This is a genomic window from Roseburia sp. 1XD42-34 (assembly GCF_009917385.1).
GTDB lineage: Bacteria > Bacillota > Bacilli > Bacillales > Amphibacillaceae > Virgibacillus.
The window spans coordinates 1-57,671 of the sequence record NZ_QWLJ01000017.1 but is presented as its reverse complement, the minus strand read 5'-3'; the positions used below and the strand labels follow the sequence as shown (position 1 = coordinate 57,671).

At 37.8% G+C, this 57,671-nt stretch carries 55 protein-coding genes and 1 other annotated feature (1 of these 56 running past the window's edge); of the genes, 35 read left to right on the top strand and 20 right to left on the bottom strand.

Annotated features, from left to right (window positions below):
• The 5 genes from D1839_RS11160 to D1839_RS11140 all read left to right on the top strand — a co-directional run.
• Positions 1-873 carry the 3' portion of an ABC transporter permease gene (locus D1839_RS11160; protein WP_120379977.1) on the top strand. The gene continues 81 nt to the left of window position 1, outside the view, so only the last 873 of its 954 coding nucleotides appear in the window; its start codon lies beyond the left edge, outside the window; it ends in the stop codon at positions 871-873.
• Positions 863-1,813, top strand: a complete 951-nt coding sequence (locus tag D1839_RS11155) for an iron chelate uptake ABC transporter family permease subunit (RefSeq protein WP_120379976.1) — start codon at positions 863-865, stop codon at positions 1,811-1,813. Before D1839_RS11160 ends, D1839_RS11155 begins: the two co-directional genes overlap by 11 nt.
• A complete protein-coding gene (locus D1839_RS11150; protein WP_120379975.1) occupies positions 1,807-2,562 on the top strand; it encodes an iron ABC transporter ATP-binding protein in 756 nt (251 codons plus the stop codon). The genes D1839_RS11155 and D1839_RS11150 overlap by 7 nt, the downstream gene beginning before the upstream one ends.
• A gap of 293 nt (positions 2,563-2,855) precedes the next feature.
• The gene (locus tag D1839_RS11145; RefSeq protein ID WP_120379974.1) at positions 2,856-3,824 is read left to right on the top strand and encodes a siderophore ABC transporter substrate-binding protein; all 969 of its coding nucleotides are present in this window, start codon (positions 2,856-2,858) and stop codon (positions 3,822-3,824) included.
• An 824-nt stretch (positions 3,825-4,648) separates the two neighbouring features.
• The gene (locus D1839_RS11140) at positions 4,649-5,374 is read left to right on the top strand and encodes a SurA N-terminal domain-containing protein (protein ID WP_120379973.1); all 726 of its coding nucleotides are present in this window, start codon (positions 4,649-4,651) and stop codon (positions 5,372-5,374) included.
• Positions 5,375-5,653: 279 nt separating this feature from the next.
• On the opposite strand, the gene hisC is transcribed toward D1839_RS11140, so the two are convergent.
• From hisC to D1839_RS11095, 9 genes are all read right to left on the bottom strand, one after another.
• A complete protein-coding gene (gene hisC / locus D1839_RS11135) occupies positions 5,654-6,715 on the bottom strand; it encodes a histidinol-phosphate transaminase (RefSeq protein ID WP_207710046.1) in 1,062 nt (353 codons plus the stop codon).
• Positions 6,699-7,337: a bifunctional phosphoribosyl-AMP cyclohydrolase/phosphoribosyl-ATP diphosphatase HisIE gene (hisIE, locus tag D1839_RS11130; RefSeq protein WP_120379972.1), complete on the bottom strand. Its 639-nt coding sequence runs from the start codon at positions 7,335-7,337 to the stop codon at positions 6,699-6,701. Before hisIE ends, hisC begins: the two co-directional genes overlap by 17 nt.
• Complete coding sequence (gene hisF / locus D1839_RS11125) at positions 7,318-8,100, bottom strand: imidazole glycerol phosphate synthase subunit HisF (RefSeq protein ID WP_120379971.1); 783 nt, start codon at positions 8,098-8,100, stop codon at positions 7,318-7,320. Before hisF ends, hisIE begins: the two co-directional genes overlap by 20 nt.
• Positions 8,094-8,813 (bottom strand): 1-(5-phosphoribosyl)-5-[(5-phosphoribosylamino)methylideneamino]imidazole-4-carboxamide isomerase, encoded by a 720-nt coding sequence (hisA, locus tag D1839_RS11120; RefSeq protein WP_120379970.1) that lies wholly within the window; start codon positions 8,811-8,813, stop codon positions 8,094-8,096. The genes hisF and hisA overlap by 7 nt, the downstream gene beginning before the upstream one ends.
• Complete coding sequence (gene hisH / locus D1839_RS11115; protein WP_330585488.1) at positions 8,810-9,475, bottom strand: imidazole glycerol phosphate synthase subunit HisH; 666 nt, start codon at positions 9,473-9,475, stop codon at positions 8,810-8,812. The genes hisA and hisH overlap by 4 nt, the downstream gene beginning before the upstream one ends.
• Before the next feature lie 171 nt (positions 9,476-9,646).
• Entirely contained in the window at positions 9,647-10,231 is a 585-nt protein-coding gene (gene hisB, locus D1839_RS11110) for an imidazoleglycerol-phosphate dehydratase HisB (protein ID WP_120379969.1), read from the bottom strand.
• Between the two features lie 4 nt (positions 10,232-10,235).
• Entirely contained in the window at positions 10,236-11,516 is a 1,281-nt protein-coding gene (gene hisD / locus D1839_RS11105) for a histidinol dehydrogenase (RefSeq protein ID WP_120379968.1), read from the bottom strand.
• On the bottom strand, positions 11,504-12,148 hold the full coding sequence (gene hisG, locus D1839_RS11100) for an ATP phosphoribosyltransferase (protein WP_120379967.1): 645 nt from the start codon (positions 12,146-12,148) through the stop codon (positions 11,504-11,506). Before hisG ends, hisD begins: the two co-directional genes overlap by 13 nt.
• Entirely contained in the window at positions 12,149-13,384 is a 1,236-nt protein-coding gene (locus tag D1839_RS11095) for an ATP phosphoribosyltransferase regulatory subunit (RefSeq protein ID WP_158589648.1), read from the bottom strand.
• Positions 13,385-13,613: 229 nt separating this feature from the next.
• On the opposite strand from D1839_RS11095, the gene D1839_RS11090 reads away from it, so the two are divergent.
• From D1839_RS11090 to D1839_RS11075, 4 genes are all read left to right on the top strand, one after another.
• Complete coding sequence (locus tag D1839_RS11090) at positions 13,614-14,402, top strand: histidinol-phosphatase HisJ family protein (protein ID WP_120379965.1); 789 nt, start codon at positions 13,614-13,616, stop codon at positions 14,400-14,402.
• Between the two features lie 531 nt (positions 14,403-14,933).
• Entirely contained in the window at positions 14,934-15,746 is an 813-nt protein-coding gene (locus tag D1839_RS11085; RefSeq protein ID WP_199690081.1) for an alpha/beta fold hydrolase, read from the top strand.
• Between the two features lie 44 nt (positions 15,747-15,790).
• Positions 15,791-16,714 (top strand): UDP-N-acetylmuramate dehydrogenase, encoded by a 924-nt coding sequence (murB, locus tag D1839_RS11080; RefSeq protein WP_120379964.1) that lies wholly within the window; start codon positions 15,791-15,793, stop codon positions 16,712-16,714.
• Between the two features lie 413 nt (positions 16,715-17,127).
• A complete protein-coding gene (locus D1839_RS11075; RefSeq protein WP_120379963.1) occupies positions 17,128-17,340 on the top strand; it encodes a YjzC family protein in 213 nt (70 codons plus the stop codon).
• A 185-nt stretch (positions 17,341-17,525) separates the two neighbouring features.
• Here the strand turns inward: D1839_RS11075 and ehuA are convergent, their stop codons facing one another.
• The 4 genes from ehuA to ehuB all read right to left on the bottom strand — a co-directional run bounded on the left by ehuA (position 17,526) and on the right by ehuB (position 21,108).
• Positions 17,526-18,296, bottom strand: coding sequence for an ectoine/hydroxyectoine ABC transporter ATP-binding protein EhuA (gene ehuA / locus D1839_RS11070; protein ID WP_120379962.1), 771 nt, complete (start codon positions 18,294-18,296; stop codon positions 17,526-17,528).
• Positions 18,296-19,006 (bottom strand): ectoine/hydroxyectoine ABC transporter permease subunit EhuD, encoded by a 711-nt coding sequence (ehuD, locus tag D1839_RS11065; protein ID WP_120379961.1) that lies wholly within the window; start codon positions 19,004-19,006, stop codon positions 18,296-18,298. Before ehuD ends, ehuA begins: the two co-directional genes overlap by 1 nt.
• Positions 19,003-19,674, bottom strand: coding sequence for an amino acid ABC transporter permease (locus tag D1839_RS11060; RefSeq protein ID WP_199690080.1), 672 nt, complete (start codon positions 19,672-19,674; stop codon positions 19,003-19,005). Before D1839_RS11060 ends, ehuD begins: the two co-directional genes overlap by 4 nt.
• Before the next feature lie 555 nt (positions 19,675-20,229).
• Entirely contained in the window at positions 20,230-21,108 is an 879-nt protein-coding gene (gene ehuB / locus D1839_RS11055; RefSeq protein WP_120379960.1) for an ectoine/hydroxyectoine ABC transporter substrate-binding protein EhuB, read from the bottom strand.
• 333 nt (positions 21,109-21,441) lie between these two features.
• Here ehuB and D1839_RS11050 point away from each other — a divergent pair, with 333 nt between their 5' ends.
• Positions 21,442-21,600 carry a hypothetical protein gene (locus D1839_RS11050; RefSeq protein ID WP_158589647.1) on the top strand — a complete coding sequence of 53 codons (159 nt, stop codon included), beginning with the start codon at positions 21,442-21,444 and terminating at the stop codon, positions 21,598-21,600.
• An 832-nt stretch (positions 21,601-22,432) separates the two neighbouring features.
• Here D1839_RS11050 and D1839_RS11045 read toward each other — a convergent pair.
• From D1839_RS11045 to D1839_RS11030, 4 genes are all read right to left on the bottom strand, one after another.
• Entirely contained in the window at positions 22,433-23,800 is a 1,368-nt protein-coding gene (locus tag D1839_RS11045; protein WP_120379959.1) for a gluconate:H+ symporter, read from the bottom strand.
• A 237-nt stretch (positions 23,801-24,037) separates the two neighbouring features.
• Positions 24,038-25,585 carry a gluconokinase gene (gene gntK / locus D1839_RS11040; protein WP_120379958.1) on the bottom strand — a complete coding sequence of 516 codons (1,548 nt, stop codon included), beginning with the start codon at positions 25,583-25,585 and terminating at the stop codon, positions 24,038-24,040.
• Entirely contained in the window at positions 25,575-26,303 is a 729-nt protein-coding gene (locus D1839_RS11035; RefSeq protein WP_120379957.1) for a GntR family transcriptional regulator, read from the bottom strand. Before D1839_RS11035 ends, gntK begins: the two co-directional genes overlap by 11 nt.
• A gap of 481 nt (positions 26,304-26,784) precedes the next feature.
• Complete coding sequence (locus D1839_RS11030) at positions 26,785-26,961, bottom strand: hypothetical protein (protein WP_166554450.1); 177 nt, start codon at positions 26,959-26,961, stop codon at positions 26,785-26,787.
• Between the two features lie 310 nt (positions 26,962-27,271).
• Here D1839_RS11030 and D1839_RS11025 point away from each other — a divergent pair, with 310 nt between their 5' ends.
• The 10 genes from D1839_RS11025 (at position 27,272) to D1839_RS10980 (ending at position 37,185) form a co-directional block, all read left to right on the top strand.
• A complete protein-coding gene (locus tag D1839_RS11025) occupies positions 27,272-28,591 on the top strand; it encodes a radical SAM protein (RefSeq protein WP_120379956.1) in 1,320 nt (439 codons plus the stop codon).
• Positions 28,592-28,606: 15 nt separating this feature from the next.
• Positions 28,607-29,314: a TorD/DmsD family molecular chaperone gene (locus tag D1839_RS11020; RefSeq protein ID WP_120379955.1), complete on the top strand. Its 708-nt coding sequence runs from the start codon at positions 28,607-28,609 to the stop codon at positions 29,312-29,314.
• 22 nt (positions 29,315-29,336) lie between these two features.
• Positions 29,337-31,922, top strand: a complete 2,586-nt coding sequence (locus D1839_RS11015) for a molybdopterin-dependent oxidoreductase (protein WP_120379954.1) — start codon at positions 29,337-29,339, stop codon at positions 31,920-31,922.
• 3 nt (positions 31,923-31,925) lie between these two features.
• Positions 31,926-32,459: a DMSO/selenate family reductase complex B subunit gene (locus D1839_RS11010; RefSeq protein WP_120379953.1), complete on the top strand. Its 534-nt coding sequence runs from the start codon at positions 31,926-31,928 to the stop codon at positions 32,457-32,459.
• A 15-nt stretch (positions 32,460-32,474) separates the two neighbouring features.
• Positions 32,475-33,323: a dimethyl sulfoxide reductase anchor subunit family protein gene (locus D1839_RS11005; RefSeq protein ID WP_120379952.1), complete on the top strand. Its 849-nt coding sequence runs from the start codon at positions 32,475-32,477 to the stop codon at positions 33,321-33,323.
• A gap of 179 nt (positions 33,324-33,502) precedes the next feature.
• A complete protein-coding gene (locus tag D1839_RS11000) occupies positions 33,503-34,462 on the top strand; it encodes a 4Fe-4S binding protein (RefSeq protein ID WP_120379951.1) in 960 nt (319 codons plus the stop codon).
• Positions 34,450-34,632 carry a twin-arginine translocase TatA/TatE family subunit gene (locus D1839_RS10995; protein ID WP_120379950.1) on the top strand — a complete coding sequence of 61 codons (183 nt, stop codon included), beginning with the start codon at positions 34,450-34,452 and terminating at the stop codon, positions 34,630-34,632. The genes D1839_RS11000 and D1839_RS10995 overlap by 13 nt, the downstream gene beginning before the upstream one ends.
• A gap of 464 nt (positions 34,633-35,096) precedes the next feature.
• Positions 35,097-36,014, top strand: coding sequence for a ketopantoate reductase family protein (locus tag D1839_RS10990; protein WP_120379949.1), 918 nt, complete (start codon positions 35,097-35,099; stop codon positions 36,012-36,014).
• 14 nt (positions 36,015-36,028) lie between these two features.
• Positions 36,029-36,184, top strand: a complete 156-nt coding sequence (gene ytzI / locus D1839_RS10985; protein WP_120379948.1) for a YtzI protein — start codon at positions 36,029-36,031, stop codon at positions 36,182-36,184.
• A gap of 14 nt (positions 36,185-36,198) precedes the next feature.
• The gene (locus D1839_RS10980; protein WP_120379947.1) at positions 36,199-37,185 is read left to right on the top strand and encodes a Gfo/Idh/MocA family protein; all 987 of its coding nucleotides are present in this window, start codon (positions 36,199-36,201) and stop codon (positions 37,183-37,185) included.
• 588 nt (positions 37,186-37,773) lie between these two features.
• Here the strand turns inward: D1839_RS10980 and D1839_RS10975 are convergent.
• On the bottom strand, positions 37,774-38,322 hold the full coding sequence (locus tag D1839_RS10975) for a M15 family metallopeptidase (protein WP_120379946.1): 549 nt from the start codon (positions 38,320-38,322) through the stop codon (positions 37,774-37,776).
• A gap of 333 nt (positions 38,323-38,655) precedes the next feature.
• On the opposite strand from D1839_RS10975, the gene D1839_RS10970 reads away from it, so the two are divergent.
• From D1839_RS10970 to D1839_RS20350, 13 genes are all read left to right on the top strand, one after another.
• Positions 38,656-39,273: a glycerol-3-phosphate acyltransferase gene (locus tag D1839_RS10970; protein ID WP_120379945.1), complete on the top strand. Its 618-nt coding sequence runs from the start codon at positions 38,656-38,658 to the stop codon at positions 39,271-39,273.
• Between the two features lie 29 nt (positions 39,274-39,302).
• A complete protein-coding gene (locus D1839_RS10965) occupies positions 39,303-39,779 on the top strand; it encodes a DUF456 domain-containing protein (RefSeq protein WP_120379991.1) in 477 nt (158 codons plus the stop codon).
• 193 nt (positions 39,780-39,972) lie between these two features.
• Positions 39,973-40,521 carry a cysteine hydrolase family protein gene (locus tag D1839_RS10960; RefSeq protein ID WP_120379944.1) on the top strand — a complete coding sequence of 183 codons (549 nt, stop codon included), beginning with the start codon at positions 39,973-39,975 and terminating at the stop codon, positions 40,519-40,521.
• Between the two features lie 106 nt (positions 40,522-40,627).
• Positions 40,628-41,134, top strand: a complete 507-nt coding sequence (locus tag D1839_RS10955; RefSeq protein ID WP_120379943.1) for a GNAT family N-acetyltransferase — start codon at positions 40,628-40,630, stop codon at positions 41,132-41,134.
• 164 nt (positions 41,135-41,298) lie between these two features.
• Positions 41,299-41,513 (top strand) — a binding site (T-box leader).
• A 226-nt stretch (positions 41,514-41,739) separates the two neighbouring features.
• Positions 41,740-43,137: a proline--tRNA ligase gene (gene proS, locus D1839_RS10950; RefSeq protein WP_334296573.1), complete on the top strand. Its 1,398-nt coding sequence runs from the start codon at positions 41,740-41,742 to the stop codon at positions 43,135-43,137.
• A 613-nt stretch (positions 43,138-43,750) separates the two neighbouring features.
• Positions 43,751-44,764, top strand: a complete 1,014-nt coding sequence (locus D1839_RS10945) for an AraC family transcriptional regulator (RefSeq protein ID WP_120379941.1) — start codon at positions 43,751-43,753, stop codon at positions 44,762-44,764.
• 129 nt (positions 44,765-44,893) lie between these two features.
• Entirely contained in the window at positions 44,894-45,688 is a 795-nt protein-coding gene (locus D1839_RS10940; protein WP_120379940.1) for an SDR family NAD(P)-dependent oxidoreductase, read from the top strand.
• Positions 45,689-46,658: 970 nt separating this feature from the next.
• Positions 46,659-47,819: a M20 family metallopeptidase gene (locus D1839_RS10935; protein WP_120379939.1), complete on the top strand. Its 1,161-nt coding sequence runs from the start codon at positions 46,659-46,661 to the stop codon at positions 47,817-47,819.
• Between the two features lie 240 nt (positions 47,820-48,059).
• Positions 48,060-48,836, top strand: coding sequence for a transporter substrate-binding domain-containing protein (locus D1839_RS10930; RefSeq protein ID WP_199690077.1), 777 nt, complete (start codon positions 48,060-48,062; stop codon positions 48,834-48,836).
• A 194-nt stretch (positions 48,837-49,030) separates the two neighbouring features.
• Complete coding sequence (locus D1839_RS10925; protein ID WP_286164782.1) at positions 49,031-49,684, top strand: amino acid ABC transporter permease; 654 nt, start codon at positions 49,031-49,033, stop codon at positions 49,682-49,684.
• Positions 49,677-50,399: an amino acid ABC transporter ATP-binding protein gene (locus D1839_RS10920; RefSeq protein WP_120379937.1), complete on the top strand. Its 723-nt coding sequence runs from the start codon at positions 49,677-49,679 to the stop codon at positions 50,397-50,399. The genes D1839_RS10925 and D1839_RS10920 overlap by 8 nt, the downstream gene beginning before the upstream one ends.
• A gap of 544 nt (positions 50,400-50,943) precedes the next feature.
• The gene (locus D1839_RS21325; RefSeq protein WP_199690086.1) at positions 50,944-51,048 is read left to right on the top strand and encodes a tetratricopeptide repeat protein; all 105 of its coding nucleotides are present in this window, start codon (positions 50,944-50,946) and stop codon (positions 51,046-51,048) included.
• 11 nt (positions 51,049-51,059) lie between these two features.
• Complete coding sequence (locus D1839_RS20350; protein WP_199690076.1) at positions 51,060-51,320, top strand: tetratricopeptide repeat protein; 261 nt, start codon at positions 51,060-51,062, stop codon at positions 51,318-51,320.
• Positions 51,321-51,805: 485 nt separating this feature from the next.
• Here D1839_RS20350 and D1839_RS10910 read toward each other — a convergent pair whose 3' ends face one another.
• Entirely contained in the window at positions 51,806-52,285 is a 480-nt protein-coding gene (locus tag D1839_RS10910; RefSeq protein ID WP_120379936.1) for a glutathione peroxidase, read from the bottom strand.
• A gap of 473 nt (positions 52,286-52,758) precedes the next feature.
• Here D1839_RS10910 and D1839_RS10905 point away from each other — a divergent pair, with 473 nt between their 5' ends.
• Complete coding sequence (locus D1839_RS10905; protein WP_120379935.1) at positions 52,759-54,441, top strand: methyl-accepting chemotaxis protein; 1,683 nt, start codon at positions 52,759-52,761, stop codon at positions 54,439-54,441.
• Positions 54,442-54,611: 170 nt separating this feature from the next.
• Here the strand turns inward: D1839_RS10905 and trhO are convergent, their stop codons facing one another.
• The gene (gene trhO, locus D1839_RS10900; RefSeq protein ID WP_120379934.1) at positions 54,612-55,583 is read right to left on the bottom strand and encodes an oxygen-dependent tRNA uridine(34) hydroxylase TrhO; all 972 of its coding nucleotides are present in this window, start codon (positions 55,581-55,583) and stop codon (positions 54,612-54,614) included.
• Between the two features lie 607 nt (positions 55,584-56,190).
• Between trhO and D1839_RS10895 the strand changes: the two genes are divergently transcribed.
• Positions 56,191-57,339 (top strand): iron-containing alcohol dehydrogenase, encoded by a 1,149-nt coding sequence (locus D1839_RS10895; RefSeq protein WP_120379933.1) that lies wholly within the window; start codon positions 56,191-56,193, stop codon positions 57,337-57,339.
• Positions 57,340-57,671: the final 332 nt, after the last annotated feature.

Sequence of the window (57,671 nt, the reverse complement as noted above, 5' to 3'; positions counted from 1 at the left end):
TTAGACATATTCAACCTATCGGAGGAGCAGGCAAAAGTATTATTGATTTCGAGAATCCCGAGGCTTTTCAGTATTTTAATCGCCGGGATGAGCATGAGTATTTGTGGGCTAATTATGCAACAGTTAAGCAGAAATAAATTTGTTTCACCCACAACAGCAGGAACATTGGATTCAGCGAGGTTAGGCATATTAGTAGCAATGGTACTATTTACTTCTGCTAACCCATTCGAAAAGATGCTTGTTTCATTTGCCTTTGCATTATTAGGTACATTTGCATTTATGAAGATACTGGAGAAGATAAAATTTAAAGATGCGATATTTATACCTTTAATTGGTTTAATGTTTGGAAACATTGTTAGCTCCATGTCTACTTTTATCGCATATCGCTACGATTTAATCCAAAACATCTCATCATGGATGCAAGGAGATTTCTCCATGATTATGACAGGTAATTATGAGCTCATGTTTGTCAGTATCCCAGTTTTAATCGTTGCTTTTTTTTATGCGAATAAATTTACGATTGCGGGTATGGGGGAGGACTTTTCCAAGAACTTGGGGTTAAATTACCGCCAAGTTGTCAATTTAGGACTTGTGATTGTAGCACTTGTAACCGCCTCAGTTGTTTTGGCGGTAGGAGTTATCCCATTTTTAGGTCTTATCATTCCTAATATTGTAACCATTTATCAAGGAGATCATTTGAAAAAAAGCTTGTTACATACAGCATTGTTAGGAGCAATATTTGTTCTCGTATGTGATATTATTGGCAGGGTTATTATTTATCCATATGAAATTCCGATTAGCTTGACCGTTGGGGTCATCGGTAGTGGATTATTTATTTATCTGCTATTTAGGAGAAAAAAATATGGGATATAAAAAGAAAACACTGATTCTCGCATTCATCGCTATATTATTAACAATGCTCTATATGTTTTATGATCTAACTGGGAATATAGGTTACATTTTACCAAGACGAATCATTAAAGTTGTTGCTATCTTGTTAACGGGTGCAGCAATTGGTTTTGCTACAACCATTTTTATGACCATTACGAATAACCGTATTTTAACACCAAGTGTGTTAGGACTGGACTCCCTTTATTTATTGATCCAAACCTTTATTATCTTTGTAGTTGGAGCTAATTCATTGGTAATGATGAATAGTCATGTCAATTACCTTATATCAATTGGAGGAATGGTCGTATTTTCATTGCTCCTATACCAATTGCTATTTACAAGTGAGCAACATAGTATTTATTTTCTTCTCCTTGTAGGGATGATTTTAGGTACTTTTTTCAGCAGTATCACTTCGTTTATGCAAGTTTTAATCGATCCGAACGAGTTCATGTTAGCCCAGGACCGAATGTTTGCAAGCATTAACAATGTAAACACAGACCTAGTGTATATATCCATAGGAATTTTTGTGTTACTTCTTGTCTATTTAATGCGCTACTATAAATACTTGGATGTACTAGGGCTGGGTAAGGATAACGCGATTAATCTAGGGGTTCCTTATGGGAAAGTTGTCAAGCATTTACTCGTTATAGTTGCTGTGTTTATTTCCATGGCTACGGCATTAGTAGGACCGTTGACATTCCTTGGACTACTTGTTGTCAATCTGGCATATGAGTTTTTGAAGACATTCCGCCATTTCTATATTTTACTCGGCTCTATGCTTATAAGTATTATCGCTTTAATTGGTGGGCAATTTATTGTTGAAAAAGTATTTACCTTCGAAACAACGATTAGTGTCATCATTAACTTTGTTGGTGGTATTTACTTTATCTATCTTTTGTTAAAGGAGAATAAATCATGGTAGATATTAAAAATGTATTTAAGTCATTTAACCAGAAGAAAGTGATTGAGGATGTATCCCTGACGATTGAGAAGGGAAAGATAACTTCATTCATTGGACCCAATGGTGCAGGAAAGAGTACGTTGATCTCTATGGTTAGTCGCCTCATTACAAAAGATAATGGAGATATCTCGATAGATGGCCAAGACATCATGAAAACCAAAAACAACGAACTTGCAAAAAAGATATCCATTTTAAAGCAATCGAATTCCATTAATTTAAAATTAACGGTGCGTGAGCTCGTATCATTTGGTCGTTTTCCATATTCACAAGGGAAATTGACTCATTACGATTGGGAAAAAGTTGACGAGGCGATAGATTATATGGAGCTTCGTGATATGCAAGATAAGTTTTTAGATCAGCTCAGTGGTGGACAACGGCAGCGCGCTCATATTGCAATGGTAATTGCCCAGGATACAGAGTATATACTACTAGATGAACCATTAAATAATTTAGATATGCGTCACTCCGTCCAAATTATGAAGACGTTACGTAATTTAGTAGATGAGCTTGGGAAAACGGTGCTAATTGTAATTCATGATATAAATTTTGCTTCCTGTTACTCAGACAATATTGTTGCTTTAAAAGATGGAAAAGTAGTCAAGCAAGGAAGAGCATGTGATGTCATTGATAAATGCGTATTAAAAGATATTTATGATATGGACATTGACATTAAAAATATTGATGATAAGCGAATTTGTGTTTATTTTTAATTGCTTTGAGCTCCCAGAAGGGTTCTTAATAACAAATAAAAATCCCCATCATGATATTGACCCCCAAGCCAAATCATGATGAAGGATAGCGTATATATCTATTGTAATAGATATATGTATAAAGGTAAATGATTTTGACTTCATTTAAGGTTCTGTTGATATATGCTTGACTTAGCAGAAAACTTAAAAGTAAACAAATAAAATTGCGTGTCTGGAATAAAACCCGCAATCTATCTAATACTTATACAACATGTTTGATAATAAAATGGATGAAGAAAAAAGGAGAATTTAATATGTTGAAAAAAACGTTATTCTTTTTATTCGCAAGTCTACTTGTTTTAACTTTAGCTGCTTGTGGTTCAAATAGTGATGATAAAGAGAGTAGTAATAGTAAAGGATCTGACTCCAAAGAGGCAGAAGCTGAAACAATCGAAATTAAGCAAGAGTTAGGCAACACAGAAGTGCCAAAAAACCCGAAAAAAGTAGTTGTATTTGACTTTGGTGTACTTGATTCATTAGATAAATTAGGAATTGAAGTTGCTGGTGTAGCAAAAGGTGGCGTAATCCCATCTTATTTAGAAAAATATGAAAGTGATGATTACGAAAATGTTGGAAGCCTAAAAGAACCTGATTTTGAAAAAATTGCTGAAATTGACCCAGATGTTATTTTCATTTCTGGTCGTCAATCTGCTGTCTATGATCAATTAGCAGAACTTGCTCCAACCGTTTTCTTAGGTGTAGATACAGCGAATTATATGGAATCCTTTAAAGCGAACATGAATACATTAGGAGAAATTTTTGATAAGCAATCGGAAATTGAAGAAGAGCTAGCTACCATTGATTCATCTATAGAAGAACTAAACAAGAAAGCACAAGAAATGGATCAAAAAGCGCTTATTACGTTAGCAAACGACGATAAAATTAGTGCTTACGGACCTAAGTCTCGTTTCGGAATCATTCATGATGTGTTTGGCGTACCAGCTGTAGATGAAAACATTGAAGCGTCTACGCATGGTATGAATGTTTCCTTTGAATATGTGATGGAGCAGGACCCAGATTTATTGTACGTTATTGACCGTAGTGCTGCCATTGGTGAGGAACCAGCAGCAAAGAATATTGTCGAAAATGATTTGGTAAAAGAAACGAAAGCATTTAAAAACGATAATATCGCTTACTTAGATCCAGAATTCTGGTATCTTTCAGGTGGCGGACTTGTTTCAGTTCAAGAAATGATTAAGGAAATAGATGCAACTTTAAAATAAAGCTATCCTTTAAAAAAAGGACCCTGAATTAAATTGGAGGTCACTGAAAAATCATCAGATTTTCAGTGACCTTAGTTAAATGACAGGGTTCTTTTTCATAAAATAAGAAAGTATGAAATGAGGTGCTTGGGAATAACGAAATAACCGACACGTCTGGCGCAAGCGCCCAGCAACTAGACGATTTCACGAAATAGCTCTACGATAAGTCATCATTGGTTGTAGCTAAGAGGAAGGCCGACTAAATACGGGCTTGCCGCTCAGGCGTCGGCATACTCCTGTTGCAGGAGCATGATTTCTAAAACTTTAGTTGATCCCCTCCAGTCACTATTGTTGCTAAACGGGCGTCCTGCGCCTTTGTTCATAAATCGAGCTAACTTGTCTTTCTATCTTGAATCATTGCTCAAAGTCATGCATCGAAGCGAGAAAGTCCGCCCATGTCCGAGAAAAAATCACGCACTACAGCGAGAAAGTTGCTCGCGCCACAGTAAGCAAGTTATGCACCGACCGAAGCGAGTCATACACTGAAACGAGAAAATCTTGCGCCGAGGTGCAACATTCATACACTACCGGTCTTTTTCTTATCGTAAGCGCTTGTTTGAATTGTATATCGTATGTAGTGTAGAATAAACATAGGGAAGATGGACAACAGTTGTGGCACAATCATGGTACGTAGCTAGACATTTGTTGTTAGATTGTAAATATATGGCTTAAAGCGAGTCATAGTAGCTTTCAAAAGCGGCGCCGCTCTTTTGGACTACTTGCAAAGCTTATGGCAAATATGTTTGAATGAAAAGGACACTCAAAATGAAAAGAGGGATGGCTTGATGAAAAAGTGGATTATATTTGCTTTAACCTTAACGCTGGCAATGGTATTAGCTGCTTGCGGAGGGGATAAGGAAGCGGATAAAACCGCACAACAAGAGGAGCAACAGGAAGAAGGCAACACAGAAGATGGAGGGAAACAGCCGGAGCCTGTTAAAATAACGGATGAAGAAAAAGTGGATAAAGAAAAAGCTGTGGTTTCTGTAAATGGTGAAGAAATAAAAGGGGAGCGGTACAATCCTGCTTATTTACAGTTGAAAACGATGAATACACAGTTTAATCAGGATGTGGATAATGATCAGTTAAAACAACAAACGATAGATATGCTTGTAAATCAACAATTAATAAATCAGGATGCTTCCGATAAAGGGATTGAAGTATCGGATGATGAAGTACAGAAAGAATTTGATACCATTAAAAAAGAAGGAGCAGAACGCTTAAATACTGCTTTGGAACAATTTCAGCTGAACGAAGACCAATTTAAAAACATGTTGAGAGATAATCTGATCACTTCGCAATACTTGGAGTCCGAGTTTGACATAAAAGTAACAGATAAAGAAGTGGAAGATTATTATAAACAAATCAAGGAACAAAGTGAGGAAATAGGCAAACTAGAAGATTTGAAAGATCAAATCAAGCAAACCCTAAAAGAAGAAAAAACAAATGAACAATTGCAAAAACGAGTAGAAGCACTAAAGAAAGATGCCAAAGTTGAAACGTTCATATAAAATAACATACCATCATCGGGGTGAAGTTCATCCCCGATGATTATTAGTACTATAAGGGGGTGGCCTAAGACTCTTGAACGAATCCGGAATTTAGGTTCTGTATCTATTAGATTTTTCTGTATTTACGCGGACTTACCAAAGTAGAAACTTACGACACTTACATTCGGAATAAAATTAAACCAAACGGGATTCCATAAAGCACGTTACCCAATTTTAAGCTCTACCGAAGACGTTACTATTTCTTGCCGAATCTTTTCCCACTAGATAACAACATCACCGTTACTCACCCTTCATTACCTGATCCAACACTAGCAAAAACTTCTTCATCATTTCGTCTGTACCAATGGTAATCCGCATATAATCTGTAATCTCTGGATTACGAAAATGACGAATGAGGATTTTTTTCTCCTTTAACTGTTGATATAATTTTTCCGCCTCATAGTCGGGATGGTGGGCAAATAGAAAATTAGTAGCGCTTGGCAGGACGCTGAAACCACGTTCTTGCAATTGTTCACGCGTCCAATTACGAGTTTGCAGGATACGTCGTGTCGTTTGCTTAAAATAAGCAGTATCTTCTATCGCTGCTTTTGCTCCGACTATTGCCAGACGGTCAATGGTATATGAATTAAAGGAATCCTTGATGCATGTTAAGGCTTCAATTAAATGTGGATGCCCGATCGCATAGCCAACGCGTAACCCAGCTAAAGAACGTGATTTTGAAAAAGTTTTTACAATCAGCAGTTGCTCGTACTTGTGCGTTAGAGCTACAGCAGTTTCTGGTGCAAAATCAACATATGCTTCATCAATAATCACGACATTGTCAGGGTTATGTTTCACTATGTTCTCAATCATATCTAAACTGGTAAAAATACTGGTAGGTGCATTTGGATTTGGTAAAATGGCACCACCTTCTGAATAAAAAAATGCTGTTTCATCTAATGTGAAATCATTTATTAAAGGTACTTTTTCATATGGAATTTGAAATAAATTTGCATAAACGGGATAAAAACTATACGTAATTGCCGGGAAACAGATCGTCCGCTGTGGTGAAAATAGTCCCATAAACGCAAAAGCGAGCACTTCGTCTGATCCATTTCCTACGAAAACGGATTCCTTAGTTGTACCTTCTTGTTTGGCAATGGCACTTCTTAAACTATCCACTGTCGGTGATGGGTAGAGGTGCAACCCTTGCTCCATCTCTTTTTTAATGGCTAACTGTACTTTTGGTGATGGTGGATAAGGATTTTCATTCGTATTTAGCTTTATAATAGTTGGATCATTTAGCTGCTCACCGGGGACGTAAGGTGTACAGCGTTTGGCTGCCTCACTCCAATACTTCATTATTTGAATCCCCTTTTTGTATATGCCTTTTTTGTAGTTCATGCTTAATATCCCTAACGGAAATACCTAACAGTTCCATCAACACAAGTGTATGATAGGCCAAATCAGCAATTTCCCATATTATTTCTTTTTTATCGTTGTTTTTGGCGCCAATAATGACTTCACTTGCTTCTTCGCCTACTTTTTTTAAGATTTTGTCAATCCCCTCTTGAAACAAGTATGTTGTATATGCACCTGCAATGGGGGTTTCCTTTCGAGTTTTAATTTTTTTAGCTAATTGATTTATCATGGCAAAAGAAGCAGGTTGTTCTTGAAGAAGCTCTTGATGGAAACAAGTACTTTCCCCTGTATGACAAGCTGGACCGAGCGGTTTTACTTGTAATAAAATAGCGTCTTGATCACAATCGAAAGAAACGGACTGGACGATTTGTTTATTTCCAGACGTCGCTCCTTTGTTCCATAATGCTTGGCTCTTTCTGCTATAAAACCACGTTTCTTTAGTAGCTAATGTTTTCTCTATTGCTTCCTCATTCATATAAGCTAATGTTAACACTTCCCCTGTATCCGCGTCCTGCACAATAGCAGGAATAAGCCCATGGTCATTAAAAGTTACTTGTTTCATTATTATCTCTCCTCACCGGAATACCTTGCTGATCTAAATAGTCTTTTAATGCTGGTATGGGTATTTCACTGTAATGGAATACGGATGCGGCTAAAGCTGCATCTGCATAGCCTGGTTGCAAAACTTCGGCAAAGTGCTCCTTTTTACCAGCACCACCACTGGCAACGATCGGAATATTTACTGTTGAAGCAATAGCTTGTATCAAGTCTAAATCATAGCCATTTTTTCCCCCGTCTGTATGAATGGCATTCAGTACAAGCTCTCCCGCCCCTAGTGCTTCTCCTTGCTTTGCCCAGTCAATAGCTTCAAAAGATGCTTGCTTTCTGCCTCCATTGATATAGATCTGCCAATAATTTTTAGTTGTTTGCTTGGCGTCAATCGATAGGACGATGCACTGTGAGCCAAATTTCTGCGCTGCTTCTGTAATCAATGCTGGGTGGCGGACGGCAGCGCTATTAATGGAAACTTTATCAGCGCCTGCTCGTAATACACGGTGTATATCTTCAATGGTGCGAATACCGCCTCCAACTGTAAAAGGGATTGCGATTTCAGCAGCCACTTTTTCTACCATCTCGATAAATATATCCCGATCCTCATTGGAAGCTGTGATGTCATAAAAAACAAGCTCATCTGCGCCATCTTGATTGTACCGTTTGGCTAATTCCACAGGATCGGCCACATCTTGAATGTCGGTAAATTTTTTTCCTTTGACAACACGACCTTTATCAACATCTAAACATGGGATAATTCGTTTAGCTAACATGTTTTTACTGCCTCCAAACTTGCTGGCAAAGTGAGTGAGCCATCATAAAGTGCTTTTCCAATAATCGCTCCATACAAGCCCATCTTTGTCAGCGTCGTAATATCTTTGCTGGTTGTTACCCCACCTGAAGCGATAATCTGCATAGAAGTAGCATTTTGTAATCGCGCAAGCTCTTGGAAATTAGGACCTTTCAGCATACCATCTTTTAAAATATCTGTATAAATGATTGTTTGTAAACCCATACTTTCCAATTCTTTGACAAGTTCGATGGCGTTGACAGTGCTTGTCTTTGTCCATCCATCTGTTGCAACATATCCATTTCGCGCATCGATGGATACAGCAACTTGATGAGGGTATTGGGAGAGAGCGGCTTGTAAAAAAGCCTGATCTTTTATAGCAGCAGTCCCAAGAATGACCCTATCAATTCCTACGGATAAGTATGCTTCCATAACTTGTATACTACGGATACCACCTCCAACTTGAGTAGGTAGGCTAGTTTCTTGAGCAATTTCCCGGATGAAGCGCTGATTGGTGGAAACGCCTGATTTTGCCCCATCCAAGTCAACAAGGTGTAGGTATGTTGCGCCTTGTGATTCCCACTTTTTTGCAATGGTGACAGGTGAATCACTATAAATATTCACTTGATCGTAATTTCCTTGTGTTAATCGAACACATTTCCCGTCTTTCATATCAATGGCAGGAAATAAAATCATCGTATCATCTCCCTGAAATTTGCTAATAGTTCCAGGCCTGTTGACCCACTTTTTTCCGGGTGAAATTGCATGCCGACAATATTATTTTGTTGCACTATAGCAGGTATGGTGTCCCCGTATATGGTGCTAGCAACAAGTGTATTTGCGTCTAATCCACCAGCTGCATAGGAATGGACAAAATAGACAAATGCATCTGTCGGAAGGTTATTACATAATGGGCTATTTCTATGCTTGATAAGATTATTCCAGCCCATATGTGGAACTTTTACATCACCGGAAATTTTACATACCTTCCCACTTAAAAAGCCAAAGCCTTCTGTTTCTCCATCTTCTTCACTTAATTCAAAAAATAATTGCATTCCTAGACAGATGCCAAGGAGTGGTTTTCCCTTGGCAACTTCCTGTTTAATAATGGAAAATAATCCTTGTTCTTTTAGAACTCGCATAGCGTCCTGAAAGGCACCGACACCCGGTAAAATAATAGCATCACTTTTTTTAATGGTTGCTTCATCGGTTGTTATTTGGGAGTTCATTCCCGTTTTTTCTAAGGCCAATTGCAAGCTTTTCATGTTGCCAGCTCCGTAATCGATAATGGAAATCATATTTTCGCTCCTTTCTTTTAAATAAAAAACAGGATAGAGACTACCATCTGAATCGGACATGAAAAAGAGTGCCCCTTTTTCTCTAAATAGCAGTCTTGCCATCACAGCTTTCTTGTTTTTGACTACATAAAGACAAGCCTCTTTTGTTTTGATGCTAAGCAGATTCACCTTGTCAAAATTTCCCGTCTGCTAGTTGTTAGGAAGCTTGTGTTGCTAATCTACTGTTATCTCTTACAGAGTTCCTTTGGTAGAGGGAATGCCTGTCACCCTTCCGCTTTTCTGTGTTGCTATATCAAGGGCGCGGCCGAATCCTTTGAACATGGATTCAATAATATGATGCGTATTTTTTCCGTAAACGTTATGAATGTGCAAAGTTACTTTCGCATTACTAGCAAACGCTTGAAAAAATTCTTCCACCAGTTCCGTATCAAAATCGCCTACTTTATCCTTTAAACCTTCTACTTGATAGACGAGATACGATCGACCACTTATATCAAGGGATACGGTCGATAGCGCCTCATCCATCGGAGTAGTAACACTGGCATAACGCGTAATTCCAGCTTTATCTCCTAAAGCGTTGCGGAAGGCTTCACCAAATGCGATGCCAACATCCTCTACGGAATGATGCTGATCCACCTCTAAATCTCCCTGACAGTCTACTTGTAAATCGAATAATCCATGCTTGGTTAATAGGGTTAACATATGGTCGAAAAACCCGATTCCTGTTTCAATGGATGAATCTCCAGTCCCGTTGATAGCTAGCTTTAAAGCGATAACTGTTTCTGTTGTCGATCGGTTGACTTCATAGCTTCGCATCGTGCTACTCCTCCTTTCGTATTTGCACAGACTGGGCGTGTGCAGTCAGCTGCTCGGTATTGGCTAACTCTATAATGGTATCCGCAGCGGCTAACAGAGAGCGTTTATCATAATAAATCACGCTTGATTTTTTCATGAAATCATAGACACCGAGCGGAGAGGCGAACGCCGCCGTGCCGTTTGTCGGTAATGTATGATTTGGACCTGCTACATAATCCCCTAATGCCTCTGGGGAATAATTGCCTAAAAATATGGCACCTGCATGCTTAACCGCTCCAAGCTTTTCTATCGGTTCGGCAATCATCAATTGTAAATGTTCCGGGGCGATGTCATTTACAATGGCAAATGCTACCTCCATTGTATCAGCAACAATTATCTGTCCATGCTGGTCTAGTGATCTTTGAATAATCGCTTTTCGTGCCAAACGTTTTGTTTGCTCTTGTACCGCCCGCTCGACTGCCTCTGCTTGTTTTATGCTCGTCGTAATACAAATCGCTCGTGCTTCTTCATCATGCTCTGCTTGTGACAGCAGGTCTGCTGCTACAAAGTTTGCATTAGCTGTCTCATCAGCAACGATGCAAATTTCACTCGGTCCTGCGATCATATCAATCGCTACATCGCCATACACCCATTTTTTAGCACTCGCTACATAGGCATTTCCTGGTCCAGTAATCTTTTGTACTTTTGGTATGGTTTCTGTTCCATAAGCGAAAGCGGCAATCGATTGGGCACCGCCGATTTTATAAATTGTTTCGACGCCAACTTCTTTTGCTGCTACTAATACATATGGATTGATTTTACCGTCTGCTTGTGGTGGTGTAGTGAGGTAAATATGATTCACACCGGCAATTTTAGCTGGTATGACATTCATAAGCACCGTTGATGGATAAGCTGCTTTTCCTCCTGGTACATAAATGGCTACCCGATCTAAAGGAGTCACTTTTTGTCCAACCATTGTTCCAGCTTTGCTCATATCAAGCCAAGACTGTTCGAGCTGCTTCTCATGGAATTGGGTAATATTTTTGGCAGCGGTTTTCACTGCTTTTACAAAGGAAGGGGGGACGGACTTTCGAGCTTCATTGAACTCCTCTTCTGTAACCATAAAGGTCTCTATGCTCACGCCATCAAATCTTTCCGTAAAGGAGCGAATTGCTTGATCCCCTTTGTTTCGTACGCACTGAATAATTTCTAGGACAGTTTGATCAAGTGCTTTTTCTTTTTGCGCGGTACGTTGGGCTCTTTTCAGTTTTTTACCCCAATATTGCATCGCTGTTAAGCGTTCCATGTCGATTCCTCCAAGCTTTGTTTAAATGTATTGATAAACGACTGTATCGCTAGAGATTTAAGTGCGAAGCTTGCTTTATTAACAATGAGTCTCGTACTAATCGACTCTACTTGCTCCAACACAACTAATCCGTTTTCCTTTAACGTATTACCGGTTTCGACGATATCGACAATAACATCAGCCAGCCCAATGAGCGGCGCTAATTCGACAGAACCGTTTAGTTTGACGATCTCGATTGGCTTGCCCTTACGAGAAAAGTAATTTCTTGTGACGGTTGGATATTTTGTTGCAATCGTTAATGACTGGAATGCATCCAATTGCTGACCAGGTTTTCCAGCAACGGCAAATTTGCAAGTGCCGATTTTTAAGTCGAGTACTTCATAAATATCTGCTTGTGATTCTAAAATATTGTCTTTTCCAACAATCCCCAAATCCGCAGCGCCTTTTTCTACATACGTGGGGACATCCATTGCCTTAACGAAAATCAATCGTATGGTTTCGTCACTGCTATAAAAAACAAGTTTCCTGCTAAAAGGAGTTAGTTGCTCAAATGTAACTCCCATGCTGTTTAATAGTCTAATAGAATGATCTGCTGTACGACCTTTGGCAACGGCAATCGTGAACTCTGCCATTTAATTCCCCCTTTCTTGTAGCAATTTGACTAAGTCAGATACATCGAGAAATGGATAAGCGCGCCCATTCTGATACAGTGTAGGTTGATCTGCTCCGTAATGAATCTGTTCCCCCATTTCAGGTATGGTCTGTAGATCATTTTGTTTCAGATAGCTAATGACGGCATAGCCTTGTTCACGTAACTGTAGAGCTATTGCTAAAGCTTCTTTTTGCTTCTGAAAATCATAATAAATAGTAATTGGTTCATCTAAGCTCAATCTCTTGACCAAGCCGTGTTGTTTTGCTGCTGTGAATAATAAATCTACATCAAAAGCAAATCCAATTGCGGGGATATGTGCTCCAAAGCGATCACCTAACCGATCGTATCTTCCACCCATGACGACAGGCTTTCCAGCTTGATTGACAAACCCTTGGAAAATAACATCTGAATAATAGTCCATATCATTGATCAGCCCTAGGTTAAATACAATCTGATCGGTCAATTCATAAGCTTGAATACTATCGTATACATCAATCAAATAATTCAGTTCTGTTTGCACCATGCCATTTAATCCGTGCTGTTTGATTTCCTCCATCACTTGATTTGGCTCCCCGTAAAGAAAAGGGATGTGCTGCATCGCTTGTTTTAATGTTTCATCAATAGGGAGAGTTGCTAAATACTCTGCCATCTCGGCGATGTTCTTTGTTTGAATAAAGGTTTGCAATGGAGCAATTTGATCATCAGCCAGATTCGCTTGGGCGATTAATGCACGAAAAAAACCAGCATGACCAATTTCAAATTTAAATGTAGGAAAACCACAATCTTTTAATATATGAATGGCTAGTGCAATAACTTCAGCATCAGCAGTTGGTGTGCGGCTAGTAAAATATTCCACACCCGCTTGCGTACGTTGTTTTTGCTCGTTTTCAAATCGGTAACCAAAAACATCCATAATATAGAATAAACGTACATCGTCATTTACATTTACCTGATTAGCAGCGATTTGCTGTGTTATCGGGATGGTAGCATCCGGTCTCAGGACAAGTACCTTTCCAGATGTATCCATAATTTTGACCATATCGTCAGTGTTAACGATTTTAGGGTTAGCTGCGTAAAGATCATAAGTCTCAAATGCTGCTGTCTGTATTTGCTTGTATCCGTAAGTTTTAACGCGCTGCTTTAAAATGGAAAGTAATTCGTCACGCTGTTGAAGAAGCTTGTTCCCCCAACAGGATGTCTGTAATGAAGGTTGCATGGTTAATATTTCTCCTTTCTTTATAAGATAAGAAAGTATAAAATGAGGTGCTCGTGAATAACGAAATAACTGACTATTCACGTCTGGGTCCATCGCCCAGCAACTAGGCGACTTTAGAGTTATGATTTTTTCAAAAATATTTTATCTCTTTATCACTTTATCTAAGTAAAGTTATATAGTATTCTAATAATTATAGATTAAAAAGTCAACCAAAGGGAGAGAATTTTTTATGTTTGATTTTCATATCCACAGTGATTTTTCTGCAGATTGCGAAACACCAATGGAAGAAACAATTGAAGTGGCGATTCAAAAAGGGTTAACGGAAATTTGTTTTACAGAGCATATCGATGAAGATTACCCAGACCCTACCATTGATTTTTCGCTTGATTTACCAAACTATGATGCAAAAATTAATGAAATGCAGTGTCTATATCAAGATCAGATTGTGATACGCAAAGGATTAGAGATTGGTGTTCAGCCCCATTTATTAACAAGTTGCCAACAAATAGTAAAAGCAGCATATTTTGATTTTGTTATTTGTTCCATGCACACGACGAATAAGCAGTCCCTTCATACAAGTGATTTTTTTCAACAGCAAACAGTGGAGGATGCTTACCGAAAATATTATGAAGAACTACTTTACTGCGTTACTCATTTTAAAGATTTTCAAGTTTTAGGACATATTGATTTAGTCAAACGTTATACAAAAAATAAACAAGCCAAGTATGATTTTCATGACTTATTGACGAAGATTTTTCAAGAAATCATTCCTGCTGGTAAAGGAATTGAAATCAATACGTCTGGCTTACGATACGGATTACCAAATGCTATGCCGAGTAATGATATTTTAACGTTATATAAAGCATGTGGAGGGGAAATTATTACTATTGGTTCTGATTCCCATGTCGCAACGACCGTTGGATATGGCGTGACTGGCGCCATAGAACGATTACGCCAAATCGGGTTTAATTATGTTACAACGTTTACAGACAAACGAGCTATTTTTCATCGTATTTAACTTATGTATCATCCCATGAGAGCAACTGGCATACAAGCACTCATCGTGGCAGCAATTATGCTGGCTCCTATATTACCTAGAAGTCTAGCATCTCCATCCGCATCGCTTATACCATGATCCAAAAATATGCTTGAGAGCATGCCTCTATAGTGACAGGAAAAGCATTTAGAACGCTTTGGTATTATAATAACGAGTTAAACCTCCCTAACGTTCGATGACGTGCAGTTAATAGTTGCAATTTACACGCCCGTTCTTTTAAGAGGTCTTTCAGATTAAGTTGTGCGTAGGGAAAAGAACCTTCACTAAGCAAAGTTTCATTTTATTATCACAGGAAAATCCGTTTCGACCATGATATAATATAAAAAGTGAGCGTATATTATGATGGATGTTTAATAAATGAAAATTGATTCGTTCTTGCGTAAGAGAAGATAAAAAGGGCGGTCTGACGGAGGATTTAGTTGTAAAGAAGTACAGTCACTTACTTGTTTTTGGACAATTCTTCGTTAGTATAATGAAAGAGGAAGGTTTTTCTTGAATAAAAAACAAATGTTTAGTGTAGGGTCTTTCGGTTTAGTCATCATAGTCTTTATCATACTTATCTGGATGCCGAATAGAGCAATTTCTAATTTTGATAAAATTCGACCAACATTGTTCGTACATGGATATAAAGGTACTGAAAATTCATTTGGATTTATGCTGCAGCGCTTTGAGCATGAGTATAAATGGGGAAATAAAGCACTTGTTTATTATGTAACAAAACAAGGTGAAGTAAAAAAATATTATCCGCGACTTGGGAAAGAAAAACCGCTCTATGTTCAAGTAATCTTTGAAGATAATCGGGCTAGTTTTGATATGACTTCTAGCTGGTTAGCAAATGTATTAAAAGATATGCAGCAGACATATGATGTCGATGATGTCAATATTATTGGACATTCGATGGGGGGAATTGTGGCATTGGAATATATGAAGCAATTCCGAGGGAAATCATATCCGTCCGTTCATAAGTTTATAGCGATAGGGAGTCCGTTTGATGGGATTTATAGTGAAAAATACTTTCAAATTCACCGTGATCCAGCTGCAATCGACTTACGCCCGGATTCAAAAGCATTGCAACATTTAAGGGATCGATCTTTTCCAAAGCATACAGAAGTGCTCAGCATTTCCAGCACAGGAGATGCGATAGCAGTTCCAGAAAGCGTGCATGCATTACGCAATATAGTACCGCATCAACAATTGACAGAGATCGTTATCAAAGATAGAAGATTAGGACATAGTGACCTACATGAAAGCAGGAAGGTAGATCGTTGTATTTATAATTTTCTGTGGCAAGACCAGGTTCAATAGCTTACAATAATATGGGCTGAATAACTATAAAAGGAATGATAGGTGTGGGAAGAAATCATCATATGTATGACAAATTAACGGAAATAACATCCGAGAAAAATGTGATGGTGGAGGAACATTTAAGAAATCATACGTATACTCGGTTAGGTGGGAAGGCAGATTTCTTAGTCACACCAGAAACGTATGAAGAAGTACAGGCGATTGTAAAGCTTGCAAAACAAGAAAAAATAGCTTTTACCCTGTTAGGAAATGGCTCCAATTTAATAGTGAAAGACGGCGGTATTCGTGGCATTGTCATGAATTTAAAAAAGCTTCATTCTATTTGGAGAGAAGACGATAAAATTATAGCGCAAAGCGGAGCGAGAATCATTGATGCTTCCCAGCATGCGTTAAAAGAAAGTCTGCATGGACTTGAATTTGCTTGTGGGATACCTGGTTCCGTCGGTGGCGCTTTGTATATGAACGCAGGAGCGTATGGTGGAGAAATTAAAGATGTGTTGGAAAGTACGAAAGTGATCACAAGGGAAGGAGAGCTCCTACTCTTACCTGCGGCTGATCTTGACTTGCATTATCGAACGAGTAATATACCTGAAAAAGGATATATCGTATTAGAAGCAACATTTTCATTGCGAAAAGGAAATGCCGAAGAGATAAAAGCAGTGATGGATGATCTCACGTTTAAACGTGAGTCCAAGCAACCACTGGAATACCCTTCATGCGGTAGTGTATTTAAACGCCCGCCAGGATATTTTGCTGGTAAGCTGATCCAAGATAGCGATCTGCAAGGAAAACAAATTGGGGGTGCACAGGTATCTACCAAACACGCCGGCTTTATCGTGAATAAAGATAATGCTACAGCTACGGAGTACATTGAATTGATACGTTTTGTACAATCTACCGTAAAGGAAAAGTTCGGTGTAAATTTAGAGCGAGAAGTACGAATCATTGGCGAAGATCCTATAGAATAATTGACAAACAGCAACCAGTCTAGCATGGGTTGCTGTTTTTGTATAGACTTTGAATGGAAGCGCGAGTGCATCTATTTTCACCGCGAATTGTTGATACGTCTTTTGATAGGAGGGAGTAAGCAGCTAAACTTGATGTCAGGGATTTTTCTTTATTACGCAAAAAATAAGCTAATCACATACGAGAAGAATAGAAACTTAACAGATAATTATGTTAACTTGTGGATAGTCTATAATTCGAAGTTCGCATTCTTTTATTACAGCTAATCATGCTCGAATGGCTTAAATCTATACTGACCCTTCTACTAACAACAGGTGGGAAGAATAATAAAACCTATATTTGGTTTATATTTTCTTAAATAAACTTGTGAAAATGAGGCAAAATAGGAAATACAAACAGGTAAGGAGTGATTAACATGGGTGAGCGATCTGAGTTTCGTTCTGGTGACAAGGCACCTAATAATGGTGTTTACATTGAAATCGGAGAGACAGGAAGCAATGTGAACGATCCGCGGCAAATTAAGTTAGAAGCGGGAGAAAAATTTCCCGAGAACACAAATCATAATCGCGTCTGGGTAAATAAACGGCGTTTATCAAAGCCTGGAGTGCAGGGGCGCAGCAACAATTAATAGTGGCTGTATCGCTAATGAGGGTAGACAGGTTTGCCGTTCATTTTTATTATAGTTTTATTATTTCTTTGTAAATGGATCAAATGGAAAGCGCATCTACGTTTATTTGCTAGGGGAACAACTTTCATTCTTTCAGAAGGAACATCCCCCCTATTCAGCTGAAACGGCTACATAGGGGGGATTATTTATGCTCGAAAACGATGCAAAAACTCTTGCAAGCGTTCATTACTGGAATGCTCGATAACTTCACTAGCTGAGCCTTGTTCAGCTATGACGCCTTCATCTAAAAACAACACTTTATCGGCAATATCTAAAGCGAAATCCATTTCGTGAGTAACAAGGATCATTGCCATGTCATCGTTTTTGGCAATATCACGGATAACCTGTAACACTTCTCCAACTAATTCTGGATCAAGTGCCGAAGTAACCTCATCAAATAACATAATTTTAGGGCGCATCACAAGCGCTCTGGCCATCGCTACTCGCTGTTTTTGTCCACCAGACAGTTGACTCGGATATTGATCGACTTTATCTGCTAAGCCCACCCGATCCAACATTTCAAGCGAACGTTGCTTTACTTCTGCTTTTGGTTCTTTTTTTACGTGCAGTGGTGCCGTCATGCAGTTCTCTAAAATAGTCATGTGAGGAAACAAGTTGAAATGTTGGAATACCATGCCGATATCACCACGCACTGCACGTAAATGCTTTTCATGAGCCCGAACAAGTCTCCCTTTTTTCTCCATCTTCCACAAGTTTGTACCATTTACGATTATATCTCCAGATGTAGGTTCTTCCAGAGTCATAAGCATACGGATAATGGTAGTTTTACCTGAACCACTCGGTCCAATGATTGCGACTTTTTCCGCTGGACGAATATCTAAATCAATTCCTTTTAATACTTTACTATTTCCAAAGGATTTGTGGACGTCTTGAAATGTGACGATTGGTTCAATCATTATGCTGTCGCTCCTTTACTTCTGGTTAAAGTTTCTTTTTTATCAAAGCGCCGATTCATTTTTTTCTCTAGTCTGTTTATGATTATAGCAGATGGATAGCTTAATATTAAAAAAAGAATCGCAACAATGGTTAATGGTTCTAAATATGTCCAATTTTGCGCCCCGTAGCTATTCGCAATATGGAGAATACCTGCGACGCCAATCGTTGATGCTAATGGGACTTCCTTAAACATGATGATTAAGTAATTCCCAAGCATAGGAATCGTTGGCGGAATGGCTTGCGGCAAAATAATTTTCGTCCATTTTCTCCGTTTGGAAAAATTTAATGCCTTTGCTGCTTCCCATTGTCCCTTTCCTACAACTTCAATCCCAGATCGGTACACTTCTGCAATATACGTACTAAAGTGAATGCCTAAACCGAGCACCGCACTGGTGAATTCGTCCAATGCGAAACCAACAACAGGAACCATTGGCCAAGCAAAATAAATAAAAAACAGCTGGACTAACGGAGGGGTAGAACGAATAAACTCCATCATCCATGTAACCAACCATCGGAGAGAATTTAAAGGAATCATTTTTATAAACAACCAAAAAAATCCAAATACAAGTGCAAACACATAGCAAACTATGGTTAGGGCGAGCGTTATAGCAAGACCATCGATAATTTTAGGAAAGGCATCTACAAATACGTCCCAACTCCAATTATTCATCCACTCGCCACTCCCTTCTTAGAGAAAGACTCCATCTTACGTGTTAAAAATATAAGCGGAAGGGCTAAAATAAAGTAAAATACTAAGACGAGCAAATAAACGATAGGTGCTTGTGATAAATTTGTGCTACGAATAATATTGCCATGATAAAGAATATCCTCCATACCGATGAGGGAAACGAGGGAGGTTGCTTTTAGCATTTGAATGGAATAATTTCCAAACTCAGGAAGCATCATCCGAATTGCTTGCGGTAAAATGACGAATCGCATGCGTTGATATCGTGACATGTTTAAGGCTATTGCTGCTTCAGACTGCCCCTTTGCAACAGCAAGAATGGATCCACGTACGATTTCTGACATGTAAGCACCGTAATTTAACGAAATAGCGATAACCCCTGCCCACCAATTACTTCCTAATTCAATGCCGAATAACATAGGGATCGCATAGTAGAGCCAGAATAATTGTACGATTAAAGAAGTACCGCGAAAAATTTCTACATAAAGTCCTGTGAATTTACGTAGAAACAGTTTAGAAGACAGACGGCATAATCCAGCAATAAACGCAAATAAGTAACCAAAAAACGCAGCCCCGATTAAAACTGTAATGGTAATGGCTAACCCTTTTGTTAAATCGGGAAAAATTTCTATAATTGCTTGAATGAGTACCACTCCTTAATAATCTATGGTGTGTCATATATGTAATGATAAGGACACAACTCTAATCTTAATTTATTGTTTAACCCGTGTAAGGGAACTTCTGAAAATACCTGTTCGAAAGTAAAAGGAGCCTTTAAGCCAAATTGGTCTATTTGTAGAAAATAGTTTCCAATGGTTTAAATTAGGTTCAGTAAAGAAATACATTTCATTCCATCGAACAAATATTTAGGATTTTCATTTTATTGCGTGGGTTGGGTGCTGAAAGACTCCCACTTTCGTCAATATTATTAATTCTAAGCGGGAGATAACAGCCCCTTAAATGCTCAGATTCGTTCAACTAACTTTTATGGTAATATTCCTACTAAGTGCAGATTTATCTACTTGCGTTTATAACGACATAGTGAATCTCTATCATAACAACAATGAAATTCCAATCAGGGTCTTTACCAACTGAATGTTACAAAGGCTTGTGAATAGCTCCAAGGTACTGACTAACAATTGAAACGACCACATATCCCAATCTTACCTTTTTGAACATACACATAATGAAAAAATAGTATAGGGAGTTTAAATTTCCCCATTACAAATCTTCTCAGCAGTAACGTCGTCCTCCACCATATTGTTAGCTGAACTAAAGCCATTTGCTTCTAATAATTCCGCTACTGTCCCATCGGCTTTTAATTCCGCTAACTTCTCGTTATACGCATCACGTAAATCTGTGTTGTCTAAATGAAAAGCAGCTGCTCCATAGCTTGGAACTCCTTCAACATCAGGTTGCTCAAATCCCTCGACAAATTCAAGTTTATTGGAGTTAGCTGATTCGAGAGCCATTTTGATCGTCATCTCTGTACCCGTGGTGGCGTCAGCTCGACCGGATTCCACCGCTGAGAAAGTAGCTGGTATATCTTCCACATTTGTTATTTGTTCTTCGCTAACGCCTTCTGATTTTAAAAATGCATTTTCTGTGGCACCAGACATGACAGATATCGTAACTTCCGGGTTATTAGCAATATCTTTATAACTCTTTAAGTTTAATGGGTTGCCTTTTTTGACAATAAGCCCTTCTCCATACTTCATTTCTGGCTCACCGAAGGCAGCGTTCTCACACCGATCTGGATTAATTGCCATCCCAGCTGTGATTACATCAAATTGTCCAGCTTTTAATCCAGGAATTAATTGCCCAAAATCAGCTAGTTTGCTGTCCACTTTCTCTATTCCCAATTCTTTAAAAACAGCTTTTGCAATATCAACAGCAGCTCCTTTGAGCTCACCATCTTCTTCATAAGCATACGGTTTTTCATTGGCAAAGCCGATCGTGACTTTACCGGATTCTTTTAATTCCTCCAATTTGCTTTTAGATGCTTTACTGGAACCAGTTTCATCTGATCCACATGCTGCTAGGACAAAGATAAAGCCTATAATCCATGTAAGTAAGATTTTTTTCATGAATGTAAATTCCTCCCTTACTAATTTCCTTTACGTAAAAGGAACTGAACGTGTGGGTTCAAAAGACGATAAATAATTTAATAGCATTTTGCCATATGACTAATGGTGCATGGTGGGAACTGCGAGGACTTAGGTAAGCAACAAGTAAATGCCGTATAATCCCAGTTATCAGATTTTTTGAACAACCACTATTAAAAATGTTACAGGTATTTTACAGAACGCTCAAACGTTATATTTTTTGATAATTTGTAATTAAATGTTAAATATGTTGTTGATACTCGTATAATTAGGGATAACGTATACATACTGTAAGATAATCAGTGAGGCTTTCGTATGGTACAAATTTGCCCCGGTACATTCCAAAATTACTCTAGAGGAGAGAGTAAGCATATTCCCTTTAGTGGTGATTGGGCTAAATTACCACGTATGTGGAAAGAAGAGGAAAACACAGGGGAAGGATTATCCTTTTCAAAGCGGTTAATTCTAATTTGAGGTGTGCAAAAGAATTATAGACGCCGCTATGGATCAATGACTGCGCACACTCCGATTGTTTTTTCTACGTTATGTGTTGTTCTTCTTCGGGTGCAGAAAGAAGTCGTTAGAGCAAGTTGGTCAGCTTTTACGTATAAAAGAAAACAGCTCAAAAAGGTGAAAATGACGCCCAAAAGAATGTTAAATCAGCATTCTTGGGAGGTCATTTAGATGCTAATTAGTCAAAGTGGACTTTTTAGTAACCTAACTGAGCAATCACTTTTGCCTCCTAATCTGTGTGAAAAATTCCTTTTTTAAGAGATAAGAAAGTATAAAAATTTTGGCTTTGGGATACCGATATAACGGAATAGCCACGTCCAGCTTAAGCGCCCAGCAACTAGGCGACTTCACGAAATCGATAAGTCATCATCGGTTCGTGCCTCACCATGATTCCTAAAACTTTAGTTGATTCGTTCCATTCGCTACGTTGCTAAACGGGCGTCTGCGCCTTTGTTCTCGACATGTTTGTACGTATGGATATCAAAATAATCGATTGGTGCTTGAATAAGTTTCACTAGTTGGAGAACGAAGCTAGTATAAAAGAATAGTATTGAGCTAAAGCCTAATAAAGGGTAAACCGTTATCCATTCTCTTTATAGTAAACCGACTTAAAGCTTCTTCATGTTTATTAGTTTTAGAGTGCATGCAATACATGTATTCAATTTAGATTCGATTGATAAGCTCCACTTCACTAAGATGGATTCTATATTTTGCTAGACTTGATCCTATAACTCTCCAAAAATAACGATTGTATTTTTCAAGGTATGCAAATCATTGCAAGTTTGAGTATTATTTAAACAAAAATACTTAAAAGCAAGATAAATCCAAGACCTAAAATGGAGATAATCGTTTCTAGTAATGTCCAAGTTGAAAATGTTTCTTTCATTGTTAAACCAAAGAATTCTTTAAACATCCAGAAACCTGCATCATTAACATGGGAGGCAATAAGACTTCCTGCACCAGTAGAAAGAACCATCAAAGCAAGATTAACATCAGAACCTTGCATTAATGGGATAACTAAACCAGCAGTTGTTAATGCGGCAACCGTCGCTGAGCCCAATGCAATCCTTAAAACAGCGGCAATCATCCAAGCTAATAGGATTGGTGAAATGCTACTATCTGAAAAAATGTTGGCGACAGCATCTCCTACTCCTCCATCAATTAAAACCTGCTTAAATACACCGCCTCCACCAATGATAAGGAGCATCATACCGATAGAACGAATCGATTCCTCAGCTGAATTCATAACTTGTTTCATGGGAATATGTCGGGCAATTCCCATCGTATATATCGCAATCAAAACGGAGATTAGGAGAGCGGTTGTAGGTTCACCGATTAATTGGATGATATCAAAAAGGATATGGTCCGAAAGTTTCCATATATCTTGTAAGAGCTGGATGATGGTTGCTATCGCCATTAAAATGACTGGAAATAAAGCCGTCATTACACTAATACCAAAACCAGGTGTTTCCTCTAGTTTAAAATTCTTAACTTCGCCTACAGCATCAACACTTCCAGTTTTTAAAAAAGCATCTGGGACTAACTTTTTAGCAAAGGTTGTAAATACAGGACCAGCAATCATTACAGTAGGAATTGCAATGATAAGTCCATATAATAAAACCATTCCAATATTTGCTTCATACTGTTGGGCAATGACAGTTGGTCCTGGATGTGGCGGCAAGAAGCCGTGAGTGACTGATAACGAAGCAGCCATTGGTATACCTAAATATAAAATAGACACTCTTAATTGCTTGGCAATTTGATAAATAATTGGAATAAGTAAAACGAGTCCGACCTCAAAAAACAAAGCAATACCAATAATAAATGAGGCAATCACAACAGCCCAAGAAATATTCTTTTCACCGAATCGATGAATCAATGTCATTGCGATTCGCTGGGCACCACCAGCATCTGAAACTAATTTTCCTAAAATAGCGCCAAAACCAAAAATTAATGCAATACTGCCTAATGTCCCTCCCATACCAGCTTTAATCGAAGATACAATGTCATGAAGTGGCATGCCTAAAGCTAAAGCAACTAAAAATGCTACGACTACCAGTGAAATAAAGGTGTTCAAATGTAACTTCATAATTAAAAACAATAAGACAATGACTCCTAAGGCAACTATAAGTAAAGGGAATAAGTTATCTGTAAATGACATAGGATTTGTGCTCCAATCTATTTTTTAGTTGATATTGCTACATGGTTAATTGCATTTATCCCGCATTAAGGTGCCGTAAGATTCCCGAGATTATGATCACGAGTGATACAAAAGGTCTAAATGAGAGAATACGGCACCTACATGCCCGATTCGTTTAAGGGCCTTTAGGTCATACCCCTTGCGGTACTAACATTCAGTAGGAGATGGAAGAAAACTCCTACTGAATGAAGTTTTACTTTATTGTTTTTCTTTTTTTTGAAAGGCAGTGAGTTTTTGGAATTCTGATTCTAATCTTCTTGATATGTTGATAAAAATAGGAAACAGCTCTCTGTAAACGTTTTTATTTTCGGGATGTGGTTGATGTGTATAAGTAGCACCAATAAGATGGTTGACGACTTCAAAAGAGTCTATTTTTTTCTCAGCATATAGCCCTAAAAGACAAGCGCCTAAACAAGAGGATTCATAGCTTTCAGGAATAATAACGTCATGATCAAAAATATCAGCCATCATTTGTCGCCAAACGTTAGAACGCGAGAATCCACCTGTTGCTTTAATGGAGGTGACAGGTGTATCCATCACTTCTGTTAAAGCTAAGAACACCGTATATAAGTTAAAAATAACGCCTTCTAGAGCGGCTCGAATCATATGCTCCTTTTTATGATTTAAAGTGAGTCCAATAAAAGAACCTCGAACATCTGGATTCCATAGAGGTGCTCTTTCACCCACTAAATAGGGGTGGAACAGAAGTCCATTGGCACCAGGATTAACGCGTTCTGCAATTCGAGTTAAAACGTCATATGGATCCATTCCTAGACGCTTTGCAGTTTCCATTTCACTTGCTGCAAGTTCATCACGTATCCAGCGTAACACCAGCCCCCCGTTGTTTACTGGACCACCAATTACCCAATGATTCTCTGTTAAGGCGTAACAAAAGATTCTTCCTTTTGAATCTGTTCTTGGTTGAGAGATAACAGTCCGGATGGCACCACTTGTTCCTATCGTGACAGCAACGTCCCCCTCTTTTATCGCGTTTACTCCAATATTTGAGAGTACACCGTCACTAGCTCCTATGACAAAGCGTGTGCTTTCCAAAATCCCCATTTCTTGGGCAAATTCCGGATGGCAACCTGTAAATGATTCTTTTGTTGAAACGAGACGTGATAATTTTTCTTCTGTTATATTGGCGATTTCTAGGGCGCTCTCTTCCCAAGCTAATAATTGAAGATTCATCAGTCCCATGGCGGAGGCTATGGAATAATCAACAACATAGTCATTGAAAAATTTGTAAAAAACGTATTCTTTAATACCGATGTACTTTTTGGTTTTTTGCGCAATAGTTGGTTTTTCATGTTCCATCCAAGCTATTTTACAAAGTGGTGACATAGGGTGAATGGGTGTGCCTGTTTTTAAATAAATCTCGTGTCCATTATATTTATCTTTAATTTTTTTAGCCCATTCAGAGCTTCTATTATCAGCCCAAGTGATACAACGAGTTAACGGCTTGTCCTTTTCATCTATAGCAATAACACTGTGCATCGCACTGCTAAAAGAGATAAAGGACAAATCCTTGGGGTCTATTTGTGAATGTTGCATTACATTGGTAATGGATAGAAGAACTGCTTGGAATATCTCTTCGGGATCTTGCTCCGCTGTTGAAATATCAGGCGTGTATAACTCATAGCCGTTGTTGTCCTGGCTTATAATTTCACCCGTTTCACGAAAAAGAACCGCTTTTGTACTAGTAGTTCCTATATCTACGCCAATCATATATTTATTACGATCCATTAAATTCCCTCGCTTTCTTCATCATCTCTGGGTCAGTCCATAAATCTTCGGCTTTATTTTGAACATCATGGAAGTTTTTAAAAAATGCTTCTTTGATAAGCGCTTTTTCTTTCTGTGCCAGGGCTTCAATAATAAGTTCGTGATTTTTAAGAATACGATTAAAGTCTTGATCGTTTACTTGGCTTCTATATCGCATCGATAAAATAATCAGACACTCCATGACAGGTCTTAAATGTGTCCATACCATCATAATTTGCCTATGATGAATAGATTTAATAATGGTTTCATGAAATTCTATATCTTTTAAAGAAAATTCATCAATATCCTTATACTTTATCGCTATTTTCATCATTTCCAGAATTTTATTTAGTTCGTTTAGTAATGCATCGTTTTCTGAATGTAATAAACGCTGAATAACAAATGATTCAATCATTAATCGAATATCATAAATTTCTTCAATATCCGTTTCTGAAATGCCAATCACTATTGCTCCCATTCTTTCTAAGCGAATTAACTGTTCCTTTTCTAACACTTTTAGGGCCTCCCTTACAGGGGATCTACTTACTCGATATTCTTTTGCTAATTGATTTTCTGATAAAACGGTTTCTTTTTGGATAGCTTGAGAAATAATTCTCATTCTTAATTCGGTAACGAGTCGCTCTCCCATGGATGAAGAAAAAGCTAAACCTTTTTCAGGGTAGAATTTTTTAGATGTCATACTTCTCCTCCTATTTACAGCTAAAACAATTAATTGAATACTTGTATACAAGTATATTATCACAGGAAAACAACTTTGTAAACGGATTCACAAATGACTCTTTTGAAATTATTGTAAAATCGTTGTACCTTTTAATAATTTGTTATACTTTATTTTAAATTAGCTAAATAGATGTAGAGAGTAGTGACGGCAGATCTGTTTCATTATATCTAGCAAACTAGACTCGCAAATGCATTCATAATGGGAGTTGATAGTCTATGGGATTAAGCATTTTTTATGATTATATTTAATACTGGTTTTATAAGGGGGTGCTTAGTCATTCGCTCTGAGTTGTTTTTTTAATGTATATTTCCCTAATGTCTCATTGTGTTACTTCACTGGTTTTAAGGTTTATCACTCGTTTTTTACTTAGGTATAAATGTGAAATTTTAGGGTCTAAGATAAGAGGTCTGTGATACTTAACAGACTCAAGAGGTAATCTCTACTTTACTAATAATGTTTGCAGATGATAGAATGTAGGTGAGTTAATAAGTTTCCAATAGGCTATACACATAGGAAAGGTCGCATTTACACTTGAGAATTCATCTTCATTTCTCGTGATCGCTTTAGAATAATCCCATACTAGCTCTTCATCGTTGAAATCCAAACGTGTGTGCAAAAATTTCCCCTTTTAAGTAGAGTTGACGAAAGCAGGGTGGTGTGCTTGAAATAGCATCATACAACTTCTTTAAATCGCGATTCAAACGACATAGAGAAAAGAAGATCACACTTACTTATGTTGCATATGACTGTAGTAACCTCTCTTTTCCTATTACGAGCAAACTTGGAGGCAAGCAGAGGAGTAAAAAATGCTTTCTTTCCTATTTCATCTAACGAAATAATGATCCCCATTGAGGCAAGAAGTATATTCAAGAGAAGTTTCTTATATTTTTATGTGAATTATTTCACATAACAAGGAGGCTCAAACGATGTTAACAAAAATTACGAAAGAGAACGTCTCCATGATCGAAAATGATGCTTTTCGGAACTACGCACAGTTTTTTGCAGAGATCGAAGAAACTACAATTGAGAGTATAAAGTCATTTGGCTTATCGTTGGAGCAAAAGAGTGATGAAATTAAAAATGAGCGACTAGCGAGGTTAAGAAAGAAACAAGCTACATTTAGAAATAATAACAAAAGTATTGTGATCAACCAACTATCGAGTGCGTGTGAAGCTTGCCAAACAGGAACTGGAAGCTATACATCGTTTGTTACACTCAATTGTCATCGTGACTGCTATTTTTGTTTTAACAAAAACCAAGAAGATTACACATTCTATTTACATCATCAAAAAGATGCTAACGAAGAGTTAGCCTGTTTAATAGAAAGTGGGTATGAATTAAAGCACCTTGCGTTAACTGGCGGAGAACCGCTACTTTTTAAAGCAGAGACTATCAGCTTCTTTCAATTGGCTCAAGAAATATCTCCAAACACCTATACAAGGTTATATACAGCAGGAGATCTTTTAACAGAAGACATCCTACAACAGTTACAACAAGCAGATTTAGATGAAATCCGAATTAGCATCAAAATGGAAGACCCAATCAAAAGAAGAGAAAGAGTTTTAAAGAAAGTGGAATTAGCTCAAACGTATATTCCTCATGTTTTAGTAGAAATGCCTGTTATTCCTGGAACAAGGCAAGAAATGAAAGATTTACTTTTAACTTTAGAAGAAATGGGTATATTTGGTATTAATTTATTAGAGTTTTGCTTTCCCTTAGTCCATTCCCGGTCGTTTGGTGAAAGGGGTTTCACATTAAAAAATCCACCTTATGAAATCTATTACAATTATTGGTATGCAGGTGGTCTGGCTGTCGCAGAGAGTGAAGACCTATGTCTAGAATTGGTGGAATTTGCTATTGATAAAGAATTAAGTCTTGGGGTCCATTATTGTTCTTTAGAAAATAAATTTACAGGGCAAATTTACCAACAAAATTATAGTCAGCCAATGAATGATACATACCATTTTTCCACGAGGGATTATTTTTATAAAACGGCAAAAGCATTTGGAAAAGACAAAGAAAACGTGAGGGACCAACTAAATAGCATCGGAGAACCTTTTATTATTGATAAGGATGATGATTTTATTCAGTTTCCCGTTCATGCTATTCCATTTTTAAAGCCTAATGACATAGAATTGGCGATCGTTTCTAGTGTTATCGAAACTAGGATGAATGAAGAGTTGATACGCGAAGTAGGTGTTGATTGTACAACACCATTACTATTTGAGCAAACAGATATCGATTAGTGTGGAGGGAGAAAGATGAGGAGTTCAGAAGCTGTCTTAGATATGGCAGAGGTGTTCTATGCACGACAATTTGTTTACGATGTTTTAAGACGTTTTTTTCTTGAAGAACCGTCGCGGGATTATCTCGCTTATTTTGTACAAGAAAAACTGATTGACTTATTTCCTTTTGTTGAAGAATCAGAAGACATACAAAGAGGAATTGCAGAAATAAAAGGATATTTATCTAAGCATAATGTGATTGGCAACGATACAGATTATGAAGACTTACATTGGGATTATACCAGATTGTTTGTAGGTCCATTTGATTTGCCTGCCCCACCTTGGGAATCTGTATATGTACGAAAAGATCGCTTGTTATTTCAAAGTAATACGGTAGATGTCCGAAATGTATATCTTCAGTTTGGTTATGAAGTGGAACATAAAAATCTAGAAGCAGAAGACCATGTAGGGCTAGAGCTTGATTTTATGTTTCATTTAAATGATTTAACTCTGAGAAGTTTAAAAAATGTTGGTTTAAAATCAAAAGCTAATTCCACTTATCTAATCAAAGAGCAAAAGAAATTTTTGGAAATTCATTTATTAGCGTTTATTTCTACATTCTCTGAAAAAGTGATAGAAAATGCTCATACAGGATTTTTTTCTGGGATGGCGAGGCTGCTAAGGTCCTATTTGAAAATAGATGCTGCCATTTTAGAAGAACTTTTAGAGAGGGACGAAAGTTAAAGAACAAGGGAGGAGCGTTCAGATGTTTGATCTTATGTCAAAACTGAAAAACTATAAAATGTCAAGAAGAGCGTTTGTTGGCTGGTCAGCTGCTGTTACGGCTGCAGCGGCAATACCTGTCAGTAGAGGTCTAAAAACAAAAGCTGAGCTGAATAAAGTGTTTGCAGCTAGTGAAGGAAATGAAGTATGGAAGTCAGCTGCCTGTTGGCATAATTGCGGTGGACGTTGTGTGAATAAAGTTTTAGTGAAAGATAACGTTGTGATTAGACAAAAAACGGATGATACACATGAGGATAGCCCTGATTATCCTCAACAAAGAGGTTGTTTACGAGGGAGGTCGCAACGGCAACAAGTATTCGGCGCTGATCGACTAAAATACCCAATGAAACGAAAAAACTGGAAGCCTGGAGGAGGAAAGAAAGAATTACGTGGCAAAGACCAATGGGTTCGCATTTCTTGGGATGAAGCTCTCGATATTGTTGCAAGTGAAATGAAAAGAATAGCTCAAAAACATGGAAACAACGCTCTTTGGGCTACGGGTTCTGGAGAAATAACCAAAGTATTGTCTGAGAACGGTGGCTGTACAACAGATTATGGTACGACATCATGGGGGGCTTGGTTTTGGGCCTCTACTATGATGGGAGTAGCAGAGGGATGGGAGGAACTTGGTATCAATGATCGGATCGATTTACGCAACTCACAGCTGATTGTTTTATGGGGAGTAAATCCAGCATGGAGCAGCCCAGGTAGCCCGACCTATAATTATTTGCAAGCTAAGAAGGCGGGGGCACATTTTATTTCCATCGATCCGAAGTATACAGAATCGGCCCAAGTATTTGGAGCTGACTGGGTTCCAATTCGCCCAGGAACCGATGATGCGCTAGCTTTCGGTATGATGTATACATTATTAGACGAGGATGATCCAAAGAGTAACCCGCTTATTGATTGGGACTTTTTAAATCGGTGTACGGTAGGTTTTGATAAGGAACATATGCCAAAAGGGGCAAACCCTAAGGACAATTTTAAAGATTATTTACTAGGAACGTATGATAATGAACCAAAAACCCCAGAGTGGGCAGCCGAAATCTGTGGAGTAGAGCCTGAAAAAATACGTGAATTAGCACGTAAAATAGGTTCAACAGAACGTGTAGCTTTGCTAACTGGATGGGCGCCAGCTCGGATAAATAACGGGGAGGGATGGGTGCAAGCCTTTTCAACTCTTGGTTTTATGACGGGGCATATGGGACGCTCCGGGAGAATGACTGGTGTTAGTTGTCACCGATCATCCGGTAATGGCGGCCATTGGCTTGTAAATAAAGGTGAAAATGGGTATCCACAACCTGAAAATCCTGTCACTGACTCGATTAATCATAATGAAATATTTCCAGCTATATTAGAAGGGAAATTTCACCAAAAAGGGGAAGGAGAACGAAAAGCCAATATCCAGCTAATCTATCATCAATTTAACGCAACATTACAAACACGCTCTACCATTTTACAAGGTATTCAAGCACATAGAAAGGTAGAATTTGTCGTTACCCATGCTTATACGCTAACAACTAATGCGAAATATTCAGATGTTGTTTTACCCGTAACGACAGAGTGGGAGCGAGAAGGTGGGCTTTTAGTAGGAAACCGAGAGATCCTCATTGCCCACACAAATATCGTTGAGCCGATGTATGAAGCTAAAAGTGATGTATGGATTGCGAAAGAACTAATGAAAAAACTAGGCAAAGATCCTAAGAAGCTTTATCCGTTTAGTGAAAAACAGGCATTTTTTAATGAGCTAGCTTCAAGTACTGTTATAAAGGAGAATGGAAAAGATTACGAACCGCTAGTCGGAATTACAGCAAGAGATATAAAAGAATGGGGAGTGGAAGGGAAGCCTCAAAAAGGAAGGATTTCTTTGCAGGAATTTTTAGAAAAAGGAGTTTACCAAGTAAAGAGAAAACCTGGTGACAATTTTGGCTATATTGCGTATCAAGATTTTGTGGAAAAACCAGACAAGCATCCTTTAGAGACACCAAGTGGGAAATTTGAAATTTACTGTAACACGATTGCAGAGGAATCGAAAGGTGGCTGGACGGAAGTTTCCCCAATTCCAAAATATGTGCCAAAAGCAAGAGGTTATGAAGCAACTTTTGCGGATTGGCAGAATAAGAAAAAGGGAAAATACTCATTTCAAGTCTTCAATCCGCATTATTTAAGAAGATCTCACAGCACATTTGATAATGTACCTTGGCTGCGTGAAGCTATGCCGAATCCCGTTTTCATCAGTAAAAAAGACGCAAAGGAACTCGGTATCAAAGATGGAGATACCGTCCTTCTTTCAAATGAATATGGTAAAACATTACGCCCAGCTAAAACGACAGAAACGTTAATGCCAGGAACTGTAGCTTTACCCCATGGAGCATGGGTAGAAATGGATGAAAAAGAGGAAGTGGACAAGGCAGGGGCAGATAATATGTTGACAGCTCCTATTGCCACTGGTTTGGGCACATCAGGTTGGAACACCGTGATATGTCATGTAGAAAAGTATCAAGGTGATCCGTTAATTGAAGATGCGAAGTGGGAACAACGGATATTTTTTCCAAATGGGGAGGTGTAATCATTGACTCAAGTAGGTTTTTTTATAGATGTAACAAAGTGTATCGGTTGCAAAACTTGCGTCATTGCTTGTAAAGATAAAAATGATTTAGAAGTAGGGAGAAATTTTCGCAGAGTTTATTCTTTTGAAACTGGAGAGTTTCCAAATCCTAGATTATCTCATTTATCCATTTCCTGTAACCATTGTGATAAGCCAAAATGTATGGAGAACTGTCCAACAACAGCTATCTATAAGCGGAAAGAAGATGGCGTTGTATTAATTGATCATGATAAATGTGTTGGTTGTAAGTATTGTGAATGGAATTGTCCTTATGAAGCACCGCAATATAGCGAAGAATTGGGAAGAATGACCAAGTGTGATACGTGTATCGACTTACGGGAAAATGGTGAAGAACCTGTATGTGTTACTTCATGTCCAATGCGGGCAATAGAATTTGGTTCGATTGATGAATTACGTAAAAAACACGGAACAAATAGTGATATAAGGGGTCTACCAAGTTCATCGATTACGAAGCCGAATCTGGTGATTAAAAAGTAAAGGTGGGAAGACAAGATGAATGATTGGTCATTGCTTATTTTTACGATAGCCATACAAGCTGCTATTGGTAGTATATTGCTGTTGTGGATGTTTCAGGTCAAACATAAAAAGAAACCAGATCAAGAAATATTTCAACTTTTCAAAGTACCTTTAATTGTTATTGCTACTTTGGCAATTATTGGATTAGGGGCATCATTTTCTCACTTAGGAACTCCTACTAATTCGTTTAACACGATTAGAAACATTGGCTCATCCTGGATGAGTAGGGAAATTGTAGTGACAGGGATGTTTATTGGACTCGTTATGGTTACATGTGCTTGGGCTCTGTATCGGCAAAGAATTTCATCCTGGTTACTATTTGGATCCGGTCTTATTGGGCTCGTGGATGTATATTGCATGGCAGCAATATATACCAACTCTTTAGTTGGTCCTTGGAATTCTATTCATACATTTATGTCATTTTATGGTACAACCTTTATTTTAGGGTCGGTACTTGCTGATGCTCTACTTATGCCAAGCCTATATAAGCAGAAAAAAGAATTAGAAGCAAAGCAATTTTTAAAAACAGCCTTCATGATCATGCTTTTAGGCGTTGCATTGCAAGTTATTGGCGTTGCTATGTTCCCAACTTCTACACAAGAGATAAACATCATGGGAGAAACCGTAAATACAGCTATTCTATCAAGTTATAAAGGGATGATTGCTTCACGTTGGATAATTTCTATTTTTGGTATCGCCTTATTTGGATATTTGACAATATCCAATTCCAAAAAATTCTATCCCCGTCTCATGATTCTAACGTTGCTTGCATTTGTAATGTCAGAAGGATTAAGTCGATATGTATTTTATTTATTAGGATCATAATATTTACTTTAGGTTAAAAGAACTTTAGGGAACTAAGCAAAGAAAATACAAGAAATATGTTTATTGCTATCTAATTTGTGAATTTTTGAACAAAAACTGTAACAGCCAGGGTTTCAAATCATAAGTAAAAGAGCTGCCGGAAAGGGTAGTTTTAAAAATCTACAAAGGGGGGCATTCCAATGGGATTTTTAACTCGTTGGTTGGAGAGTTTGGACTATGATTATAAAATTTTACCACATTGTTCACGCTACAAAAGTCCCCACTCTACTTGTACGGAATGTATAGATCATTGCCCAAAGGAAGCCATTCAGTTACAGAACGGAAAACCAGTTATTCATACTGCAGATTGTATAGACTGTGGAAAATGTGTTGCGAGCTGTCCTGTACAAGCAGTGGAAGGATTTCTCCCTAAGCGTTCCATTATCCATAAACAATATATTATCGATAGTTACAATACACCTACGTTGAAAGAATTACTTGTTTACTATAAAAAAGGAATTACCACCATTATATGTCCGGAAAAGTACAGGAACGCTGCTTGGGAAGAAATGCTAGAACAGGTGAATCAATTATTAATAAAACTTGGCGAAGAACCATTTACAGTCAGTGAGGAGCAACTACCATTTCCTCATCATGAATCAATGACACGGAGGGAATTATTGTTCACTTGGGAAAGGGAGTTAAAGCAATTTGCCAAAAAAATGACGCCTGCTAAATGGCGCTTTAACCATGAAAGTTTAGACGTAGCAAAACATTATCCTGATTATCAGTTTGTTTATATCTATTTAGATAAAAGCAAATGTACTTTATGTAAAGCATGTCAAATGTTATGTCCAAAAAGCTGTCTGCAAATCAATGAAACAAACTTTACTCTTGTTGCGCAGCGATGCTCCAATTGTTTATTATGCCAAGATATTTGTCCAGAACATGCTATTTCACTAAAGAAAATGATCTCACCCGCTACAACAGAGAAACAACCGATTTATACAAAGGAATGTTCTTGTTGTGAAAACCCGTACCAAACAACAAATGAAATACAACAACTTTGCGTTGCTTGTCAAAAGAAACAGCAATTTTCAAGCAGTATAATAGAACAATCCATTGATTTTATGAAGGAGGGATCGTCATGGCAAATATAGGTGTGCCTGGTTTAATCGTCATTCTTATCGTAGCTTTAATCATTTTTGGCCCTAACAAATTGCCTGAGCTCGGCAAAGCAGTAGGCAAAACGTTAAGAGAGTTTAAGCTCTCAACAAAAGGGGTGATGGATGATGATGAAAATACATCGGATGATGCTGAAAAGGAATAAATGATCTTTCACTTATAGAAGCAATATGAAAAAAATGAAAGGAATTCATACATGGATAATGAGGAAACATCATCCATTAAAGTTAAACATTCTTAACGGATTACGCACGTTAATGAAAAGTTCTAGGTTTAATATGTCTGTTAAACCAGAACTTTTTTATTGTCTAGGAAAGTATAAAATTTTCCAGCTGTGGATAAACTTACGAAGTTATTTAGCCACGTCCGGAGCATGATCCCAGCAACTAGGCGACTTCACGAATCGCCCTACGCCTTTGTTCTTGATGGTATGATAAGTGCGTTCAAAAGAACGTATCGATGAGGCTATGGTTTCAGGTGTTTTTGAAAAAGCTGCATGCCGTATATTGATGGTGTAGTCTTTCTTTTTAAAGTTAAAAAGTGGATGTGTTTTTTGTAGTAGACGCCATTCGTAAATCCATGTATGATTCATGTTAAGGAGGGAAAAGCATGCATATCGTTATATTAGGAGCGGGCGCACTAGGTGGTTATTTTGGGTTGCGCTTTCAAGAAGCAGGTGCAAAGGTCACTTTTTTAGTACGTTCAAAAAGGGCTGAACAGTTGCAAAAGCATGGATTGGCTATTCGGAGTCCTCATGGCGATGTACTTGGAGAGAAAGTTAATTGGGAAACCAATCCAGCTGATGTCGAGAACCCAGATGTGGTCTTGGTAAGTGTGAAAGGGTACCATCTTAATGGAGTGTTGGAGCAATTGGGTACGCTTGTAAATAAAGGAGCTTACGTTTTACCGGTACTAAATGGGATCGAGCATATCCACATATTGCAGCAGGAATTCGGAAGGGAAAAAATAATAGGTGGTCTCGCCTTTATTATTGCCACGCTAAATAATCAGGGACATGTCGTACATACTGGCGCTTTTCATGAGCTTATTTTTGGACCGCTTTGTAAGGAACAAGAAAAAGTAACGTCGGAATTAGAAACCTTTAGTAATAAAGCTGTCATGACGGGGAAGCGGACGACTAACATTATATATGAGCTATGGAAAAAGTATATGTTTATCAATGCCTTCTCTGGGATTACAACAGCCGTACAACTGCCAATTGGTGAAATTCGTAAACACGAAGAAACCTTCCAGATCGCTATCCACCTTTTACAAGAAATGAGAGAATTAGCAGGAAAGTATGATGTGAACCTTGCAGATAAAGACGTCACAGAAGCAATAACCAACATGCAACAATTTGATGCACAAGCTACTTCATCGATGCATCAAGACTTACGGAAGGGGTTACCTCTTGAACTAGACCATTTGCATGGTGGAGCAATCCGTTTAGCAAAAGCAAAGCAACTAGAGCTTAGTACTATGAAAATGATCTATGGTATAATAAAACCGTTCGAAAATAGGCCGTAAAGTGAGGTATAGTTATGTCGACAGCAATGATCATCAGTATCATTTCTATCGTAGTAGTTATTTTCGTACTCATATTATCTATTGTTACTATAAGCAAAGGATATGCATATAAACATGAAGTAGATCCTATGCCTGAAAGACAAGATAACAACAAAGAAACAGATACGTAAAGGGGAGAAGTACATTGAAATTTTGTACGATCGGCACGAGTTGGATCACAGAAGCTTTTATTGATGCAGCCAATCGAAGTGGAGATGCCCAGTTAGCGGCGGTTTATTCAAGGAGGTTAGAAACTGCTCAAGCTTTTGCTAACAAGCACGGAGCTGTCAAAGCATATACAGATATCAAAGAAATGTTAGAAGCTGATGAGTGTGACTTTGTATATATTGCTTCACCAAATATCCTCCATCCAGACCATATCAAAATAGCAATTCAGAGCGGGAAACATGTGTTTTGTGAAAAACCAATGGTGTTTACAGACAAACAATGGCAAAAAATCGCACAACTATCTAAAGCACATGAAGTATTTGTGTTTGAAGGATTTCGCCATTTGTTTTCTCCTAATTATCAACGTCTAAAAAAAGAATTAACTAATATAGGAACTATTCGCAGCGCATTGCTCCAATACGGCCAATACTCTTCTCGGTATGATAAGTATAGGGAAGGAGAGGAGCCGAATGTGTTCTCACCACAGTTTGCAGGCGGTGCATTGATGGACTTAGGTGTCTATCCATTAAGCATGGCGATAGATTTATTTGGCCATCCTCAAGATTTTTCCTATTATCCGGTATTATTGAAAAATGGTATTGACGGAAGTGGAACCATGGTACTTACATATGATGGGTTTATCGTTACAATACTATGTTCTAAAATAACGAACGCATTCATGCAATCGGAAATACACGGAGAAGATGGAACACTGATCATGGATGCGATCGCTCCAATTTCTCAACTACAGCTTCATGATAGAAAAACTGCGCAAATAAATGAGTTGGCAAATGAACAATATGAAGCGGATATGGTATTTGAGATTCAAGCTTTTGTCAAAATGGTTAGTGGGAATAATTGGCAATTGCATGATTCTTATTTAGAAAGAAGTCGAACAATTGCCCAATTAACAGAAAAAATGAGGGAGGAAAATGGAATCCATTTTCCTAATGAATTAAGATAGAAAAAAATAAGCTAGGACTTAAGTAAACCCATATAGCAAAAGCTGAACTTATCACTGTTCGGCTTAGTTGCGTTTTAAAAAAGGTTCTATGTCAAATTACTTCGCTTTCCACAAGATGACCTCAGCTTACTCGGAAAGCAAATGCCGTTTTCCTATGGGAACTTCAGCTCGTGCTGCTTCAGAGCATAAGTTTATCTGTTTTGACTACGCTAGAATTTGCGTATACACAATTGTCGGTTTAATGTTCGTTTTTAAAATCAGCTGCTTTAGTTAAGTCCCAGCCGTTGGTGCAAGGGTGATTGACCACGCTAGCCATCTACGCAGCTAAAACAAGTTGTCTTGCATCTGAAACGAGCATTACGAGCGAGCTAAGCTGAGAAAGTCGCTCGTGTCAGAAGAAAAAGTAACGCACCGGATCGAAAAAGTCGCCTGGGCCATTGAGAAAGTCGCGCACACGAGAGAGTCGTTCACCGAATCGAGAAAGCAGCACACCGAACCGAGAAAAGTTGTGCAACAAATCGCGGAAGTCGTTCCCATCTTAAAATCGGAACACCAGTCTTGATATAGAGCGCCATGTTAAATAGCTAATTAGCCCTCTTTTTCATCTGGTCGGCTTCCGCGTTGCAATTCTGCGATACTCAATCCAAATGTCATTTGCAAATGGGGATAATCTTTAAAAGCTTTCCAATCGCCGCCCCATTCGAAACCTAGTTCTTTTGCAATGGACGCTACCTCAAGCCAATCCGACTTGCCGTTACTATTGCCATCATATTCGATATCCCAAATAACTTCGCCAGCAGGATTTTTTAACGCATAATCAATTGCTAAGCCATAGTTATGATATGATTCTCCGCCTTTCGCATTGGTAATCTTTCTTCCATTTGTTTCTCTACCTCGATCATACAACTCGTTTTGCTCCTTAACGGTTCGTAAACCGTCTGTAATTACAACTTGAATATTTTTTGCAGCAGTTTTATATATCAATGTTTCTTTTTTTTCTTTAACTATCGGATGGAGGTCAGTTGGCATTTCTTTATCGGTCTCCACGGGTTGCTTCATATTATAGATAACAACTAATAAAATAAGGCCAATTAACATAATAAACCAAGGCAACAATGTTCGCTGAATATTTTTCATGCTGAGGCTATCTCCTTCAAAAAAACAGTACTGACGCTATTACTTTGGATTTAAGAAACTTTCGTAAGTAGGATATTTTTCAAACAACAAGTTATCCTTCCCATAAAACGCTCAAAATTTGCCTGATAAACGGGAGTTAGTAGTTTGAAATATTTATTCTATCTGTGAAAAAATCCTAGATAAATAGTCGAAAAAACTATTATTACGAAACGATCCGTAAGATATCGCATAAACTATATCACTAGCTTAGCAAATGTATACCCATTTGCAAATAATCAACATCTCATTACGCTCTGTCAATTTTTACGTTATAATAAAAAAAGGAGGGATATCATGATTACGGCACTGGCTTCCATCATCGGTTATTTAATTGGATGTTTACATGGTTCGCAATTGGTAAGTATGTATAAACGTGTGGACATCAAGAATGCTGGTGTTAAAAACGCTGGAGCATCTAATACAACCATTTTATTGGGGTGGAAGTATGGCATCTTTGTAGCCCTCTTTGATATATTAAAAGGTACCTTTGCGATATGGATTTCTTTATATTTATTAAAAATGTATGGCATTAGTGGCGATGAACAGATCTTACTTATTTATATTACGGCATTATTTGTCATTTTAGGTCATAATTATCCAATCACGATGAAATTTTGCGGAGGAAAAGGAACAGCTTCGCTTGTAGGAATTTTACTTGCTGTAGATTGGAAGATTGCGGTTATTGGAATTGGACTTTTACTCGTCATTACTATTGCAACAGATTATTTAGTAATCGGCGTTTTAGTGATGTACCTTTCTTTCCTACTGTCGACCTATGTTTTCTTTGGTTTAGAGCCAACTTTAATTGTCGTTTTTCTATCAATTTTAAGTATAGCGAAACATATGGAGAACTATCGTCGTATAATAGCAAAGCAGGAAACGAAATTATCAAGTATGTTTCGTAAAAACTAGTTGTTAATGGGGGATATATTATTGTGGATATGGTTATTTGGATTTTAATTATTGCTTTATTTATTTTAAGCTTTGTAGGGATTATTTTCCCGATAATTCCATCTGTATTTGTGCTTTGGGGCGGGTTTCTTTTATATCATTTTTTCCTTAATCCGAATGAATTGACGTTGTCGTTTTGGATTGCAATGGGAATTATTACGCTTCTATTGGTTGGCGCTGATATTATTGCTAACAGCTATTTTGTCAAGAAATACGGCGGGAGTAAGTGGGGAGAGCGCGGCGCTGCTATTGCTGTGATTGTCGGTTCGTTTATTATCCCACCATTTGGGATTTTAATCGTCCCATTTCTTACTGTGTTTATCATCGAACTACTACAGCAACGCACCGTACAGGAGGCGTTTTGGGCTTCATTTGGTTCATTAATCGGATTTCTTGGTGGCGCAGTTGCCAAAATAATTATTCAATTGATTATGATTGCTTGGTTCTTAGTGGTAATTTTATTCTAAAGTTATGGTAAATGGATGGTGTTCGTTCTTAGTGGTGAGTTTATTTTAAATTTATAACAAGTGGATGATGCTTATTTAGTTCTTTTGGCAACTTTATTTAAAAGGTATCTTGTATGCTACATAGCGTCATGATTATCAAGAAGTTAACCTTTTGTAAAACATTTCAATACAAAGTGAAAGGAAGGTTTATTTGATGAAAAAGGCACTTTTGAATGTGGATTACACAATTGATTTTGTTGCAGCAGATGGTAAGCTGACATGTGGATCACCGGGACAAGCTATTGAAGACAAAGTGGTTTCATTGACCAAAAGATTTATCGAAAACGGCGATTATGTCGTGTTTGCGATTGATGCACACGAAGAAGGTGATCCATTTCATCCAGAGGCAAACTTATTCCCACCGCATAATATTATTGGCACATCTGGAAAAAATTTATATGGCAAGCTAGCCACTGTTTATCATGAACATCAATTTAAGGAAAATGTATATTATTTTGATAAAACAAGGTATAGTGCCTTTGCTGGTACAGATTTGGAGATTAAGCTGCGCGAACGTGGTATTCAAGAACTGCATATCATCGGTGTTTGCACAGATATTTGCGTATTGCATACAGCTGTCGATGCTTATAATAAAGGCTTCGCTATTGTTATTCATCAAGATGCTGTGGCAAGCTTCAATCAGGCAGGACACGAATGGGCGTTAGAGCATTTTGCAAATACGCTAGGAGCTAAGGTGGTTTAATATTTAGAGATAGATGGAAAATTGCCCCTAGGCTTTTATTAACTTATTGAAGGAGCGTCACAGGGAAAACATTGATCAGGGCCAATGATAAGAGGTGGTTACGAACATGAAATTTACCATTCGAAAGGCTACGATAAAAGACAAAACAGACATTATAAATATTTTGCAAGCTACAGCGCGCTGGCTTCACAATAAAGGGATTAAACAATGGGAGTTTCTTTTAACTGGAAATGAAGATCCAACTATGGAAGCCGAAATTCTTGCAGGTAACACGTATATTGCAGAAATAGAAGGTCAAATTGCAGGCACCTTTATCGCTTCATGCGAGCAGAATGAGTGGGATGTGCTCGTGTGGGGGGAGAAGGACGATGCTGCATGGTATATCCATCGACTTGCTGTACATCCAAATTATCGTGGTAAACAAATTGGAAGACAGTTGCTGGAATGGATTGAAACACAATTAGTAGGAGCTAATTCTGTGCTTCGTTTAGATTGTGTTGCAGATAATCCAGCTTTAATAAGCTTTTACGACCGAGCGGGATATACGTTTGTAGGAATGAAGAAGGATGACGAAGACCGATTCGCTTTATATGAGAAGGGACTGACCATTTGAAAGTGGGCCAGCGATTAGTAGTTGCATTCAAATGTTTCATCGGTTCATTATTTTGCTACCTATATACAACATATCAATTTTTTCCTGCGCATCTTACTAGTAAACGAGTGCTTTAAATCTTGACTTTCCCTAGGGCAAGCTTTATAGTGTAAGTACAATTATGTCATAAAACGTAGATGGAGATTAGTATAATGAACTGTCTTTTTTTAGAGAGGGAATGGGTGGTGCAAATTTCCAAAGACAAACATTAGAACCTGCTCCGGAGTTCGCTGTCAGAAAGGCTTTTATGCTGTAAGACAGCGCGGGTCAATCCGTTATCCAATTGAGTGTGCAATATTTTTTGCAAACAAGGGTGGTACCACCAACCTCGGTCCCTTTTCGGATGGAGGATTTTTTATGTTTGCAGATACGTTTTTAAAACGAACACCCTGCTGATTAAGGACAAAGTGACTTCAGGGTACAGAATGGAAGCAGGGCATAAAAAAGTTCAGCATCTGCAAGAAGCTTTAGTTACGAGAATGTTATTAGTATGTATATAAAATAGTAAAATGAGGTGTTTCGTTTTGGGTAAGAAAAACAAGCAGTTTGTAGAAAAAATTACCGCAATGGAAGATGATTTTGCACAGTGGTATACCGATGTCGTTAAGCAAGCAGAGCTGGTTGATTATGGTCAGGTTCGCGGCACGATGATCATTAGGCCGTATGGGTTTGCAATATGGGAAAATATTCGCGATGTGTTAGATAAGAAATTTAAAGAAACAGGTCACACGAATGTTGCGTTTCCGTTATTTATTCCAGAGAGTCTGTTGCAAAAGGAGAAAGATCATGTGGAGGGGTTTGCTCCTGAAGTAGCTTGGGTTACACATGGTGGAGACGAAGAGTTGGTAGAACGTCTTGCTGTTCGTCCTACTTCAGAAGTGTTGTTCTGCGATTATTACTCCAAAAATATTCATTCCTACCGTGATTTGCCAAAGCTTTATAATCAGTGGGGGAATGTTGTTCGGTGGGAAAAAACAACACGACCATTCTTACGTTCCTCCGAATTCCATTGGCAGGAAGGGCATACTGCACATGCAACAGATGAAGAAGCTTCACAAGAGACGGAAAGGATGCTAGGCATTTATGCTGATGTTGTGGAGAAATATTTAGCTATTCCAGTCCTTAAAGGAAGAAAAACGGATAAGGAAAAATTTGCTGGTGCTAAATATACTTTGACAATCGAAAGCCTTATGCACGATGGGAAAGCACTGCAATCTGGAACTTCTCATCACTTCGGATCAGGTTTTGCGGAAGCATTTGATATTACGTATTTAGATGAAAATGGGGATAGTCAATTTGTCCATCAAACATCCTGGGGATTGTCAACTCGAATCATGGGAGCTTTAATTATGGTTCATGGTGATAATCGCGGTTTAGTGATTCCACCTCGCATTGCCCCAACGCAAGCGATGATAGTACCGATTGCACAGCATAAGAAAGGTGTATTGGATAAAGCGTATGATTTATGTGACCAATTAAAGGATCTTGTAAGAGTAGACATCGATGCAAGCGATAAAATGCCTGGCTGGAAATTTAACGAGTATGAAATGAAGGGTATCCCAGTCCGCATTGAAATGGGACCAAAAGACATTGAAAAAGAACAAGTTGTGCTTGTTCGTCGTGATACAGGTGAAAAGGAATTTGTTACATTAGCTGAATTGCCAACACGCTTACCTGCTTTGCTTGAGGAAGTGCAAATGAATTTATATAATCGTGCAGAAAAACATTTACAAGAAAAAACCAATGTTGCTAAAAACATGGATGAGTTTGCAACGATTTTAGAAGAACAAGCTGGATTTATTAAAGCTATGTGGTGTGGGGATTTAGCTTGTGAAGAAAAAATTAAGGAAGATACACTAGCGACATCTCGCTGTATTCCATTTGAACAAGAAAAAGTGGCGGATACTTGCGTATGTTGCGGGAGAGAAGCGAAGGAATTGGTATACTGGGCAAAAGCATACTAAAAGAGGGGAGACGCCCCTCTTTTTTTGCACTATAGAAAGCATAAGATTTTTTTGTTTATAGTATGAGAAAAGACGAGTCTTCTAAAAAGATAAGCAACCACCATGGCTCGCCCTTCGAGCCGCTATCTGCGCTGAAAAATGTTCTTTATTTAATATTAATTTATTTTTTATCTCTATAAAATGAATTTCCATACACCAAAAATTATTAAATAAGAAAAACACATATTGTTAACAATGAAGTTATTTCAAAAAATCCAGTCATCCTGCTATTCAACAATCGGTTCATATTGTGAAATATAGACATATTGATACCGGGTAGATTAATTTAATGCCCATGATTTTAAAGAGTGGCTTTTCTGATATAAAAGAACAAATAGCAAAAACACTAAAACCATATTTATAACAATTAGGAGAAATAGTGTTATTTAAAGTGTCTTTAAATAACACTATTGCTAACTGATTTATTTGGCATAGTTTGCTAGTAAAGTGTCACCCTTTGCTAGTTACAATGCTACATTAAATAGGTATTATAATAACTGTCCCCCTTAACTAGGCAGAAAACAATCACAAGCAAAAACTAGGGAAGGTTTGGATAGCAAAAGGAGGATCCGATATGAAGTCTCATACTCGTATCAAAATCCCAGCAGGATTCTGGGAGGGAATACATCAATTAGGGATTGCCCCCCACGATGTGGTTCGAAAAGCGAGACTACCGCTCACCATTATTACCGACTCGGTGGTTACGACTGAGCAATATTTTGCGATTTGGCAGGCTTATTCGGATCTCATTGAGGACACTGCCAAAGGAATTACCAAGCTGACGACCGCCTTTAAAACAGCGCATTATCCACCTCCAGTTTTAGCGACATATCATGCTCGTAACTACCGTGATGCTCTAAAACGAATGGCACGGTACAAACAAATGTGCCCCCCTGAAAGCTTACGTATCACCGAGAGAGGGAAGAACTGTACAATTGAATTAGATTGGCTGTCCCCCGAGCAACCAGGTCCACCAATGTTAGTTGGAATCACTCTGGCATTTCTTTTGGAGCTTGGACGGCGGGGGACAGGCCAACCTTTGACGGCGAAATTTGTCGGATTTACGCATTCAATGGGCGACATACAAGCACTTGAAGTTTACTTTGGCTGCCATATCCAGATTGGTGCGAACTGTAATAGATTGACGCTACATCGAAGGGATCTGGATCTTCCTTTTGTCTCGTACAATGAAGAGCTACTGGAGGTTTTGTCTCCCGTAGTAGACAAATCGTTGGATGAACAACAACGCAGTCGCTCCATTACTGAAATGGTCAAGTGGATGATGAAACGCAGTTTAACAGGAGGGTGTCCTAATATTCAGACGGTTGCAAGTGAATTTGGGATGAGCCATCGTACCTTGCAGCGACGGCTCACTGACGAAGGAACGAACTTTCAACATCTGTTGACACAAGTTCGACATGAGTTGGCTCGAAAGTACCTTGCAGACCCCTCATTCGATATTAAAGAAGTAGCCTTCATGGTTGGATATGAAGACCAGAACTCTTTCTACCGTGCTTTCCGCATTTGGGAAGGTGATACTCCCTTGAATTGGCGTACGGAACATTTAGGTATGAACTTGATAAATTAACTTTGTCTTAAAGTAAACTTTTTAACACTAGTTATTAAAAAGAAAAACCTAATGATGATCTTAAAGTGTAGGAGCGCGTTTATTTTTAACTTATTACTGTAAAAGGTAAATGAAATGGAGAAATGTATAATGGATATGGGATTAAACAATAAAACAGCTTTAGTTACAGGATCAACAAAAGGTATAGGTAAGGCAATCGCCATGGAACTTGCCAATGAAGGTGTCAATGTACTGATTAATGGACGAAATTATGAAGAAGTAGAACGAATCGTAAATGAAATTAAATCTGGTTTTCCGGCTACCTCTCCCCAAAATGCAGCGGCTGATATTGTCGATGTTTTACAAAGAGAAGCTTTATTTAAAAAATACCCGACTATTGATATTTTAGTTAATAATATAGGGATTTATGAAATGATGCAATATGAGGACATAGACGATGAAGTGTGGGAAAAATACTTCCGTACTAATGTTCTTGCTGCAAATGGATTATCTAAATTTTATTTGCCTAAAATGTTAAAAAACAATGATGGCCGCATTATTTTTATTGCGAGTGAAGAAGCAATCATGCCTTCAGGACAAATGCCTCAGTATTGTATGACAAAAACAATGCTTTTATCATTATCTAAAAGCTTATCTAAATTAACAATAGGGACAGAAGTTACAGTCAATACAATCATGCCAGGACCAACACTTTCTGAAAATGTTCATCAAATAATTGAGGGTATATACTCTAATGCTGATATGACTTTTTCAAAAAAAGAGAAAGAATTTATGACTACAAACTTACCTCAATCTGAAATACAACGATTTATTAAGCCAATTGAAATAGGTAGATTAACTACATTTGTATGTAGTCCTTATGCATCAGCATTTAAAGGTTCTTCCATTCGTATGGATGGGGGAATGGTACCGACTATTTTTTAGTATTTTTCTATTTTAAATATTGTATATAAGTTTAACAAACGTATAACAATAGGATGCTCTAATACTATAGAATTGGAGTGTCCTGTTTTTTCTCTTTCCACAAATGGGAGTAGCAGTTGCTTAATAAAACGAGATGTGTACATGAATCTATTCTATTTTAGTATAATGAAGTACACTACAAATTACCCCAAAGCTAGCCAATCAGTTGCATCATAAAAACTCTAACTTTTGTGGGGCTCACTACCAAATAAGTGGGGGCTTATGTGATTTCATGCTTTTTACCGCGCTTTAAAAAATTTTAAAAGTTCAATAATCCTATAAATCGAGTTTAAACACCTTTTACTATTGTGCAAAGCATTGAAAGAAGAAAATAATAGCGGTAATATGTCTATTTGGACACTAGAAAATTTTAAATGATAAGAATAAATAAAGAGCGTTTAAAACCCTTCTTTTAAAATTTTAGATTTCACTTGCCACTCGAAACTAAAATGCTATCCCAAACTTCCGCAATTATTTAGTAGAGAATATTACACATAAAAAATTCCCTCAACATTTAAAAGCCCTTATATATCAAGCTTTCAATCATTTTGACAAGTATTATTTAACCAGCTATATAGTATGCATTAGAAAAATGTATAAAATTCTAATTCAGATATATTCGATAAATGGTATCAGTTATTTAGCCGCAAACAGGTATCCTTTTATTTATTCCTATTTGTGAGCTACGATAAGCCCCCTATATTCCTGTAAAAGAAACAAGTAATAAGAAGGTTTAGGTTAGATGTTCCAGTTTGGTTCCTAATTTAGTGGGGATAATCACGACGTATTAATTAATCTAAGACATTATGTTTTGTGCTCTTTGTTTTATTAAATTTTCTACTGTAAATAAAAAAGTAATTGCATAATGATGAAAATAGTGGTATAAATATACATACACATAAATAAATATGCATATAGGTGGGAATATGAGATGAAGACGTTAAAGGAAGAATTAAAGTATATACACCGTGATTTATGTCATATCAGCGATCATTTATACAGGCATCCAGAGTTAGGAGATCAGGAATACCAATCGATGCAGCTGTTGATGAATTTGTTAACGGAGCATCAATTTGAAATTGAAGCTGGAGTTGCTGGTAGAAAAACTGCTTTTAAAGCTATATTTGATAGTGGAAAGCCTGGTCCCGCTATTGCATATTTAGCTGAATATGATGCGTTGCCCGGAGTCGGACACGGTTGTGGTCATAATCTCATTGGAACGATGAGTATAGGCGCTGGGATTATTTTAAGTAAACAGTTAACTAAAATAGGAGGAAGTGTGGTTGTACTAGGAACGCCGGCTGAAGAGACAAACGGTGCTAAAGTACCGATGAGTGAAAACGGATTTTTTGATTCTATTGATGTTGCGATGATTGTGCATCCTGGAGATCAAGCCTATGAAAGTGGTGGCTCTCTTGCGATGGATGCGATCCAATTTGCTTACTTTGGCAAAACCGCTCATGCTGCAGCTGCTCCGGAAAAAGGAATCAATGCACTAGATAGCGTACTCCAGCTATTCAATGGTATTAACGCATTGCGAGAGCATCTTCCAACGGATGTACGGATACATGGCATTATAGCAAATGGTGGGGAAGCAGCTAATGTCGTTCCTGACAAAGCAGTAGCTCAATTTTATGTCCGGGCAAAAGAACGAAAAGCGTTAGATGCAGTTGTGGAAAAGGTGAAAAAAATTGCTGAAGGGGCTGCCTTAATGACAGGTGCAACTTTAGAAGTTTCCAATTATGAATTAAGCTATGACAACATGGTAACGAATCAGGCGTTATCCAACACGTTTACGAAGCATTTAGAGCAAATAACGGCTCAACCTGTGCTGCCAGCCAAACAAAGCTATGGATCGATTGATATGGGAAACGTGAGTCACGTTGTACCTGCAATCCATCCGTATATCGGATTTAACAAGCCGGATTTAATAGCGCATACGAAAGAATTTGCAAATATGACCATTACAGATAAAGGGCATCAGATGATTGCTGATGGAGCATTGGCGCTTGCGCAGACGGGATTTGAAGTGATTACAGACCCAGATCTTTTAACAGAAATTAAACAGGAATTTAACCAAAGGAAATTATAAATTACAACAGCTTACTACTTAAGTTTTCCAAATTGAATGGTAAAGACGATAGTTTATTGCCCATGTTTTTAAATAGAAATTTGGTTTTTCTGCAACAGAAAAGTTAGCATTTTATTACAGCATATAAATAGTCAACAGTTTCCTTAAAAACAGCTATTTATGCCGAAAAAATGGAAGACTAGCAGATGATAACAATTTAAGAATCTTAAACTATAAAAACATAAAATGGAGTGACGTAAATTGAAAAAGCAAATCCTCATAGTAGTTCTCTTTGTCATAGTAACTGGAATAATTACAGCTTGTGGAAGCAGCGATGATAAAGCATCTGGAGAAGCAGAAAAAGAGAAAAAGGTACTGAAAATGGCCACGTCAGCTGACTTTCCTCCATTTGAAACGCGTGACCCAGAAGGTAACTTTGAGGGTTTTGACATTGAATTGGGTCAAATGATCGCAGAAGAGTTAGGCTATGAATTAGAAATCGAAGATATGCAATTTGACGGACTGATTGGAGCTCTCCAAGCGGATCGGGTTGATATGGTATTATCAGGCATGAGCGCTACCGAAGAACGTAAGAAAAATGTTGACTTTTCAACAGAATATCATCGTTCAGGAGAAAGCTTTTTAACAAACAAAGACTCTGATATTAAAACAATCGATGATTTAAAAGGAAAGACAGTCGGCGTCCAGCTTGGTTCGATTCAGGAAGAAGGAGCCAAAAAACTAGCTAAAGAATATGATTTTGAAGTGAAAGCAGTAGATAAAGCAGGGCTTCTTGTTCAAGAATTAAGTGCCAATCGAATTGATGTCGGTTATATGGATAAAACCGTTGCTGCGGGCTATGCAAAAGAACAAGATTTAAAATCCTTTGATGATCCTACAGAAAGCTCGCCAGGAATGGGGATCGCTTTTCCAAAGGGAAGTGATTTAGTCGACAAAGTAAATGATGTACTAGCTAAATTTGAGGAAAGTGGAAAAATGCAAGAATTAGAGGATAAATGGTTATCAGAGATGCAGTAAGCATAGGAATAAGCAAAACTCCTTTAGTAGCTCGCTTTTTAAAATGTACTAACTGGTAGGGATTGTGAGAGTAGAACCAGTTATTTCCGCTTAGATATTGTTACATCACTGAATTCTTTATGGAGGCAAAAAATAGCGCCTTATATTAGTTAATGACAACATTAGATAGAAAAGTGAGGTGAGAAGGCATGAATTTGGATTTCAGCCAAATCGTGCCTTATATTCCTTTTATATTAGAAGGAATTGGGACAACATTAAAATTCGTCAGTGCATCCATTGTCATTGGATTTATTTTAGGTACATTATTAGCTTTATGTAAAGTAACCAAAGCTCCAGTGCTAAAACCCTTGGCGGATGCGTATACTTCGATTTTCCGTGGGACACCACTGATTTTGCAATTAATGATTATTTACTATGCTGTTCCACAATTAACAGGTTATGACATATCCGCATTTATATCTGCCGTTCTTGCGTTTGGCTTAAATTCTGCTGCCTATATTTCCGAGATTATTCGTGGGGGTATTCAAGCAGTTGATAAAGGACAAACAGAAGCAGCGGAAGCATTAGGTATTCCTTATCGCCCCATGATGGCAAACATCATTTTGCCGCAAGCATTTAAAAATATATTGCCAGCAATGATGAATGAATTTATTACGTTAACGAAAGAATCCGCACTTGTATCTACGATCGGCTATCTGGATTTAATGCGCCGTGCGCAAGTAGTCGGATCAGACTTATACCGTAATTTTGAACCACTATTATTTGCAGGGTTGATTTATTGGGTGATGGTCTTTGTCCTTACCCAACTCGGTAGAGTACTAGAACGGAGGCTTCGTCAAAGTGATTAAAGCAGAAAACATAACCAAAAAATTTGGCAAACAAACGGTGCTTCATAGTATATCTACAACTATTAAGCAAGGAGAGGTTGTCGCTGTTATTGGTCCATCGGGATCTGGTAAATCCACATTTTTACGTTGTCTAAACTTATTGGAAAGCCCTACGGAAGGAAAAATTTGGCTTAACGATCAAGAAATCACTAATCCGAAACGGAACAAATTAGCTGTCCGAAAACATATCGGAATGGTTTTTCAGCATTTTCATTTATTCCCGCATATGACGGTTTTGGATAATGTGGCTTATGCACCACAGAAAGTTAAAGGTATACCCAAGCAAGAAGCACATCAAACAGCAAAAAAGCTGCTAGCAAAAGTAGGATTAACGGATAAAGAACAAGCATATCCGAACCGTTTATCTGGGGGCCAAAAACAGCGTGTGGCCATTGCTAGAGCATTAGCTATGGAGCCAGAAACCATGCTATTTGATGAACCAACATCAGCACTCGATCCAGAAATGGTAAAAGAAGTGCTCGATGTGATAAAAGATTTGGCCAATACTGGCATGACAATGGTCATCGTTACCCATGAGATGAATTTTGCAAAGGAAGTCGCCGACCGCGTTTTGTTTTTGGACCGAGGGAAACTAATTGAAGAAGCAGAGCCAACAGCGTTTTTCCACGAACCTGCAACAGAGCGAGCAAAGGATTTTCTGGCAAAAGTGTTGTAGGCGATAGAAAGATTAGTAGGAGCTTGAAAATGAGTGAAAAAGGAGAGATGCTCAAATAAAGGGCATGATCGAGATAGACCCGGATTGCATTTCATCTCCAGAAGTACTCTTATATAAGCTAAATTAAATTTAAAGTGCTCGAAATAAGGTTGATCATACCGAATTGTAATTGTATTTATAATGTATTCTGGATATTTGTTGCTGTAAGCCTCCCAACTTTAGAAGTTGGATCATCTTGTACTGTAATAAGTCTAAGTGGGAGGTAACAGCACCTACATACCCTATTTCCTAAGAGACTATTCGGTCATTATGGTAACCACTAATTGAAGATTCGCTTTATTGATGAAAATGTTATAATGAATCAATAAGGATTGTAGTTTTTAAGCTAACGAGCAGTGTGCTAGAAGAAATAGATATACTATTGGAGATGAAACGGATGGCAAAAGAAATGGATAAAGCAATGGACTTACGAAAGAAGGGTAATTATAAGCAATCTAACAAATTACTTATGAAGTTGGTAACGTAGTTTCCAGATGATGCTCTTATTAACTATCATTGTGCTTGTAGTTTTGACATATTAGGGAAAGAGGATAAAGCAGTACCTTATTATGAAAATGCCATTAAGTTAGGCTTGCCTGAGAGGATTTAACAGGAGCATTATTGGGATTAGGTAGTACATATAGGACATTAGGAGAATATGAAAAATCAAGACGTATATTTCTAAAAGGAATGGAATTATTCCCCAATAATAAAGCTTTGCAAACTTTCTATTCCATGACCTTATATAATCTGAATGAACATAGTAAAGCTATGGAATTATTATTAAAATGCTTAATAGATACGACAAATGATGCTGAAATTATTAGTTATAAAAAAGCAATTACGTTCTACTCGGATAAATTAGACGAAACTTGGAAGTAGCCTGTGAAAAGGTGTTATTAAGCAAGATACTTCTGTAGTTAAAGAGTCAGAACAAAGGGCAGGTCGCCCGTTTAGCAACGTAGCGACTGGAACGAATCAACTAAAGTTTTAGGAATCATGCCACTAAAACCAGGGGTATGCCGACGCCTGAGCGGCAAACCCGTTTTTAGTCGGCCCTTTTCTTAATCGCGAACCGATGAGGCCTTATCGTAGGGCGGCTCATTCCTAAAGTCGCTTCGTGGCTGGGCTCTTGCGCCGGACATGGCTCTTCGTTTATTTTGCTATCCCCAAGCACCTCATTTTATACTTTCTTATCTTTTAAAAAAGGCTTCCAAGCTTTTTCTATGCTAATTGAACTGCTATTTATGATTCTTTTGCTGTTTTACTAGACTAAGATACTTCTTGTTAGTGGAGTTTTCTATGTGTTTGAGGAGCTCCAAGAAAACAATCTCTTTTGATATACGTTAGACTTGAATCCTGCTTTTTTATTTATGCAAAGTAGCTTCGATATCTTTTTTTATTTGTTCAGGCTTCGTTTGGGGTGCGTATCGGTTAATAACTTCACCCTGTTTATTGATTAAAAATTTGGTGAAATTCCACTTGATTTGCTTTGTAAACATACCTTTTGTTTCATCTGTAAGATACCGAAATAAAGGATGTGCCTGTTCTCCCTTTACATCAATTTTTCGAAACAAGGGAAACATCACGCCATAATTCAATTCACAGAACGCCGCAATTTCCTCTTCCGAGTCAGGATCTTGGTTGTTAAATTGATTGCACGGAAATCCAAGCACATAAAAGCCTTGATCTTTATAGGTATCATAAAGTTGCTGCAGCCCTTTAAATTGTGGAGTAAAGCCGCATTTGCTCGCAGTATTTACAATAAGAAGCACGTTCCCTCGATAATCAGCAAGTGATGTTTCTTTCCCGGCGATTGTTTCTACTTGGAAATCATAAACAGACATAAAGGCCCCTCCCTTTTGTGAAAAGAATAGCACTAAGCGAGAAAGCTGTCAAAAAACTTATATTTATTTTTATCACGCTTTCTGCCATTCAATGTGTCTCCATAAAAAGCCTAATTTTAGATAATCTGATTTTTTTAAAACGATTATGAAAATGTCTGTTAAATGTCTGTTTTATAGAAGGAAATATTTGAATTTATAAGAAAAAAATACTATGATAATAATGTTCGCTTCATTTTCATTACTAAAGTAGTTTATAGGTTATAGGTCTATAGGACTAATTACACAGTATGCCTGACGAGTATTGTTTTTATCAGTTCTATCGAAATGGCCCTATTTCTGTTCGTTGTTTCACAAAAAATGCCAATAAGGCATAGCAGAGGTTGTTGCCGAAATTATCGCCAGAAAGTACGTACTAATAGTTGTACCCTTTTATAAAGCAACCCATCACTACATAAGAAGGAGAAAGATAAATAATGAGGAATTTGAAAATAGCCAAAAAATTCGTATTACTTGTTACTTTGGCTGTTCTTTTATCTAGCATCGTAGGTATAGTAGGATTTACATATTTACATGATATGGCAGATGATTCTAAAGAGATGTATGACAAATATTTACTTTCCATTGACAAGCTTGGGAAAATCCAAAAAAACAATGTCACTATTGATGCGTATTCAATGGAAGCCATGATGACAAATGATCAGAATAAATATAATTCCTTAATTAAAAGTATTAACGAACTAGTGAGCGAAAATGAAAAATTGGAAACGAAAGATTTATTTCCTAAAAAGGTTATAGATATGGATGGATATTATATGCTAATAGATGATTATATTCAGGGGAGGAATACTGCTCTTAAATTAGCAAAAGATGATAAACAGGGAGGGTATAAATATTATGTTAATCATGTTATGAACAAACGTATGGAACTAGACAATATAATGACGAAAATCCAAAAGCACTTTTCTAATAAAGCGAGTGATATTAACAAAAAAAATCAAAATCATTTACAAGAAGTAAACATGATTTTTATCGCTATAACTTTAGTGGGGATCGTTGTCTTTATTGTTGTTAGCTTATGGATTGTTAAATCGATTATAAAGCCAGTTAAACATTTACAATATGTAATGGAAGCTGCTGAACAAGGCAAATTAGTAACTGGCGATTACAAAGCAAATGATGAGCTTGGTCAACTAGTTTCTTCTTTTAATGCTATGATAACTAGAATTAGAGATTTACTATGGTCTATTCAGGAAGGAGCAGAAAGTGTTGTTTCTTCTTCTGAACAATTAACTGCCAGCGCTCAGCAAAACACGCAAGCGTCAGAGCACGTTGCTTCTGCGATTCAAGAAATAGCAGCAGGATCGATGGGGCAAATGGATCATATTGAGGAAACTACTCATACGATGAATACAATGGTCGCTAGCTTTCATAAAATAGCGGATCAAACGTCGGTGATTTCAGCTCATGCAGAAGAAACCACGAAAATGTCTGTAAAAGGGAAGGAATCTATGGATGAAGTGATAGAGCAAATGGAGACCATTGATAGGAATGTGGTTCAATTAGGAAAGACCATCCATAATCTAAGCCGAAGCTTGGCAGAAATCGATACTATCAACCAAACCATAACCGATATAGCGGGACAAACGAATTTGCTATCTTTAAATGCGGCCATTGAAGCAGCAAGAGCTGGAGAACACGGCAAAGGTTTCTCTGTTGTTGCCGATGAAGTAAGAAAGCTCGCAGAACAATCCAGTCAGTCAGCTGAACAAATTACTCGTTTAATTGAAACCATTCAGTACGAAACGAGTGAAACGATGGATTCAATGAACATAACGAAACAAGTAGTAGACACAGGAACGAATGTAGTTCACGACGCTGGAAGTATGTTTGGCAAAATTGAAAGTACATTTCAAGCTATTTTCAATGAATTCTCTCAAATTAGTACAGATGTTAATCATCTTTCATCTGGGGCGACGGGCCTGCAAGCATCCATGAATGGGATTAAAAAAATTGCGGAAGAGGCAGCGGAACAAACACAAACCGTATCTGCTGCAACAGAAGAACAGTTGGCCTCCATAGAGGAAATTGAATCCTCTTCAGAAAACTTAGCGAAAATTTCCGAAGATCTACAACAGCTTGTAAATAAATTTGAATAAATGGAGCAGGTGTAAGATGAATAAACTTTCTCATCTTCATTTGCTTTTCAAAGAATGAATCAAAGTATAGAGCGTATGTGGATACATCACCACGTTCATTAATACTTTTTGAATATAAGAAAAGGGCTTGTTTCATCTTAGAAATCTAACTTATGAAACAGCCCTTTTCATTAAGCTTTCATTTTTAGGCTTTCGCCAATAGCCTCAAGTCGAGCTTCTACTTCTTCTTCAGAAAGCTCCTGCTCTTTTACATATAAGTTTCGCGGGCTTACACGACATTCATGCGTACAGCCTCGTAAATATTTGTGCTCATTTTCTTCGGAGCAGAGAATTTGTTTATTGCATTCTGGATTCGCACAGTTGACATATCGCTCACATGGCTTACCGTCAAAATAATCCACGCCAACGATGACATGATCTTTGCGATTAATTGGAACGGAAATCCGCTCATCAAACACGTAACATTTCCCGTCCCATAATTCGCCTTGTACTTCCGGGTCTTTTCCGTATGTCACAATTCCACCGTGTAATTGGTTCACATCTTCGAACCCTTCTTCCTTTAACCAGCCGGAGAATTTCTCACAACGAATGCCGCCTGTACAATACGTTAGAATTTTCTTATCCTTAAACTCGTCCTTATGCTTGCGAATCCAATTTGGTAGTTCGCGAAATGTTTTAATATCAGGACGAACAGCGCCGCGGAAATGACCTAAATCATATTCATAATCATTACGGGCGTCAATAACAACAGTGTCTTCCTTCTGCATTGCTTCATAAAATTCTTTTGGAGACAAGTAGTTTCCTGTTACCTTATGTGGATCAATATCATTTTCCAGACGGAATGTTACTAATTCATTTCGTGGGCGAACGTGCATCTTCTTGAACGCGTGGCCATTATGCGCATCAATTTTAAACACCATATCTGTAAAACGAGGGTCAGCATGCATCATATCCATGTATGCCTTCGTTTGCTCTTTCGTCCCAGATACCGTTCCGTTGATCCCTTCATGAGCAACAAGAATTCTGCCTTTTAGTCCTAAATCTTTACAAAACTTCAAATGTTCCGCCGCATAACCCTCAGGGTCTTCAATGTGAACATAATGATAATACAATAATACTTCATATTCCATATTGCTTTCCATGTTGTTTACCACCTATCATTTATATTTGCAAGATACAAATGTATGGTAGTCGTTATTCATTTTTTCTATCTTGCAATTGTACATTGTAGCATGTTTTTTAGACATATTCTAGTTTGTGAAATAATGTACAAATTTTATTTGGGGTTTCCACTTTTTTTAATTGTTAACTTGTGATCGTTGAGAATATTAACGTAAGGAGGTCTAGAGAGAGATACATACTAAGAGCCGCCTTTTTGTTGTGAACGATTCCACACTTTCAGCAATAGTCACGTCCGGCTCCAACGCCCAGCAACTAGGCGACCTCACGAAACCGCCCTCCGATAAGTCCTCATTGGTTTGTGCCTCACCATGATTCCTAAAACTTTAGTTGATTCGCTCCAGTCGCTACGTTGCTAACCGGGCGCTGGCGCCTTTGTTTTTAACAAATAAATAAAAAATAGTACATAAAAAAGCGAAGATTGGTTGAAGAAAACAAAAGCAAACAAAAAATTAATATTTGGTTTTATTGACTTTATTCATCCATTAAAATAAAATTAAATATAACGATATGTGAAATTATGAACATATTGTTCAGGCAATTTTCTATTGAAACTTAGGAGGGGTAGAAATGTCAAAGGTTTTATACGTACCAAGCATTAACTTAATAGGTAGAGGCTGCTTAGCTGAAGTTAGACCATTTATTGAAGAGTTAGGGTTTAAGAAAGCCTTATTAGTAACAGACAAATTTTTAAATGAAAGTGGAATTGCTCAAAGGGTATTAGATCAGTTAGACAAAATTGACGTTTCCTACGTTGTTTATGATGAAGTAAAGCCAAATCCAACAACTAAAAATGTTCATAATGGGGTGGAAGTGTTTAAGAATAACAATTGTGATTTTATAATTTCTGTTGGTGGTGGATCACCGCAAGATGCCGCCAAAGGGATAGGACTAGTTGTAACAAATGGTGGACATGTGCGTGATTATGAAGGAGTCGGAAAGACAAAATATAAAGCGGTTCCAACAATTGCGGTGAATACAACTGCGGGTACTTCTGCTGAATACACAATTAATTATGTTATTACTGACGAAGATCGAAAAGTAAAGATGGTTATGGTAGATAAAAATAGCTTGGTTACTATTACAGTGAATGACCCTGAATTAATGATGGAAAAGCCAAAAGACCTTACTGCTGCTACAGGAATGGATGCGTTAACACATGCTATAGAAGCTATTGTTACTCCTGGAGCATATCCAATTACAGATGCAACAGCACTGGCTGCAGTAGAATTAATCTTTGAATACTTACCGCGCGCAGTAAAAGATTCCACTGATATTGAAGCTCGAGAGCAAATGGTTTATGTTATGTTTTTAGCTGGTGTCGCATTTAATAATGCTGGATTAGGGTATGTGCATGCAATGGCGCATCAACTTGGAGGTGTTTATGATCTGCCTCACGGCGTGTGTAACGCCATGCTTTTACCAATTGTAGAGCGGGAAAATGCAAAGAGAGATCCTAGTAAGTTTCGTGCAATTGCAAAGGCTGCAGGTATTGATATTACAGATAAAACAGATGAACAGTGTGCAAGTACAGTGATTAAAGCGATTAAGAAATTGTCTAATGAAGTTGGTATCCCAAGTAAGCTTTCAGAACTGGGTGTTAAAGAAGTAGATCTTGAAAAATTAGCCAATAATGCTATGAAGGATGCTTGTGCACCTGGAAATCCATTTCAACCAACTAAAGATGAAGTTATCTCCATGTTTAAAGAAATATTGTGAAAAAGGGATAAATTTATCCCGTATATAAGGTGCTGTAAGACTCCCACTTCAGGAGTCGGATAATCTGTATAGCAACAAGTCTAAGTGAGAGATAACATCACCTAAGTGCTCGATTCATTCATCTAACAATCAGCGGGGGATGAATGTAAACCCCTACTAATTGAAAATTCACTTTATAAAACAGTTCTCTGGCTGCAATTCAGTGAGGACATAGTTTTTAAAAGCCTAATTTTTTAGTGGAATTAGGCTTTTTTTGTTGTGCGCCCTGCATGGGCGGAAACTTGGTGGCGAAAGTCCACTACAGGCTTGGCAGTAGGAACTGTTAGCGAAAG

Excerpts from the sequence above, each read along its gene's own strand:
- D1839_RS10935 (WP_120379939.1), top strand. The coding sequence starts at position 46,659 with ATGAAGACGTTAAAGGAAGAATTAAAGTATATACACCGTGATTTATGT.
- D1839_RS11090 (WP_120379965.1), top strand. The coding sequence starts at position 13,614 with ATGTTTGATTTTCATATCCACAGTGATTTTTCTGCAGATTGCGAAACA.
- D1839_RS10940 (WP_120379940.1), top strand. The coding sequence starts at position 44,894 with ATGGATATGGGATTAAACAATAAAACAGCTTTAGTTACAGGATCAACA.
- D1839_RS10895 (WP_120379933.1), top strand. The coding sequence starts at position 56,191 with ATGTCAAAGGTTTTATACGTACCAAGCATTAACTTAATAGGTAGAGGC.
- D1839_RS11000 (WP_120379951.1), top strand. The coding sequence starts at position 33,503 with ATGGGATTTTTAACTCGTTGGTTGGAGAGTTTGGACTATGATTATAAA.
- hisB (WP_120379969.1), bottom strand. The coding sequence starts at position 10,231 with ATGCGAAGCTATGAAGTCAACCGATCGACAACAGAAACAGTTATCGCT.
- D1839_RS10955 (WP_120379943.1), top strand. The coding sequence starts at position 40,628 with ATGAAATTTACCATTCGAAAGGCTACGATAAAAGACAAAACAGACATT.
- hisC (WP_207710046.1), bottom strand. The coding sequence starts at position 6,715 with ATGAAGTATTGGAGTGAGGCAGCCAAACGCTGTACACCTTACGTCCCC.
- ehuD (WP_120379961.1), bottom strand. The coding sequence starts at position 19,006 with ATGAATAATTGGAGTTGGGACGTATTTGTAGATGCCTTTCCTAAAATT.
- D1839_RS10970 (WP_120379945.1), top strand. The coding sequence starts at position 38,656 with ATGATTACGGCACTGGCTTCCATCATCGGTTATTTAATTGGATGTTTA.
- D1839_RS11075 (WP_120379963.1), top strand. The coding sequence starts at position 17,128 with ATGGGTGAGCGATCTGAGTTTCGTTCTGGTGACAAGGCACCTAATAAT.
- D1839_RS10990 (WP_120379949.1), top strand. The coding sequence starts at position 35,097 with ATGCATATCGTTATATTAGGAGCGGGCGCACTAGGTGGTTATTTTGGG.
- D1839_RS11025 (WP_120379956.1), top strand. The coding sequence starts at position 27,272 with ATGTTAACAAAAATTACGAAAGAGAACGTCTCCATGATCGAAAATGAT.
- hisIE (WP_120379972.1), bottom strand. The coding sequence starts at position 7,337 with ATGAAACAAGTAACTTTTAATGACCATGGGCTTATTCCTGCTATTGTG.
- D1839_RS10945 (WP_120379941.1), top strand. The coding sequence starts at position 43,751 with ATGAAGTCTCATACTCGTATCAAAATCCCAGCAGGATTCTGGGAGGGA.
- ehuB (WP_120379960.1), bottom strand. The coding sequence starts at position 21,108 with ATGAAAAAAATCTTACTTACATGGATTATAGGCTTTATCTTTGTCCTA.
- D1839_RS11155 (WP_120379976.1), top strand. The coding sequence starts at position 863 with ATGGGATATAAAAAGAAAACACTGATTCTCGCATTCATCGCTATATTA.
- gntK (WP_120379958.1), bottom strand. The coding sequence starts at position 25,585 with ATGGATCGTAATAAATATATGATTGGCGTAGATATAGGAACTACTAGT.
- D1839_RS10910 (WP_120379936.1), bottom strand. The coding sequence starts at position 52,285 with ATGTCTGTTTATGATTTCCAAGTAGAAACAATCGCCGGGAAAGAAACA.
- D1839_RS11045 (WP_120379959.1), bottom strand. The coding sequence starts at position 23,800 with ATGTCATTTACAGATAACTTATTCCCTTTACTTATAGTTGCCTTAGGA.
- D1839_RS11015 (WP_120379954.1), top strand. The coding sequence starts at position 29,337 with ATGTTTGATCTTATGTCAAAACTGAAAAACTATAAAATGTCAAGAAGA.
- proS (WP_334296573.1), top strand. The coding sequence starts at position 41,740 with ATGGAAGATGATTTTGCACAGTGGTATACCGATGTCGTTAAGCAAGCA.
- D1839_RS10960 (WP_120379944.1), top strand. The coding sequence starts at position 39,973 with ATGAAAAAGGCACTTTTGAATGTGGATTACACAATTGATTTTGTTGCA.
- D1839_RS11035 (WP_120379957.1), bottom strand. The coding sequence starts at position 26,303 with ATGACATCTAAAAAATTCTACCCTGAAAAAGGTTTAGCTTTTTCTTCA.
- trhO (WP_120379934.1), bottom strand. The coding sequence starts at position 55,583 with ATGGAAAGCAATATGGAATATGAAGTATTATTGTATTATCATTATGTT.
- D1839_RS10965 (WP_120379991.1), top strand. The coding sequence starts at position 39,303 with ATGGTTATTTGGATTTTAATTATTGCTTTATTTATTTTAAGCTTTGTA.
- hisG (WP_120379967.1), bottom strand. The coding sequence starts at position 12,148 with ATGGCAGAGTTCACGATTGCCGTTGCCAAAGGTCGTACAGCAGATCAT.
- hisD (WP_120379968.1), bottom strand. The coding sequence starts at position 11,516 with ATGGAACGCTTAACAGCGATGCAATATTGGGGTAAAAAACTGAAAAGA.
- D1839_RS11050 (WP_158589647.1), top strand. The coding sequence starts at position 21,442 with ATGGTACAAATTTGCCCCGGTACATTCCAAAATTACTCTAGAGGAGAG.
- hisF (WP_120379971.1), bottom strand. The coding sequence starts at position 8,100 with ATGTTAGCTAAACGAATTATCCCATGTTTAGATGTTGATAAAGGTCGT.
- D1839_RS10975 (WP_120379946.1), bottom strand. The coding sequence starts at position 38,322 with ATGAAAAATATTCAGCGAACATTGTTGCCTTGGTTTATTATGTTAATT.
- D1839_RS11150 (WP_120379975.1), top strand. The coding sequence starts at position 1,807 with ATGGTAGATATTAAAAATGTATTTAAGTCATTTAACCAGAAGAAAGTG.
- D1839_RS10905 (WP_120379935.1), top strand. The coding sequence starts at position 52,759 with ATGAGGAATTTGAAAATAGCCAAAAAATTCGTATTACTTGTTACTTTG.
- hisH (WP_330585488.1), bottom strand. The coding sequence starts at position 9,475 with ATGTCCGATTCAGATGGTAGTCTCTATCCTGTTTTTTATTTAAAAGAA.
- D1839_RS10995 (WP_120379950.1), top strand. The coding sequence starts at position 34,450 with ATGGCAAATATAGGTGTGCCTGGTTTAATCGTCATTCTTATCGTAGCT.
- D1839_RS11005 (WP_120379952.1), top strand. The coding sequence starts at position 32,475 with ATGAATGATTGGTCATTGCTTATTTTTACGATAGCCATACAAGCTGCT.
- D1839_RS11145 (WP_120379974.1), top strand. The coding sequence starts at position 2,856 with ATGTTGAAAAAAACGTTATTCTTTTTATTCGCAAGTCTACTTGTTTTA.
- hisA (WP_120379970.1), bottom strand. The coding sequence starts at position 8,813 with ATGATTTTATTTCCTGCCATTGATATGAAAGACGGGAAATGTGTTCGA.
- D1839_RS11140 (WP_120379973.1), top strand. The coding sequence starts at position 4,649 with ATGAAAAAGTGGATTATATTTGCTTTAACCTTAACGCTGGCAATGGTA.
- D1839_RS11020 (WP_120379955.1), top strand. The coding sequence starts at position 28,607 with ATGAGGAGTTCAGAAGCTGTCTTAGATATGGCAGAGGTGTTCTATGCA.
- ehuA (WP_120379962.1), bottom strand. The coding sequence starts at position 18,296 with ATGATTGAACCAATCGTCACATTTCAAGACGTCCACAAATCCTTTGGA.
- ytzI (WP_120379948.1), top strand. The coding sequence starts at position 36,029 with ATGTCGACAGCAATGATCATCAGTATCATTTCTATCGTAGTAGTTATT.
- D1839_RS11095 (WP_158589648.1), bottom strand. The coding sequence starts at position 13,384 with ATGCAACCTTCATTACAGACATCCTGTTGGGGGAACAAGCTTCTTCAA.